Origin of the sequence: Kitasatospora sp. NPDC058170 (assembly GCF_042883905.1) — a bacterium.
In the GTDB taxonomy this organism is placed as follows: domain Bacteria; phylum Actinomycetota; class Actinomycetes; order Streptomycetales; family Streptomycetaceae; genus Kitasatospora.
Genome location: NZ_JBHVUV010000016.1, coordinates 1 through 54959 on the forward strand (window position 1 = coordinate 1; position 54959 = coordinate 54959).

The 54959-nt window shown below is 73.4% G+C and carries 54 protein-coding genes and 1 pseudogene (1 of these 55 running past the window's edge); 28 read left to right on the top strand and 27 right to left on the bottom strand.

The annotated features are described in order from the left end of the window. Nucleotides 1-424: 424 nt before the first annotated feature. Complete coding sequence (locus ACFVVX_RS19000) at nucleotides 425-841, bottom strand: YybH family protein (protein ID WP_387946911.1); 417 nt, start codon at nucleotides 839-841, stop codon at nucleotides 425-427. Nucleotides 842-967: 126 nt separating this feature from the next. On the opposite strand from ACFVVX_RS19000, the gene ACFVVX_RS19005 reads away from it, so the two are divergent. From ACFVVX_RS19005 to ACFVVX_RS19035, 7 genes are all read left to right on the top strand, one after another. Continuing rightward, nucleotides 968-1258, top strand: coding sequence for a winged helix-turn-helix transcriptional regulator (locus tag ACFVVX_RS19005; RefSeq protein ID WP_387946913.1), 291 nt, complete (start codon nucleotides 968-970; stop codon nucleotides 1256-1258). A 206-nt stretch (nucleotides 1259-1464) separates the two neighbouring features. Beyond that, nucleotides 1465-2862, top strand: coding sequence for a tetratricopeptide repeat protein (locus tag ACFVVX_RS19010; RefSeq protein ID WP_387946915.1), 1398 nt, complete (start codon nucleotides 1465-1467; stop codon nucleotides 2860-2862). A gap of 20 nt (nucleotides 2863-2882) precedes the next feature. Next, a complete protein-coding gene (locus ACFVVX_RS19015; protein ID WP_387946917.1) occupies nucleotides 2883-3227 on the top strand; it encodes a hypothetical protein in 345 nt (114 codons plus the stop codon). Nucleotides 3228-3321: 94 nt separating this feature from the next. Next, nucleotides 3322-4422, top strand: a complete 1101-nt coding sequence (locus ACFVVX_RS19020) for a caspase domain-containing protein (protein ID WP_387946919.1) — start codon at nucleotides 3322-3324, stop codon at nucleotides 4420-4422. A 284-nt stretch (nucleotides 4423-4706) separates the two neighbouring features. Then, complete coding sequence (locus ACFVVX_RS19025) at nucleotides 4707-5186, top strand: hypothetical protein (RefSeq protein WP_387946921.1); 480 nt, start codon at nucleotides 4707-4709, stop codon at nucleotides 5184-5186. 243 nt (nucleotides 5187-5429) lie between these two features. Continuing rightward, nucleotides 5430-6395 carry a DUF4331 family protein gene (locus ACFVVX_RS19030; RefSeq protein WP_387946923.1) on the top strand — a complete coding sequence of 322 codons (966 nt, stop codon included), beginning with the start codon at nucleotides 5430-5432 and terminating at the stop codon, nucleotides 6393-6395. Between the two features lie 109 nt (nucleotides 6396-6504). After that, a complete protein-coding gene (locus ACFVVX_RS19035) occupies nucleotides 6505-6702 on the top strand; it encodes a hypothetical protein (protein WP_387946925.1) in 198 nt (65 codons plus the stop codon). Nucleotides 6703-6792: 90 nt separating this feature from the next. Here ACFVVX_RS19035 and ACFVVX_RS19040 read toward each other — a convergent pair whose 3' ends face one another. After that, the gene (locus tag ACFVVX_RS19040) at nucleotides 6793-7251 is read right to left on the bottom strand and encodes a pyridoxamine 5'-phosphate oxidase family protein (protein ID WP_387946927.1); all 459 of its coding nucleotides are present in this window, start codon (nucleotides 7249-7251) and stop codon (nucleotides 6793-6795) included. 119 nt (nucleotides 7252-7370) lie between these two features. Next, entirely contained in the window at nucleotides 7371-10556 is a 3186-nt protein-coding gene (locus ACFVVX_RS19045) for a putative bifunctional diguanylate cyclase/phosphodiesterase (RefSeq protein WP_387946929.1), read from the bottom strand. 242 nt (nucleotides 10557-10798) lie between these two features. On the opposite strand from ACFVVX_RS19045, the gene ACFVVX_RS19050 reads away from it, so the two are divergent. Continuing rightward, complete coding sequence (locus tag ACFVVX_RS19050) at nucleotides 10799-14143, top strand: amino acid adenylation domain-containing protein (protein WP_387946931.1); 3345 nt, start codon at nucleotides 10799-10801, stop codon at nucleotides 14141-14143. After that, entirely contained in the window at nucleotides 14140-14961 is an 822-nt protein-coding gene (locus ACFVVX_RS19055) for a leucyl/phenylalanyl-tRNA--protein transferase (RefSeq protein ID WP_387946933.1), read from the top strand. The genes ACFVVX_RS19050 and ACFVVX_RS19055 overlap by 4 nt, the downstream gene beginning before the upstream one ends. Before the next feature lie 47 nt (nucleotides 14962-15008). Here ACFVVX_RS19055 and ACFVVX_RS19060 read toward each other — a convergent pair whose 3' ends face one another. Beyond that, nucleotides 15009-15482: a PH domain-containing protein gene (locus tag ACFVVX_RS19060; protein ID WP_387946935.1), complete on the bottom strand. Its 474-nt coding sequence runs from the start codon at nucleotides 15480-15482 to the stop codon at nucleotides 15009-15011. Nucleotides 15483-15620: 138 nt separating this feature from the next. Between ACFVVX_RS19060 and ACFVVX_RS19065 the strand changes: the two genes are divergently transcribed. Then, nucleotides 15621-16382: a serine hydrolase gene (locus ACFVVX_RS19065; RefSeq protein WP_387946937.1), complete on the top strand. Its 762-nt coding sequence runs from the start codon at nucleotides 15621-15623 to the stop codon at nucleotides 16380-16382. Between the two features lie 85 nt (nucleotides 16383-16467). On the opposite strand, the gene ACFVVX_RS19070 is transcribed toward ACFVVX_RS19065, so the two are convergent. The 6 genes from ACFVVX_RS19070 to ACFVVX_RS19095 all read right to left on the bottom strand — a co-directional run bounded on the left by ACFVVX_RS19070 (nucleotide 16468) and on the right by ACFVVX_RS19095 (nucleotide 23328). After that, nucleotides 16468-17601 (bottom strand): FAD-dependent monooxygenase, encoded by a 1134-nt coding sequence (locus ACFVVX_RS19070; protein ID WP_387946939.1) that lies wholly within the window; start codon nucleotides 17599-17601, stop codon nucleotides 16468-16470. 93 nt (nucleotides 17602-17694) lie between these two features. Next, on the bottom strand, nucleotides 17695-18288 hold the full coding sequence (locus tag ACFVVX_RS19075) for an ATP/GTP-binding protein (RefSeq protein WP_387946941.1): 594 nt from the start codon (nucleotides 18286-18288) through the stop codon (nucleotides 17695-17697). Between the two features lie 3 nt (nucleotides 18289-18291). Continuing rightward, nucleotides 18292-18714, bottom strand: a complete 423-nt coding sequence (locus tag ACFVVX_RS19080; RefSeq protein WP_387946943.1) for a DUF742 domain-containing protein — start codon at nucleotides 18712-18714, stop codon at nucleotides 18292-18294. A 7-nt stretch (nucleotides 18715-18721) separates the two neighbouring features. Further along, a complete protein-coding gene (locus tag ACFVVX_RS19085) occupies nucleotides 18722-19153 on the bottom strand; it encodes a roadblock/LC7 domain-containing protein (protein WP_387946945.1) in 432 nt (143 codons plus the stop codon). Continuing rightward, the gene (locus ACFVVX_RS19090) at nucleotides 19150-22353 is read right to left on the bottom strand and encodes a nitrate- and nitrite sensing domain-containing protein (RefSeq protein ID WP_387947249.1); all 3204 of its coding nucleotides are present in this window, start codon (nucleotides 22351-22353) and stop codon (nucleotides 19150-19152) included. Before ACFVVX_RS19090 ends, ACFVVX_RS19085 begins: the two co-directional genes overlap by 4 nt. Nucleotides 22354-22635: 282 nt before the next feature. Further along, nucleotides 22636-23328, bottom strand: a complete 693-nt coding sequence (locus tag ACFVVX_RS19095) for a FadR/GntR family transcriptional regulator (protein ID WP_387946947.1) — start codon at nucleotides 23326-23328, stop codon at nucleotides 22636-22638. Nucleotides 23329-23503: 175 nt separating this feature from the next. On the opposite strand from ACFVVX_RS19095, the gene ACFVVX_RS19100 reads away from it, so the two are divergent. Together ACFVVX_RS19100 and ACFVVX_RS19105 are read left to right on the top strand one after the other, a co-directional pair. After that, nucleotides 23504-25288 carry a 2-isopropylmalate synthase gene (locus tag ACFVVX_RS19100; protein WP_387946949.1) on the top strand — a complete coding sequence of 595 codons (1785 nt, stop codon included), beginning with the start codon at nucleotides 23504-23506 and terminating at the stop codon, nucleotides 25286-25288. Nucleotides 25289-25539: 251 nt separating this feature from the next. Beyond that, the gene (locus ACFVVX_RS19105) at nucleotides 25540-26280 is read left to right on the top strand and encodes a class I SAM-dependent methyltransferase (protein WP_387946951.1); all 741 of its coding nucleotides are present in this window, start codon (nucleotides 25540-25542) and stop codon (nucleotides 26278-26280) included. A 76-nt stretch (nucleotides 26281-26356) separates the two neighbouring features. On the opposite strand, the gene ACFVVX_RS19110 is transcribed toward ACFVVX_RS19105, so the two are convergent. Then, nucleotides 26357-27331, bottom strand: a complete 975-nt coding sequence (locus ACFVVX_RS19110) for a LuxR C-terminal-related transcriptional regulator (protein ID WP_387946953.1) — start codon at nucleotides 27329-27331, stop codon at nucleotides 26357-26359. A 382-nt stretch (nucleotides 27332-27713) separates the two neighbouring features. Here ACFVVX_RS19110 and ACFVVX_RS19115 point away from each other — a divergent pair, with 382 nt between their 5' ends. The 3 genes from ACFVVX_RS19115 to ACFVVX_RS19125 all read left to right on the top strand — a co-directional run bounded on the left by ACFVVX_RS19115 (nucleotide 27714) and on the right by ACFVVX_RS19125 (nucleotide 29850). Beyond that, complete coding sequence (locus ACFVVX_RS19115; protein WP_387946955.1) at nucleotides 27714-27899, top strand: hypothetical protein; 186 nt, start codon at nucleotides 27714-27716, stop codon at nucleotides 27897-27899. 6 nt (nucleotides 27900-27905) lie between these two features. Next, nucleotides 27906-28199, top strand: coding sequence for a hypothetical protein (locus ACFVVX_RS19120; protein WP_387946957.1), 294 nt, complete (start codon nucleotides 27906-27908; stop codon nucleotides 28197-28199). Nucleotides 28200-28368: 169 nt separating this feature from the next. After that, nucleotides 28369-29850, top strand: a complete 1482-nt coding sequence (locus ACFVVX_RS19125) for a CHAP domain-containing protein (RefSeq protein WP_387946959.1) — start codon at nucleotides 28369-28371, stop codon at nucleotides 29848-29850. A gap of 216 nt (nucleotides 29851-30066) precedes the next feature. Here ACFVVX_RS19125 and ACFVVX_RS19130 read toward each other — a convergent pair whose 3' ends face one another. The 4 genes from ACFVVX_RS19130 to ACFVVX_RS19145 form a co-directional block, all read right to left on the bottom strand. Continuing rightward, nucleotides 30067-30606, bottom strand: coding sequence for a GNAT family N-acetyltransferase (locus ACFVVX_RS19130; protein ID WP_387946961.1), 540 nt, complete (start codon nucleotides 30604-30606; stop codon nucleotides 30067-30069). A gap of 356 nt (nucleotides 30607-30962) precedes the next feature. Beyond that, complete coding sequence (locus tag ACFVVX_RS19135) at nucleotides 30963-31250, bottom strand: DUF397 domain-containing protein (protein WP_387946963.1); 288 nt, start codon at nucleotides 31248-31250, stop codon at nucleotides 30963-30965. Nucleotides 31251-31302: 52 nt separating this feature from the next. Further along, the gene (locus ACFVVX_RS19140; RefSeq protein WP_387946965.1) at nucleotides 31303-31536 is read right to left on the bottom strand and encodes a DUF397 domain-containing protein; all 234 of its coding nucleotides are present in this window, start codon (nucleotides 31534-31536) and stop codon (nucleotides 31303-31305) included. 2 nt (nucleotides 31537-31538) lie between these two features. Then, nucleotides 31539-32435 carry a helix-turn-helix domain-containing protein gene (locus ACFVVX_RS19145; protein WP_387946967.1) on the bottom strand — a complete coding sequence of 299 codons (897 nt, stop codon included), beginning with the start codon at nucleotides 32433-32435 and terminating at the stop codon, nucleotides 31539-31541. 121 nt (nucleotides 32436-32556) lie between these two features. Here ACFVVX_RS19145 and ACFVVX_RS19150 point away from each other — a divergent pair, with 121 nt between their 5' ends. Both ACFVVX_RS19150 and ACFVVX_RS19155 read left to right on the top strand, forming a co-directional pair. Then, nucleotides 32557-33024, top strand: coding sequence for an ATP-binding protein (locus tag ACFVVX_RS19150; protein ID WP_387946969.1), 468 nt, complete (start codon nucleotides 32557-32559; stop codon nucleotides 33022-33024). Further along, a complete protein-coding gene (locus ACFVVX_RS19155; protein WP_387946971.1) occupies nucleotides 33014-33199 on the top strand; it encodes a hypothetical protein in 186 nt (61 codons plus the stop codon). The genes ACFVVX_RS19150 and ACFVVX_RS19155 overlap by 11 nt, the downstream gene beginning before the upstream one ends. Nucleotides 33200-33270: 71 nt before the next feature. Here ACFVVX_RS19155 and ACFVVX_RS19160 read toward each other — a convergent pair whose 3' ends face one another. Further along, nucleotides 33271-34065 (bottom strand): hypothetical protein, encoded by a 795-nt coding sequence (locus tag ACFVVX_RS19160; protein WP_387946973.1) that lies wholly within the window; start codon nucleotides 34063-34065, stop codon nucleotides 33271-33273. Nucleotides 34066-34325: 260 nt separating this feature from the next. On the opposite strand from ACFVVX_RS19160, the gene ACFVVX_RS19165 reads away from it, so the two are divergent. Beyond that, a complete protein-coding gene (locus ACFVVX_RS19165; protein WP_387946975.1) occupies nucleotides 34326-34850 on the top strand; it encodes a hypothetical protein in 525 nt (174 codons plus the stop codon). A 171-nt stretch (nucleotides 34851-35021) separates the two neighbouring features. Here the strand turns inward: ACFVVX_RS19165 and ACFVVX_RS19170 are convergent, their stop codons facing one another. Then, entirely contained in the window at nucleotides 35022-35348 is a 327-nt protein-coding gene (locus ACFVVX_RS19170; protein WP_387946977.1) for a hypothetical protein, read from the bottom strand. 304 nt (nucleotides 35349-35652) lie between these two features. On the opposite strand from ACFVVX_RS19170, the gene ACFVVX_RS19175 reads away from it, so the two are divergent. The 4 genes from ACFVVX_RS19175 (at nucleotide 35653) to ACFVVX_RS19190 (ending at nucleotide 39293) form a co-directional block, all read left to right on the top strand. After that, nucleotides 35653-36885, top strand: a complete 1233-nt coding sequence (locus ACFVVX_RS19175) for an MFS transporter (protein WP_387946979.1) — start codon at nucleotides 35653-35655, stop codon at nucleotides 36883-36885. Between the two features lie 38 nt (nucleotides 36886-36923). Continuing rightward, nucleotides 36924-37448: a hypothetical protein gene (locus tag ACFVVX_RS19180; RefSeq protein WP_387946981.1), complete on the top strand. Its 525-nt coding sequence runs from the start codon at nucleotides 36924-36926 to the stop codon at nucleotides 37446-37448. 178 nt (nucleotides 37449-37626) lie between these two features. Further along, nucleotides 37627-38868 carry a glycosyltransferase gene (locus tag ACFVVX_RS19185; RefSeq protein ID WP_387946983.1) on the top strand — a complete coding sequence of 414 codons (1242 nt, stop codon included), beginning with the start codon at nucleotides 37627-37629 and terminating at the stop codon, nucleotides 38866-38868. Nucleotides 38869-39059: 191 nt separating this feature from the next. Next, a complete protein-coding gene (locus tag ACFVVX_RS19190) occupies nucleotides 39060-39293 on the top strand; it encodes a hypothetical protein (RefSeq protein ID WP_387946985.1) in 234 nt (77 codons plus the stop codon). A 125-nt stretch (nucleotides 39294-39418) separates the two neighbouring features. Here the strand turns inward: ACFVVX_RS19190 and ACFVVX_RS19195 are convergent, their stop codons facing one another. Further along, a complete protein-coding gene (locus ACFVVX_RS19195; protein ID WP_387946987.1) occupies nucleotides 39419-41167 on the bottom strand; it encodes a hypothetical protein in 1749 nt (582 codons plus the stop codon). 223 nt (nucleotides 41168-41390) lie between these two features. On the opposite strand from ACFVVX_RS19195, the gene ACFVVX_RS19200 reads away from it, so the two are divergent. Together ACFVVX_RS19200 and ACFVVX_RS19205 are read left to right on the top strand one after the other, a co-directional pair. Continuing rightward, complete coding sequence (locus ACFVVX_RS19200; RefSeq protein WP_387946989.1) at nucleotides 41391-41975, top strand: TetR/AcrR family transcriptional regulator; 585 nt, start codon at nucleotides 41391-41393, stop codon at nucleotides 41973-41975. Nucleotides 41976-42065: 90 nt separating this feature from the next. Beyond that, nucleotides 42066-42665: a dihydrofolate reductase family protein gene (locus ACFVVX_RS19205; RefSeq protein WP_387946991.1), complete on the top strand. Its 600-nt coding sequence runs from the start codon at nucleotides 42066-42068 to the stop codon at nucleotides 42663-42665. 38 nt (nucleotides 42666-42703) lie between these two features. Here the strand turns inward: ACFVVX_RS19205 and ACFVVX_RS19210 are convergent, their stop codons facing one another. Then, entirely contained in the window at nucleotides 42704-43618 is a 915-nt protein-coding gene (locus ACFVVX_RS19210; protein ID WP_387946993.1) for an NmrA family NAD(P)-binding protein, read from the bottom strand. A 102-nt stretch (nucleotides 43619-43720) separates the two neighbouring features. Here ACFVVX_RS19210 and ACFVVX_RS19215 point away from each other — a divergent pair, with 102 nt between their 5' ends. Further along, the gene (locus tag ACFVVX_RS19215) at nucleotides 43721-44260 is read left to right on the top strand and encodes a MarR family winged helix-turn-helix transcriptional regulator (protein WP_387946995.1); all 540 of its coding nucleotides are present in this window, start codon (nucleotides 43721-43723) and stop codon (nucleotides 44258-44260) included. A 151-nt stretch (nucleotides 44261-44411) separates the two neighbouring features. After that, nucleotides 44412-44666: pseudogene (locus ACFVVX_RS19220) on the top strand (dienelactone hydrolase family protein); the annotation flags it as partial. A 78-nt stretch (nucleotides 44667-44744) separates the two neighbouring features. Here the strand turns inward: ACFVVX_RS19220 and ACFVVX_RS19225 are convergent. Together ACFVVX_RS19225 and ACFVVX_RS19230 are read right to left on the bottom strand one after the other, a co-directional pair. Continuing rightward, complete coding sequence (locus ACFVVX_RS19225) at nucleotides 44745-45263, bottom strand: hypothetical protein (protein WP_387946997.1); 519 nt, start codon at nucleotides 45261-45263, stop codon at nucleotides 44745-44747. 363 nt (nucleotides 45264-45626) lie between these two features. Continuing rightward, on the bottom strand, nucleotides 45627-47024 hold the full coding sequence (locus tag ACFVVX_RS19230) for a LuxR C-terminal-related transcriptional regulator (protein WP_387946999.1): 1398 nt from the start codon (nucleotides 47022-47024) through the stop codon (nucleotides 45627-45629). Nucleotides 47025-47175: 151 nt separating this feature from the next. Here ACFVVX_RS19230 and ACFVVX_RS19235 point away from each other — a divergent pair, with 151 nt between their 5' ends. Then, complete coding sequence (locus ACFVVX_RS19235) at nucleotides 47176-48105, top strand: NADP-dependent oxidoreductase (protein ID WP_387947001.1); 930 nt, start codon at nucleotides 47176-47178, stop codon at nucleotides 48103-48105. Nucleotides 48106-48193: 88 nt separating this feature from the next. Then, the gene (locus tag ACFVVX_RS19240; RefSeq protein ID WP_387947003.1) at nucleotides 48194-48976 is read left to right on the top strand and encodes an SDR family NAD(P)-dependent oxidoreductase; all 783 of its coding nucleotides are present in this window, start codon (nucleotides 48194-48196) and stop codon (nucleotides 48974-48976) included. Nucleotides 48977-49004: 28 nt separating this feature from the next. On the opposite strand, the gene ACFVVX_RS19245 is transcribed toward ACFVVX_RS19240, so the two are convergent. The 6 genes from ACFVVX_RS19245 to ACFVVX_RS19270 all read right to left on the bottom strand — a co-directional run. After that, on the bottom strand, nucleotides 49005-49655 hold the full coding sequence (locus ACFVVX_RS19245) for a response regulator (RefSeq protein ID WP_387947005.1): 651 nt from the start codon (nucleotides 49653-49655) through the stop codon (nucleotides 49005-49007). Then, nucleotides 49643-50890 carry a sensor histidine kinase gene (locus ACFVVX_RS19250; protein WP_387947007.1) on the bottom strand — a complete coding sequence of 416 codons (1248 nt, stop codon included), beginning with the start codon at nucleotides 50888-50890 and terminating at the stop codon, nucleotides 49643-49645. The genes ACFVVX_RS19245 and ACFVVX_RS19250 overlap by 13 nt, the downstream gene beginning before the upstream one ends. 98 nt (nucleotides 50891-50988) lie before the next feature. Next, on the bottom strand, nucleotides 50989-51699 hold the full coding sequence (locus ACFVVX_RS19255) for an ABC transporter ATP-binding protein (RefSeq protein ID WP_387947009.1): 711 nt from the start codon (nucleotides 51697-51699) through the stop codon (nucleotides 50989-50991). A 114-nt stretch (nucleotides 51700-51813) separates the two neighbouring features. Beyond that, nucleotides 51814-52629 (bottom strand): ABC transporter ATP-binding protein, encoded by an 816-nt coding sequence (locus ACFVVX_RS19260; RefSeq protein WP_387947011.1) that lies wholly within the window; start codon nucleotides 52627-52629, stop codon nucleotides 51814-51816. Continuing rightward, nucleotides 52626-54632 carry an ABC transporter permease gene (locus ACFVVX_RS19265; RefSeq protein ID WP_387947013.1) on the bottom strand — a complete coding sequence of 669 codons (2007 nt, stop codon included), beginning with the start codon at nucleotides 54630-54632 and terminating at the stop codon, nucleotides 52626-52628. The genes ACFVVX_RS19260 and ACFVVX_RS19265 overlap by 4 nt, the downstream gene beginning before the upstream one ends. Nucleotides 54633-54743: 111 nt before the next feature. Next, nucleotides 54744-54959: the final stretch of a hypothetical protein gene (locus ACFVVX_RS19270; protein WP_387947015.1), read on the bottom strand. The gene runs 438 nt beyond the window's last position; only the last 216 of its 654 coding nucleotides appear in the window; its start codon lies beyond the right edge, outside the window; the stop codon is at nucleotides 54744-54746.

Sequence of the window (54959 nt, forward strand, 5' to 3'; positions counted from 1 at the left end):
GTACGTCCAGTACGAGGGCTTCCGGCCGGCACGCCGATAGCACGCACCGGACGCCGCTCCTTGACGGGCAAAAGTTGCCTGACGCGGCACTAGGGTGACCCGCCACCTCGGCCTCGACCGACCGCCACAGCAACGCCCTTCAGGCCGTCTGCCCATCCCAGGGCAGACGGCCTCCGCACTGCCGCCATGATGCGAACACTCTTCCCGGGAGCGCGTGGACCGAAGAAATCAACGGCCGGGAAGCATTGCGAATATTCACCTCGAGATGAGGAACGCACCGGGTCGAAGTTCTGTGACCCCGTATCCCGATTCGCGGCAGGGCCTGGTTGAAGATCCCGTCCAGACCTGCGACGACGGAAGCCTGTTCCGCACGTCGTCAGCAGGACCGCTCAGGCGAGCCCGAATCGTTCCGTTGAAGCCCTCGTCACGGCCGGTGGGCTGTGCCGAAGGGGTTGTCGATGATGTAGCGCCAGTGGCCGTCGGGGCCGCGGCGGGCTACGTCGGTGGCGGTGCCTTCGAGGTGGAGGTGGGTGCCGTCGGGGCCGGGGCCGTCGATGGTCCAGTCGACGATCAGGAGGGCGGTGTCGTCGACGACGTAGGTGTGGCGGGGGCGGACGGTGATGGGGAGGCCGAGGGCGAGGAAGTCGGCGCTGGCGCGGGTGAGTTCGGGGCCGGTGACGGCGGTGCCGGGGGTGGGGACGAAGACGGCGCCGGGGGCGTAGGCCTGGTCGACGGCGGCGGGGTCGCCGGTGTTGAAGGCGGCGGCGAAGACGGCCGGGTGTTGTGCGGGGTCGGTGGTGAGGGTGATGGTGGGGGCATGGGTGGTGGAGTCGGTGGTCATGTGGGCAGTGAAGTCGGCGGCGGCGTAGGTCACCAAACGGAAAGCCACGCGGGCGGGCGCCCGTGGGACGGTGAGCTGGTCCCGGACGAGCGGGGGCGGGTCCGGCGGCCGGAGGCGGAGTGTCCGGTGGAGCTGGCGCTGGCGGCGGTGGCCGGGCGGTGGACGACCTTGGTGCTGCGGGAGTTGATGGGCGGGCCGTTGTCGTTCGGGGAGTTGCGGGACCGGCTGCCGGAGATCAGTCCGAAGGTGCTGGCCGATCGGCTGCGGGTCATGGAGGAGAGGGAGCTGGCGGTGTGCGAGCGCCTGCGCGGCTTCCCGGTGCGGACCAGCTACCGGCTGACGGAGGCGGGCCTGGCGTTGCGGCCGCTGCTGCTGGAGCTGTACCGGACGGGGACACGGCTCGACGCACTCGGCTGAGTAGGGCGGCGCCCGTTCCGGGGGGTGGGGAGCCTGGTGGGGCGTCGGGTGGGGGTCGCCCGGTCGCTCGGTGTGCCCGGAGGTCGGATGATCATGGCCGCTGCCGGGCAGTATCGGTGGTGCCGGTTCTGCGGCGTCGCCGTCCGCTCGGGCGGGCGCCCGGCCGTGGCCGGCGCGCATCATCCGCACACCGACAGGGGGGTCAGGTGGAGGAGCAGGACCGTGCTGCCGCCGAGGGCGGCGATCCGAAGGCGATGATCCGGCTGGGCTGGCTGCTGGAGGAGCGAGGGGATTCCGCTCAGGCCGAGGGGTGGTACCGGCGCGCCGCGGCCGGCGGGGACCCGGACGGGATGGCGCGGCTGGGCCAGCTGCTGCGGGACCGGGGAGAGCCGGAGGCGGCCGAGGAGTGGATGCGCAGGGCCGCGGAAGCGGGCCATGTGAGCGCGATGGGGGGAATGGGCTTCCTTCTTGAGCAGCGCGGCGACCTCGCGGGCGCGCAGAACTGGTACCACCGGGCGGTGGAGCACGGCGACACCTACGCGATGTGGAAGATCGGGTGCCTGCTGGTGCAGGAGAGCCGCCTGGACGCGGCGCGGGAGTGGCTGCGCAGGGCGGCCGACACCGCGGGCTACTCCGTGGTGCGGGGAAACGCGCTGAGGGATCTCGCGCGTCTGGCGATGCAGCGCGGTGACCTGGACGAGGCGGAGGGGCTGGTGCGGAGCGCCGCCACGATCGTGTCGGAGGCGAGCGACGCGCCGCAGGCCGACGCGGTCGAGCTCGTGGCGGAGCTGCTGACCCTGCTGGCGTCCCTGCTGATGGAGCGCGGCGAACCGGCCGAGGCGGAGGGGATGCTGCGCTGGGCCGCCGGTGTCGGCCACGTCCCCGCGGTCTTCGGCCTGGCCGGCCTGCTGGAGCGGCAGGGTGACCTGGCCGGGGCCGAGCAGTGGCACCGCCAGGCGGCGGAGGCCGGACACATCCGGTCGATGATCATGTTGGCCACCCTGCTGGAGGAGCGCGGCGACGCGGTCGGGGCCGAGCCGTGGTACCGGTCGGCGGCCGAGGCGGGGGCGCCGATGGCGATGGACCTGCTGGGGCGACTGCTGGAGAAGCGGCAGGACTTCGCCGAGGCGGAGCGCTGGTACCGGGAGGCCGTGAGCGCCGGAATCCAGCCGACGATGCTTCGGCTGGCCTCCGTACTGGCTCGGCGCGGCGCGTCGGCCGAGTCGGAGCAGTGGTGCCGGAGGGCGGCGGACACCGGGGACGCCCTGGCCATGTTCCAGGTGGGTGCGCAGGCGGAGCAGCGCGGTGACCTGGCCGAGGCGGAGCGGTGGTACCTGCGGTCCGCCGAGGCGGGCAGCGAGTTCGGCATGTTCCAGGTGGGGCGGATGCGGTGGGACCGGCGGGATCTGGAGGCGGCGGAACTGTGGCTGCGCAGGAGCGCCGCCGCGGGCAACGCGTCGGCGATGGCGATGCTCGGGCTGCTGCTGGCCGAGCTCGGCGAGACGGCCCAGGCGGAGCAGTGGTGCCGGCGGGCGATCGACGCCGGATACGCCAACGCGCTGATCGATCTGAAGGCCGTGACGGAAGCGCGGCGCTGGGGATGAGGACGGTGAAGGGGAGCGCGATGCAGGCACGGATCCGGTTGACCGGAGAGCAGGGCCCCGCGGAGCTGGTCGAGCTGGCGGACTGGCTGTCGCGGGAGGACGAACTCCGCGGGCGGGCCGCGATCGAGAAGCCCGCGACACCTCCCGGGCAGATGGGAGGGCTCGCCGACATCCTGATCGTGGCCCTCGGGGCGCAGGGGGCCGGCACGGTGCTGGCCGCCTCGGTGGCGGTGTGGATCAGGCACCGCCGCCCGTCCGCGGACATCGAGGTGACCGGCCCCGACGGGCGGAGCGTCAGGATCTCCGTGCGGGACGCCCCGGACCTGGACGTGGAAGCCGTGCTGCGCCGTGCCCTGGAGGAGTGACCGGCCCGCCCGGGCTGCCCGGATCCGCCGGGTGCCCGGGCCCGCTCGGCCCGCCGCCCCGGCGGCCGGGCCGCGGCACGCCCTGGAGCGGTGAATGCGCCTGCCGGACCCACCGCGCTCCAGGGCCCTGCTGCTGGGGTCCAGTACCTATTCCGACCCCGACCTGCCCGACCTGCCCGCGGTGCGCAACAACGTCGCGGACCTCGCGCGGGTGCTCACCAGTCCGCGGGGCACGGCCCTCGCGTCCAGGCACTGCGTGGCGGAGCCCGACCGGCCCGATCTCGCGGGAATCGGCGCCCTGTTGGTGGCCGCGGCCGCGCAGGCGGAGGACCTGCTGCTGGTCTACTACGCCGGCCACGGCCTGGTCGGCCCGGACGGGGAGCTGTACCTGTCGCTGCCCGGCACGTCCAGCGATCCCTCGCTGATCGCCTGGACGGGGCTGCCGTTCGGTCTGCTGCGCCGTACCCTGGCCACCGCGCGTGCCGCGAACCGGGTCCTGATCCTGGACTGCTGCTTCTCCGGGATGGCGATCGACACGATGGCGACGGCCACCTCGGTGGTCGCCGGCCAGCTGGAGGCGGCCGGGACGTGCACCCTGGCCTCCTCGCCGGCGAACCGGCCGTCCATCGCGCCCTCCGAGGCGCGGTACACGGCCTACACCGGTGAACTCCTGAACCTCCTGGAGCACGGCTCGACGTTGTCGGCGGAGTACCTCACGCTGCTGGCCATCCACGAACACCTCGCCAGGGTGCTGCCCAGTCAGGGGCATCCGCGCCCCGAGCAGCGCAACACCCGCACGGCCGGCCGGCTCGCCCTGGTCCGCAACCGGGTGTACGCCGGCTCCCCCGACCCGGAGGCGCTGGTCGAGGAGGGGAAGCGGCTCGAACTGATCGGCGAGACCGCAGATGCGGAGCACCGGTACCTGAGGGCCGCCGAGGCCGGGAGCCCCGGGGCGATGCGTCGGCTGTCGCGCCTGCTCGAACGGCGCGGAGCCCTGTCCCAGGCGGGGATCTGGCGCCGGAAGGCCGCCGACTCCGGCGATCCGGCCATCATGAACGAGGTGGGGGTCCGGGACTGGCACACCGGGGATCCGGTCCAGGCCGAGATGTGGTTCCGCAGGGCCGCCGAGGCCGGACTGGCCGAGGCGGAGGAGAACCTCAGGACGCTGCTGCGCCAGCAGGGCCGCGAAATGTAGGCCCGGAGCGGGAAGTCGGAGTGGGAAGCCGGGGTGGGGAGTCGGGGTGGGAAGCCGGGGTGGGGAGTCGGAGTGGGAAGTCGGACCGGCCGACTTCCCACTCCGGACGCGCGCCGCGGGGGAGGAGAACCCGGACAGCGCACGGGAATGACCCGTGCGAGGTCCGGATGGTGCGACTGGCCGATGGCTACCGGGCAGTCATTTTGTTCGCATGCGCACTCTTGCCGTGGGTCGCCGTGACCCGGACGTGCAAGGCAAGCAAGACCGACAGGAGTGCTTTTCCGATGACTACGACGTGGCAGTCGAACGACACCGACCAGCAGCTGGAGGACCTGCGCAAGCAGGTGGAGATCCTGAAGCTCCAGCAGCAGCTCCAGCAGCTCCAGGGCAACCAGAACGGCCAGGGCGGCCAGCAGTTCAACAACGCCCCGGTCCACAAGGAGAACGTGCAGCTCACGTGCTACACCGTGAAGGGCACGGTCCTCGGCCAGGCTCAGGCCCAGCTGAAGGCGACCCTGCTGGACTCGGACGGCGTGGGGGTCCAGGGCGCGTCGATCGTGTTCGTCGTCTCCAACACGCGCCGGGAGATCGGCCGCGGGACCACCAACGGCCAGGGCGACGCGGTCGCCGGCACGGGTTCGAACATCCTCGACCCCACCATCATGCTCTCGGGGGTCGGGTCCGGCGTGACCGCGATCTTCAACGGCAACAAGCAGTACCTGCCGGCCGAGGCCAGGGGCACGGTTGAGCCGTCCATCGGCTGACCTGGAAGACCTGCGGTACGGAGTGGGAAGTCGGCCGGTCCGACTTCCCACTCCGCTTGTCCGGGGCAGGGTGCGGGAGCCTAAGCCCTCCGGTGCGGTGGCGCCGGTGCCGGGCCGCGGCCGTGCGCCATCCGGCGGACGGCCGGGGCCCGGGCGGGTGTCCTGCCTGCCCCGTCCGGCTCCCGCTGGTACGAACGTCCGGACAGTCCAGGGGGGAACCCAGAGACGAGGAAGCGCAGCGCTATGTCCCACCACCTCAGCGGCCCGAACCTCCGGTCCCCGCAGGGCGACGCCCGGCTCGACCTCACCGACCTGTTCGCGTTCCCGGCCTCCGACGCCGCCGGGCGCACGGTGCTCATCATGAACGTGAACCCGTACGCCCCCACCGGGGCCGCCGAGTTCCACCCCGACGCCGTCTACCGCATCAACATCGACAACAACGGCGACAACCGTGCCGACGTCGCCTACTCCTTCGTCTTCTCCGACCCCGAGGCCGGTGCGCAGACCGTCACCGTCCACCGCGCCACCGGCGCCGCCGCGCAGAAGCACGAGGCGGGCGGGGAGGTCCTGTTCGGCAACGTCCCGGTCGCGTTCGGCGACGCGCCCGACGTGGTGGAGGCCGACGGCCGCAAGCTCTCCGTCGGCCTGCGCAGTGACCCCTTCTTCGCCGACCTCGAAGGCATCGTCGACAACTTCACCTGGACCGGCAAGGACGCGATGGCCGATGCCAACATCTTCGGCATCGCCCTCGAAGTCCCCGACGCCGAGCTCGGCCCTGACCCCGGCATCGGCATCTGGGCGCGCGTCAGCCTCCACCAGGACGGCCGGCTCGTCTCCGTCGACCGGGGGGCCCACCCCTCGCTGACCGCCTACTTCAACGCCGAGGAGGTCAAGGACGCCTACAACGCCGGTGAGCCCGCCGACGACTGGGAGAAGTACCGCGAGCCCTGGACGGCCGTGCTCCAGCACACCGGCGACTACACCACGGACGCCGCCACCGAGGCGCTGAAGATCGTCCTCCCCGACATCCTGCGCTACGACCGCTCCCGCCTGGCCGCCTACCCCAACGGCCGGACCCTCTCGGACGACGTGACCTCCGCCCGGCTCGCCATGGTCTCCGGCGGCAAGATCACCAGCGACCACATCCCCCCGCACACCGACCTGCTCCCCACCTTCCCCCACCTCGGCCACCCGCACCCGGTGGGCTAGTGCCGCGTCAGGCAACGGCGGCTCCGCAGAGGCGCATCAGCCCCGCCAACGAGGGTTCCACGGCAGGTGGTTGGGGTACAGAACAGGTCTGCGCCCCGACTGTGGGCGGATGTCCGAGCGGATCCACGGGGGCCCGATGAAAGCCGTGTTGGTCGTCATCGTGATCGCGCTGGTGGTCTACGGCCTGGTATCGGGCATGACCGGCAAGCGCAAGCGCAGGCGCAGCAGATGGGGCGGCGGCGACAGCGGTGGCTTCGACGGAGGGGGCTTCGGCGGTGACGGGGGAGGCGACGGGGGCGGCGGCTGACCGGCCTCCGCCGCCGAACCCCCGACGTCCCGCCGCCCCGGCGTCACGCCGCCCCGACTGGGCGACGCCGAGGCCCGGCTGCTCAGCCGCTCAGCCGGAGACGTCGAGCGCCGTGCCGTACAGCCGGTCCACCCGCAGCCGGATGACCACCCGCCGCTCGGCCACCTGCTCCGCCAGGAAGGCCTGCGGATCCGCCGGCCGGAACTCCTCCGGGAGCATCGCGAGCAGCTCCCGCCCGGTCGCGTCCCCGGGTGTGCTGCTCGGCTCGGAGACCTCCGCCGACCCCTCGGCGACGGCGAAGGAGAACGCGTCGGGGCCCTGGACGTGCAGCGCCGCGAGCGGCCGTTGCCGCAGGTGGGCCGCCTTGGCGCGGTCGGCGGTGGTGGAGAAGCGCAGGATCCGCTCGGCCTGGTCCCAGCGGTAGAGCATGGTCGTCAGGTGCGGGTGGCCGCTGCGCCTGGTGGTGGCGAGGGTGCCGAACTGCTGGGCGCCGAGCAGCTCCGAGAGGGCTTCGTCGGAGAGGGGCCGGGGTGCTGGTCCTTGAGTCATGCCCCGTCCAACTCTCTCGCGCATGCAAATGTTCCGAAGTGGATTATTTTCTTTCGCCCGACCTGCCCGACCTGCCCGACCTGCCCGACCTGCCCGACCTGCCCGACACCTTCCCGGCCTCACCGCTCCGGGCCGCCGCGGGCCCACTGCGCCCTCGGCGTCGCCAGCTCGGCGTCCTCCTGGACCAGCGCGCCGGCCTGATCGGACGTCAGCGGTCGGGCGAACAGGTACCCCTGGCCCAGCGGGCAGCCCATCGCGGCCAGCAGGTCCCGCTGGTCGACGTTCTCGATGCCCTCGGCGATCACCTGGACGCCCAGCGTGTCGGCGATCCGGGTGATGCCCTCGACCAGGGCGTACTGCTGCTGGGACATCCCCAGGCCGTCGATGAAGGACTTGTCGATCTTCAGGATCGAGATCGGGAACTCCCGCAGGTAGCTCAGCGAGGAGTACCCCGTCCCGAAGTCGTCGATGGCGATGCCGACGCCCAGCTCGCCGAGCGTGCGCATGTCCGTGTGCACGCGCTCGTCGCGGCGCATCAGCACCGACTCGGTCAGCTCCAGCACCAGCGAGTTGGGGTCGATCCCGGAGGCCCGCACCGCGCCGCGCACCACGTCCACGAAGCCCGCGTCCCGGAACTGCCGGGCCGAGACGTTCACGTTGACGCGCAGCGGCGGGCGCCCGTCGACCCGGCGGCGCTCGGAGCTCGACCGCTGCCAGTCCGCGGCCTCCTGGGCCGCGCGCTCCAGGACCCAGGCGCCGAGCGGGACGATCTGCCCGCTCTCCTCGGCGAGTGCGATGAACTCGTCGGGCAGGACCATGCCGCGCCGGTCGTGCGGCCAGCGGACCAGCGCCTCGAAGGCGACCAGCCCGCCCGTCGCCAGGTCGACGATCGGCTGGTAGTACAGCTTGAAGGCGGATTCGGCGATCGCCGCGTCCAGGTTCTCGTTCAGCTCGTGCCGCTCCACCAGCCCGGCCTGCAGGGCCGGCTGGTAGTGGCACCACTGCCGCTTGCCGGCCGACTTCGCCGAGTACAGGGCCAGGTCGGCATGGGTGAGCAGCTCCGCCGCGTCCACGCTGTCCTCCGTCGTGGCCACGCCGATGCTGGCCGTCACCCGGACGGCTCCCGCGCTGAGCTTGAACGGCTCCGCGAAGGCGCTCAGCACGCTGTCCGCGATGGCGCCGACGTCCGCCGGCTGCACCGCGTCCTCCACCAGCACCGCGAACTCGTCGCCGCCGAGGCGGGCCGCCGTGTCGGAGGTCCGCAGCGCGGTGGAGACCCGCAGCGAGACGGCGACCAGCAGCTCGTCCCCGACCGCGTGGCCCTGGGTGTCGTTGACCACCTTGAAGTCGTCCAGGTCGAGGAAGAGCACGCCGGTGACCGCGCCGCTGCGCTCCCCGCGGGAGAGCGCGTGGCCCACCCGGTCCTGGAACAGGACGCGGTTGGCCAGGCCGGTGAGGGAGTCGTGGAAGGCGCGGTGGGTGAGCTCGCGCTCCATCTGGCGCTGCTCGGTGACATCGCGCAGGGTGAGCACCAGCCCGCCGACCGTCGGATCGCCGCGCAGGTCGTTGCAGCGGACCTCGGCCTCGATCGGGGTGCGGTCGTGGCGCAGCAGCCGCCAGTGCTCGCGCTGCTGGTCCCGCCCGTCGGCGGAGCCGTCCAGGCTGCGCATCCGGGCCAGCGCGCTGCCCACCGCCCGGCTGTCCTCGGGCGGGACCAGGTCGGTGATCAGTGCGCCGTCCAGGTCGGGGTAGCCGAGGACCCGCTCGGCGGAGGAGGAGGCGTAGCGGACGCCGTCGTCGGCGTTGAGGATCAGGATGACGTCGCTGGCGCTCTGCACCAGGGTGCGGAAGTAGGCCTCGCTGTTGCGGCGGTTGATCTCCTGGCTCAGCATGACGCGCTCGACGGCCAGTGCGGCCTGGGCGGCGAGGATCTCCAGCGAGCTCCAGAGGCTGGTGAGCTCCTGCTCGGTGCCGGTGACGATGAGGGCGCCGATCAGCGGGTCGCCGGAGGGGCGTTCGGCCAGGGTGAGCGGGCAGATCAGGGCCGAGGGCATGCCGTCGAGCCGGGTGGCGAGGTCGTTGCCGATCTCCTCGACGGGGAGTAAGCGGGTCTCCCGGTAGGCGGCGAGGGCGAGCGCCTCGTCGGAGTCGTTGGTGACGCCGAGGGCGTGCTGGGTGGCGCCGCGCTCGGCGTGCCGTACGTGCAGGACGCCGGCCTCGGTGACCGCGAGCAGGGCGACGTGGCCGGGCTCGGTGGGCATCAGGGTGGAGGCGGCGGCCTGGACGGCGTCGGCGACCTCCTCGACGGTGACGGCCGCGGTGAGGGAGGCGCCGGCCTCGCGCAGGGCCCGTTCGCGGGCGATGGCCTGCCGTCGGGCGTTGACGACGAGGGCGAGCCGGGCCAGCACGAGCAGGAAGAGCAGGGCGGAGAAGGCCCCGATCACCCCGGCGTTGTTGGTGTTCCCGTTCACCGACTCGATGATCAGGATGGCCGGCGCGACCAGCGAGGCCGCGGTGAGCAGGGCCAGCCGGCCGACGCTGAGGTCCGGCTGCTGGCTGGGGATGGGTCTGGTCAGCTCGACCATTGAGGGGTGCAGGGCGGCCGCGCCCCAGGCGGTGTAGAAGACGGCCCAGCCGAGGTCCACGGCGGTGCCGATGTGCCAGTTGCCGTGCAGCTGGATCAGCCCGTACAGGACGTCGGAGACCAGGATGCCGATCGTGCCGAAGGTGAGCAGCTGGAGCGAGCGGCTGCTGCCCCCGCGCGGCACCAGCAGGCGCAGCAGCAGGGCCAGGACGACCACGTCGCCGAGCGGGTAGGCGATCGAGACGGCCCGCTGGAACCAGGTGAGGTCGGGGTTGCGGGCGTACGGGAGGATCAGGTAGATCCAGGCCAGCAGCGCCAGGCCCATGGTGAGGATGAGCGCGTCGAGCAGGCTCGCGCGGTCCTGGTGCGCCGTGCGCCAGCGGATGAACCCCAACACGCCTGCCGCGTACAGCAGGTACTCGGCGAGGTAGAAGCCGTCGGCCACCGAGGGGAAGGGGTTGCCCAGGTGCAGGAACTGCATCTGGATGACCTGGACGACCTCGCCCGCGGTGAAGCAGAAGTTGGCCGCGGCCAACAGGTACCAGAACAGCGGGTGTGACGGGCGGTTGAGACGGACGCCGACCACGATGGCCGCAACGCCACCCAGGCCGATGCCGGTCCACCAGATGATCCGCTGGGTCGGGTTGATGTAGTAGACGCAGGTGAACAGCGCCATCCACAACAGGTAACAGACCATCAGGCGGTGTCGCCGACGGGTCAACGAGGCTACCTCCTCCGCGACATCACCACGCCGGTCGGGCGGGGATTCCGGGTGAGGGTCGGTTCTTGGCGGGTTCGCCGGGCTCGGGCCCGCACCGCTCCGGTGGGTTCCGGTCCGGTGCTCGGGATGGGCCTTCAGTGCGTATAGTCGGAAATGTCGCACCTCCCAGCATTCTGCCGCCACACCACGAGGTCAAGCCGGTGGATGACGCAGCCGACAGCGCACAGGGCGCACGACCGGATGTGAGATCCGGGCGTCACGCCGTGCTTCAGAACAACTACGGCCAGTATGCGCTCTGGCCGATCGGGCCCACCGTTCCGGGTGGCTGGCGGACCGAGTTCGGGCCCGCCGCACTGGCCGAGTGCCGGGCCTACGTGGAACGCGCCTGGCGGTGGAGCGGGCTCGGACTGGGGCCCGTCGAGGCGGGGTCCGGCGCCGGTGCGTTTCCCCGGCCCGGGTTCGCCGACACCGTGCACGGGCTGTTCCGGGCCCGGGCCGCCCACGATCCCGAGGCGCCGGCCGTGGTCGCCGAGGACGGCGAGCTCAGCTACCGGGAGCTGGACCGGCGCAGCGACCGGCTGGCGGGCTTACTCCGGGCCCGCGGCATCGGGCGCGAGCAGGTGGTACCGGTCTGCCTGGAGCGCGGGACCGACCTGGTGGTGGCCTGGCTCGGCGTGCTCAAGGCGGGCGGGGCGTTCCTGCCGCTCAACCCGGCGCACCCCGAGCGGCGGCTCGCCCAGCTGGTCGAGGACTGCGGGGCCCGGCTGGTGGTGGCGTCGGGCGGACGGCGGTTCGCCGGGGTGGAGGCGGTCGACGCGGCCGCCGCCTCCCCGGATGCCCCGGGGAGCCCGGAGGCCCCGGATGCCCCGGGGATCCCGGAAGCCCCGGCGGAGTGGCCCGACCTGGCCGCGCCCGACGACCTCGCCTACCTGATCTACACCTCCGGCACCACCGGCACCCCCAAGGGCGTGCCCGTCACCCACCGCTCCCTGGTCTTCACCCTGGACCGGGTGATCAACGCCTACGGGCTCACCCCGCGCGACCGCGTCCTGCAGCTCGCCGCCCTGGGCTTCGACACCTCGCTGGAGCAGGTCTTCGCCACCCTGGTCAGCGGCGCCGCCCTCGTCCTCGGCGGTGCGCGGACCTGGGCGCCGACCGAGCTGGTCCGCCGGATGCCCGAGCTCGGGCTGACCGTCGCCGACCTCACGCCCGCGTACTGGCACCACGTGCTCGCGCTGCTCCCCGAGGGCGGCCCGGGCCCCGAGCGGCTGCGCCTGGTGGTCGTCGGCGGGGACACCGTCCACGCCGACGACTGCCGCACCTGCCTGGCCCGGCTGCCGGGGGTCCGGCTGGTCAACGCGTACGGGGTCACGGAGGCCGCCGTCACCTCCACGCTCTGCGAGCTCACGCCCGCGGTGCTGGGCGGCGCGGCCTCCGGCCCGGCCGCCCCGGTGCCGATCGGCAAGCCGCTGCCGGGCGTGCGGGTGCACGTCCTGGACCGCCGGCTCAGGCCCGTCCGGCCCGGCGAGAAGGGCGAGATCTACCTCGGCGGGCCCGGCCTGGCGCGCGGCTACTGGCGCCGACCGGGGCTCACCGCCGAAACCTTCCTGCCCGACCCCTACGCCCCCGCGCCCGGCGAGCGGATGTACCGCACCGGGGACGCCGGCCGCTGGCGGCCGGACGGCAACCTGGAGATCCTCGGGCGCTTCGACGACCAGGTGAAGGTCCGCGGCTACCGGGTCGACCCCGGCGAGATCGAGTCCGTGCTCGCCGCCCACCCCGACGTCCGGCTGGCCCGGGTCGCCGCCGACGGCAGCGGCGACGGCGCACGCGTCCTCACCGCCTACTACACGCTCGTCGACCGGGCCGCCTCCGGCGCCCGCGCCCGGCGCGAGCAGATCCGCGACTACCTGGCGGAGCGGCTGCCGGACTTCATGGTCCCGGCCGAGTTCGTGCTGCTCGACACCATGCCGCTGACCGCCGCCGGGAAGATCGACCGCCGACGGTTGCCGCGCACCGAACCCCTGGTCCAGCGGCGCGACGGCGTCGCCATCACCGACGGCGGCCGCCCGGGGGGCCGGCCCGGCCCCGCCGGCAACGGCAACGCCGTCGAGGACGGCGTCGCCCACCTCTGGTCCGAACTGCTCGGCATCGAGGACGTCGCCCCCGGCGACGACTTCTTCGCCCTCGGCGGCAACTCGCTGCTCGCCATGGAGATGATCGCCCGGGCCCGGATCATGTTCGGCGTCGACGTCACCCGGATCCGCTTCCTCACCCGCTCCCTGCTGCGCGACCCCACGCTGCGCGCCTTCGCGGCCGCCACCCACACCGCGCGGGCCGGCGGCCGCAACGGCCTGGGCGAGGCCGCCGTCGACTGGGCCGCCGAGGCCGAACCCGACACCCCCCTGCAGCAGTCCTGGCGCCCGCCGCCCTCACGGGCCGAACCGGACGAGATCCTGCTGACCGGCGCCACCGGCTTCTGTGGCGCGCACCTGCTGAAAACGCTGCTGCACACCACCAGGGCCCGCATCCACTGCCTGGTCCGCGCACCCGACGAGGAACACGCGATGGAGCGGATCCGCGCGGCCCAGCAGCGGTTCCTGCGCCACGACCTGGCGGACGCCCGGGTCGTCCCGCTGGTGGGCGACCTCACCGAGCCGCTGCTCGGGCTGACGCGGCAGCGCTTCGAGAGCCTGGCGGGCCGCCTGGACGCCATCCACCACCTCGGCGGGCAGGTCAACTTCATCTACCCGTACCACCAGTTGCGGGCCGCGAACGTCGGCGGGACCCGCGAGATCGTCCGGCTCGCCGGGCACTCGCGCGGCATCCCCGTGCACTACCTGTCCACCCTCGCGGTGCTCGCCGGGTTCGGCCCGGCGGGCGTCACCGAGGTGACGGAGCGGACGCCGCTGGCCTACCCCGAGAAGCTGTCGGTCGGGTACGTGGAGAGCAAGTGGGTGGCGGAGCAGCTGCTGCGCAACGCGTCCGCCGCCGGACTGCCGGTCACCGTGCTGCGCACCAACGACGTGACCGGGGACCTCTCGACCGGGGTGATGAACACCGGGACGGAGATGTGCGCGCTGATCAAGTACATGGCGGAGAGCGGCACGTGCCCCGACGTGCGGCTGCTGCTGGACTTCGTCCCGGCGGACCGGTTCAGCCAGGCCATCGCCCACATCGCCGCCCACGCACCGGCGACGGGCGAGGTGTACCACGTGACCTCGCCGCGTCCGGCGGAGCTGGCCGACCTGGCGGAGCGGCTGCGGGCACGCGGCTACGCGGTGGGCGAAGTCCCGTACGGGGAGTGGGTGCAGGGGCTGGTGCGGTTCGCGGCCGGGCACCCGACGCACCCGATGACCCCGTTCGTGCCGCTGTTCGTCGACCGCTGCCCGGGGACGGAGCTGTCGATCAGCGAGATGTACTTCCGGCCGACGTTCCCGCTCTTCGACCGCTCCAACACCGAACAGGCACTCGTCGGAAGCGGCATCGAACTTCCTGCGGTGGACGGGGATTTGCTGGACCTCTACCTCGGGCAGCTGGAGACCGAGGGGTTCCTCACCGTGTCGACCGGGGCGGTGCGGCGGTGAACGCCGGCCCCGCCGGTGGCCCCGCCGCCGGCCAGGTCGGGGGTGAAGTCGGGCGCCCCGCCGGGGTCTTCGGCGCGGTCGACCTCGCCCGGGCGCCCGCCGACGCCCCGGCGGCCTTCGGGGCCGACCTCGGGCCGGACGCCCTGCTGGCCGCCTACCGGTGCGGCCTCTTCCCGATGCCCGCCGCCGACGACTACGCCAGCGCCTTCAACGAGGCCCGGTTCGAGGAGGCGGTCGCGGTGGGGGAGGTGGCCCTGCTGCCCGGGGCCGGCGACGACCCGTACGCGCTGGCCTGGTGGTCCCCCGACCCGCGCCCGGTGATCGCCCCGGGCGGGGTCCGCCTCGGCCGCCACCTCGCCCGCCGGCTGCGCAACCGCCTGGAGTGGTGGACCAGCGCCGACCGGGCCTTCGGGGAGGTGCTGTCCGCCTGCGCCGACGGGCGCCAACCACCGTGGCTCACCGGCGGGTTGCGCTCCTCACTGGGCCACCTGTACGAGCGCGGCGCGGCCCACAGCGTCGAGGTGTGGGAGGGCGAGGAGTTGATCGGCGGGGTCTTCGGGGTCGCCGTGGGGCCGGTCCTGAGCCTCGACTCCATGTTCCACCGCCGCCCGGACGCCGCCCGGGTCGCCGTCGCCGACCTCGCCGCCCGGTTCCGGACCGCGGGCGGGCGCCTCCTCGACGCCCAGTGGGACGGCCCGCACATCCGCAGCCTCGGCGCCGCCCCGATCCCGCGCTCCCGCTACCTCGCGGAACTCGCCGCCCGGGCGGAGGTCGGCCGGCTCCCGGCCGAGGCCCTGCCGGCGGCCCGGCTGGGCTGAGCGCGGGCCGCCCGCTGGGGAGTTGAGCGCGGGCCGCCCCGGTGTCGTCAGTCGGTGGCGCCGCGGTGCTCCTCCAGCAGGGCGAGCAGCCGGGCCACCTCCCGGTCCACCACGACGTGCTTGTCGTCGACGTACGGGAGTTGGACCTTCCGGCCGTCGTGGCGGAGGGCGTAGGTGAAGAACTTCGGTGCGCCCCTGCCCATGTGGGCGTTCGGGTTGGGCTCCTTGCGGAACTCCTTGATCTCGGACCAGGCGAGCCGCCGGCGCCGGATCATCCCGCGGACCCTGACGCCCTCGGCGGTGACCACCGTGGCGGCCCGGGCCGCGCCGACGATCACCAGGAGGCAGAACCCCAGGATCAGCAGGGAGCCGATTCCCTTCGTGGAGGAGGCGAACTCCTTGTCCGACCACAGCGGCAGCAGCGCGCCGAAGGACAGCAGCAGGATGGTGAACGCGAATCCCCCGATCCGCGTGGTCGCCACCCGGTACTCGTGCGGCAGTCTGAAACTCTCGGCACTCATGTGTCCCACCCCCTGGTGAAGGTCGTTCTCCGTGACCGACCGGTGTCGCAGTGTAAGGGTGGGCGGCCGCCCGCCGACAGGGCGCACGGAGCGCGGCCGGAGGTTTGTCCGGAAGCGGCCGCGGGCACCGTGTCGGGCATGCTGTCGGTGGTGGTGGCCCCCTGGGGCGGGGAGCCGGTGTTCGTCCGGGCCCCGGACGCGTTGCACGATGCGGCGAGCACGATGAAGGTGGCCGTACTGGCGGCCCTGTACCGCAGCGGGGCGGACCTCGACGCCGAGGTGCCGGTGGTGAACCGGTTCGTGTCGGCGGTCGGCGGCGAGTACGGCAACGACCGTGCGTGGGACAGCGATCCGCAGCCGTGGACGCTGCTCGGCGGGGTGGCGCCGCTGCGCTCGCTCGCGGAGCGGATGATCACGCACTCGTCGAACCTGGCCACCAACCTCTGCCTGGCACAGGTGGGGCACGGCGCGGTGGCCGAGGTGTGGCGGCGGGCGGGGGCGACCCGCAGTGCCAGCCCGCGGGGGATCGAGGACTACCCGGCCCGGGACCGGGGCGTACACAACCGGGTGAGCGCGCTGGACCTGGTCCGGCTGCTGCAGTCGCTGGCCGGGGAGCCGGAGCTGCTGGCCCTGCTGGAGCGCAACGCCTTCCGGGTGGACCTGGCGGCCGGGCTGCCGCCGGGGACGCGGATCGCCTTCAAGAACGGGTGGATCCCGGGCGTGCGGAACAGCGTGGGCCTGGTGCGCCCGGAGGACTGCGCGCCGTACCTGATCGCGGTCTGCTACACCGGACCGCTGGCCTCCGGTGCGGACGAGGCGGACCCGGCGGCCCGGCTGGTGGCGCGGATCTCGGCGGCGGTCTGGGAGCGCCGGGCGGAGCTGGACGGCTCCGCCGGGTGACCGCGGGGAGAGGCAGGGAAACGGCAGGGAGGGGGCGGACGGCGGAAGGATCCGCCGCCCGCCCCCTCCCTGCACCGACTCACTGTCAGTAGGGCTTCACCAGCACGTGCGCGGCCCCGGGGATGCCGATCTTCAGCAGCTCGTCCTCCTCGGGGGTGGTCGGCGTGCCGGTCTCCTGCTTGAGCACGGCGCGGGACAGCGCCTGCACCCACATCGCGCGCGGGCGGCGGCGCTCCTCCCAGGCGGTGAGAGCGGCGGCGACGTCCTCGGCGGAGTCCAGACTCTGCGCGAGGACGAGCGCGTCCTCGACGGCCATCGCCGCGCCCTGGGCCAGGTGCGGGGTGCTCGCGTGCGCGGCGTCACCGGCCAGCACCACCCGGCCGACGTGCCACGGCTCCTCCACGGTGACCTGCGAGATCCGCGAGTAGACCACCGCGGCCGGGTCGGTGACCTGCGCCAGCGCCTCGGCGATCGGGCCGCCGAAGCCGGCCAGCCGCTCGGCGAGCTGCTCGTGGGCGCGCTCCGGGTCCGGCCGGAAGTCCTCGGGCTCGGCGAACACCGAACCGAGGTACATCAGGTCGTCGGTGATCGGCGTCAACAGCGCCTTGGCCTTGAGGTTGCCGGCGGACATCACCACGCCCTGCACCTCGGGCAGTCGAGGCAGCGTCACCCGCCAGTTGGCGAAGCCGGTGTACTCGGGCGTGTAGGCGTCCCCGTACAGGCGGCCGCGCAGCGGCGAGCCGATGCCGTCGAAGCCGACCACCAGGTCGTAGCGGCCGCTGTGGCCGTCGGACAGGGTGACGTCCACGCCCTCGCCGTCGTCGGCGAGTTCGGCGATCGTGGTGCCGAAGCGGACGGTCGCGCCGGCGGCGGTGGCGGCCGCGCTCAGCACCTTGGCCAGGGCCGGGCGCGGTATGCCGTTGTTGGAGGGGGCGTCGTCCATCCGGGGCTGCGGGATCTTGGCGAGGGTGGCGCCGGCCGGGTCGCAGATGGTCAGCACCTCCCACTCGAAGCCGGCCTCCAGGCAGGCGTCCAGCACGCCGATCTCGCGCATCACGTGCAGCGCGTTGGACGGCTGGATGATGCCGACGCCGAGCGCCTCCAACTCGTCGCGCAGCTCGGCGACATCGACCTGGTGGCCGCTCCGGGCCAGGGCGGTGGCCAGGGTGAGGCCGCCGATGCCGCCGCCGTGGACCAGGACGCGCAGGGGTGGGGTCATGACGTGGTTCTCCAAGGGGGCGAGAGACGAGCGGGCGAGAGGCGAGGGGGCGGGAGCCGCGGGGAAGGCGGACCGGACGGCGGTCCGCGGGCGTCAGACGGTGGCGGCCCGCGCGGTGGACAGGTCCATCAGGTGGTCGACCAGGGCCAGCAGGAGGTCCCGGCCGAACGCGCGCTCGCGCACGTCGCCGAGCAGCATCGGGACCTGCGGATCGAGGTCCAGCGCCGCCCGGATCTCCTCCGGGGTCCGGGTGTTGTGCCCGTGGAAGCAGTTGATCGCCACCACGAACGGGATCCCCCGGCTCTCGAAGAAGTCGATCGACGCGAAGCTGGTCTCCAGCCGGCGGGTGTCGGCGATGACGATCCCGCCGAGCGCGCCGTTCACCAGGTCGTTCCACATGAACCAGAAGCGCTCCTGCCCGGGCGTGCCGAACAGGTAGACCACCAGCTCCGGGTTGACCGTGATCCGGCCGAAGTCCAGGGCGACGGTGGTGGTGTCCTTGCTGTCCACACCGGAGAGGTCGTCCACGCCGATGCTGGCGCGGGTCAGGTACTCCTCGGTGCGCAGCGGGGCGACCTCGCTGACGGAGGCGACCAGGGTGGTCTTGCCGACGCCGAAGCCGCCGGCGATCAGGATCTTGACGGCGGCGGGGGCACTGGGGGGAGGGGGAAGGGGAGTCGGTGCCATGGTTCAGAGTCTCCGGAGTCCTTCGCGTACGGCCGTCAGCAGTCCGAGGTCCGCGCCCCCGCTGGCCCGGGCCACCGAGAGCGGGGCCCGGGCCAGCAGCAGGCCCTGGGAGATCAGGTCGCCCAAGAGGATCTTGGTGACCGAGACCGGCAGGTCGAGGCCGGCCGCCACCTCGGCGACGGCGGCCGGGCGCAGGCAGCGTTCCAGGATCATCCGGTGCTCGGGCTGCAGCGCACGCGGCCCGGACCGGGAGCCCCGGGCCACGGCGGCCCGGGCCTCGTCCTCGACGGTGGTCAGCAGGGTGATCAGCGTGAGGTCGTCGCGCTCGGGCGCGGTACGGCCCCGGGTGATGGTGTAGGGGCGCACCATCGACCCCGAGCCGTCGTGCTCGTCCTCGTCGGGCAGCTCGCTCCAGTGGGGGATCACCGGAGCATCACCCGCGGTTGCGCGCGGCGAAGGCGTCGAACTCGCTGCGCGCCGGGGTGGTCAGCTTCTGGCCGACCTGCTGGACCAGGGTGTGCATCGCCACGGACATCACCTCGGCGTCCACCTCCTGGGAGGCGACCACGGCCAGGTGGGTGCCCTGGGCGGCGGCGATGATGAACAGCCAGACCTCGGCGAGCTCCACGATCACCTGGTGCACCGGGCCGCCGTCGAACAGCTGGCCGACGCCCCGGGCGAGGCTCTGCTGGCCGGTGGCGACGGCCGCCAGGCGTTCGGCGTCGGCCCGCTCGATGCTGCGGGAGTGGCTGACGACCAGGCCGTCGTCGGAGAGCAGGACGGCGTTCCTGGTCCCGGCCACCGAGTCGACGAGTCCGTCCAGCAGCCAGTCCAGGTCCTGGTGGGTGGCGATCGTACGGTTCATGACTGGTCATCCGTCCTAGTGTTTCGGGGGGCCGCGCCGGGAAGGGCCCAGGGGGAGGGGGCCGACGCGGGGGTCGGGGGGCCGCCGGGCGCGGGGGAGGGCGGCCGGTGCTCACCGGGGTCGTGGCCGCCGTCCGGGCTGCCGCCCTGGCCGCTGCCCTGGCCGCGTGCGGCGCGGGACTGGCGCTGGAAGGCGCCGATCGCGGCGCCGGAGCGGCGGACCGGGCGCTGGAACGGGCTCACCGGGGTGCCCGGAAGGTGCGGTGCGGCGGGCGCGCCGACGGACGCGGCGGGCTCGTCCGGGCGGGGCGGCGGGATGCGCAGCTCCGCGGCCAGGCTGGCCTGCCGGACCCGCTGCGGCAGCGGCTGCTGCCCGCCCTCCGGGGTGCTGACCGGCACGGTGGAGGTGTACTCGCGCCGCTCCCGGCGCTCGGCCAGCCGGTAGTTGTCGGCCGGGCGGTACTGCTCGTCCGCGTAGGGGGACGCGGCCGGGGTGACCTTGGCGTAGGCGATGTCCGGGTAGGCGGGGGCGTCGACCCCGGGGGTGCCCTGGGGGGCGGCCGCGTGCGGCGCGGTGCCGTACGGGGAGCCCTCGTACGAGGTGTCGGCGAAGGGCACGGGCTCGTGTCCGGCCCCGTCGTGCCCGGCCCCCTCGTGCGGTGAGCCCTCGTAGGAGCCGTCCTCGTACGGGGTGCCCGGGTAGGACGCCTGCTGGTACGGGGTGCCGCCGCGGGGCGCGGCGCCGAACGGCTCGCTGCCGAAGGACCCGCCGATGTAGGACTCGCTGCCGTAGGGCGGGCTCTCGTGGGCGGTGCCCGGGTAGGGCGTGCCGTCCGAGGGCGAGCTGTGCTCGACGGTCTGCTCCGCCTCCAGCGGCTGGATGTACTCGACGTGCGCGAACGCCTCGACGGGAGAAGCGGGAGTACCGGGAAGTCCGGGGGCCCCGAGCGCGCCGAGCGCACCGAGCCCGTCGGGCAGGCCGGGCAGACCGGGTGCGAGGGGGTTGCCGGCCAGGCCGGCCGCGCCGGGCCCGTCGAAGGGGAACGCGTCCACCGGGGCGACCGGCGGTGCGGGCGCCTCGAACGGCTCGCCCGGCTCGCCCGCCGCCTCGCCGACGGGCGCCGCCGAGGCCAGCAGCGCGGCCAGCGCAGCCTTGCGGGGCCGGCGGGCCAGCGGGATCGGCTCGACCGCCGGGGCGTCGGGCAGCCCGGCGTCCCCGTCGATCACCAGCTCGTCCGGGACGAGGACGACGACCCGGGTGCCCCCGAAGGCCGACGGCCGGAACTCGATCTTCAGCCCGGAGGCGGCCGCCAGCCGGGCGACCACGTAGAACCCGAGGCGGACGTCGTCCGCCCGGGCCAGCACGTCCATCCGGGGCGGGCTGCTCATCAGCGCGTTGGCCGCGTCGTACTGGCCCGGGTCCATGCCGAGCCCGCGGTCCTCGATCTCCACGGCGAGCCCGCGGCCGACCATGGCGGCCCGGACCTCGACCGGCGTCGGCGGCTTGGAGAAGGTCGCCGCGTTCTCCATCAGCTCGGCGATGACGTGCGCGACCGGGCCGACGGCCCGCTCGGAGAGCCACGGGTGGCCCTCGACGTCCAGCATGATCCGCCGGTAGTCCTGGACCTCGCCCTGCGCGGCGCGCAGCACGTCCAGCAGCGGGACGGGCTTGCGCCAGCGCCGCTGCGGCTGGCCGCCGGCCAGGATGACCAGGTTCTCCTCGTAGCGCCGCAGGCGGGCGGTGAGGTGGTCGAGGTCGAACAGGCCCTCCAGGACCTCCGGGTCCTCGTGCTTGCGCTCCAGCTCGTCCAGCTTGCGCAGCTGCTGACCGATCAGCAGCTGGGTGCGGCGGGCGATGCGCTGGAGCAGCCGCTCGAAGCCGCGGTGCTGTTCGGCCTGCCGGACGGCGGTCTCCAGGGCGGAGGTGCGGGCCAGGTTGAGCGCCTGGCCGAGGCGGGCCAGCTCGTCGGTGCCGTTGCCGTGCGGGCCGGCGGTGATGGCCCTGGTCTCGGCCTCGACGTCGACGCTCTCGCCGTGGCCGAGGCGCTCGACCACCTCGGGCAGGGTGCGCTCCAGCTCCTGGGCCTGGGTGTGCAGCTCGTTGATGCGCCGGCGCAGCGAGCGGGTCAGGCGCCAGGTGGTGAGGACCACCGCGATGACGGCGATCAGACCGATGGCGCTGGTCAGCACGACCTTGAGGAGCAGCGAGAGGAACGAGCCCTTGCCGACCTCGACGATGCCGTCGGTGCGGGTCTCCAGCACCTTCACCAGCTGCGGGTTGAGCTGGTCGATGGCCTGGCGCCACTGCTCCTGGGAGGGCGGGAGCTTGACGGTGCCGCCGGCGTCGGGCGTCATCGGCCGGGTCAGCGCCTGCTCGACGGAGGCCTTGGCCTGCCACGCGGGGCTGGTCATCAGCTCCTGCCAGGCGGGGGCCTCGGCGGCGGGCACGTAGGGCGCGACCTGCACGGTGAACAGGTGGTCCTGGGCGCCGATGGACTGCTGCACCTGCTGGAGGTCGGTCGGGCTGAGCCGCCCCGAGGGCCAGCCGCGGGCGAGGATGGCGTCCTCGCGGGCCAGCATCTCCTTCGCCCAGAACCCGTTCACCAGGGTCTTGGAGATCCAGGTGACCTCACCGTTGTCGACGTGGCTGAGCGCGGTGAACAGCCGCAGGTCGACGGCGATCAGGTCGGTGTAGTAGGTGAAGACGGCCTGCTGGTCGACGGCGCCGCGGTCGATGGCGGCGCGCTGTTCGGCGAGCCGGCCCATCGCCTGCCGCGCCTCGGCGACGGCGGAGCGCACCTCGGAGGGCGCGTTGTCGGCGGTCTCGCCGGAGAGCGTCTGGAAGGCGCGGACGGCGTCGTCGGTCAGCTGCCGCTGGCGCCGCAGCGCCTCGGTGACGCTGCCGGGCCGGGCGAGCGATTCGGCGCTGAGCCGGCGCTCCTCCTGGAGGTTGTAGTAGACGATGTTGGACGGCTGTCCGGCCTTCTGGGCCAGCAGGCCCTGGCCTGCCTGGCGTTGGAAGTCGATGAAGGTCTGGCCCGTGGTGACCGCCCAGAGGACGGCGAGGGCGAGACTGGGGACGACGGCCAGGACGAGCAGCGCCGTCCGCAGTGACAGGCGCGGACGCCTGCGGGGGGCCTTCGGCGTCGGGGGCCGCCGATTCGCACGCGCGCGCAGAGCTGACTCCTTGGGGCTGCGGATCGACCTGGTCGGGCCGAACCGTCCGGGGCACGGGCTTTGACGAGGCGATACTAGTCATACGGTGTTATGGGAGTGAAAACTCGTTCGCTGTCTGGACGGTGTACGCACACCGCCTGAACACAACGTCACGCGCCGGTTGATGGTTGGTGATCGAAGCGTCCCCGCGGTGTCCACCGCCCTTCGGTGACCCGGAGTCAGCGCAGGTGGGAGCGGGTGCGCAGGGTACGCACGAGTGTGCTCAGACGGTGAACGAGTGCCGCGGGGAAGGGTCGGTCTGCCCGATCAGGCCGTCAGGAGACGGGCCAGTGTCCCTGTCAACTCTGCCCCGAGAATTTCCCCCGCGCCCTCGACATCGCCACGGCGGACCGCCTCGACCAGATCCGCGTGGGCCTCGTACCCGTGCCCCGGATCCCCCCTGCGCAGCCCCAGCAGTCCCACCAGTTCGACCAGGCGCTCCCGCAGCACCGGGACGAACTCGGCGAAGAGGTCGGACAGGACGGGGTTGTGCGCGGCGTCGACCACGGCGGCGTGCAGCGCGATGTCCGCCTCCACGAAGACGGCGTCCTCGGCCGCGCCCGCCTCGCGACGGGCGGTCAGCGCCCGGTCGAGGGCCGCGAGGTCCGCCTCGTCGCGCCGGGCCGCCGCCAGCCGGGCCGCCTGCACCTCGACGATCGACCGGACCTCGTAGACGTGCGCCAGCTCGGCCCTGCGCAGACGCGCCGACCAGTCCTCGCCGGGCCGGTCCGCCGTCACGAACACCCCGGCGCCCTGCCGGCTCTGCACCATCCCGGCCCCCGCCAGCGCGCGCAGCGCCTCCCGGACGGTCGACCGGCCGACACCCAGCTCCCTGGCCAGCGCCACCTCGCCCGGCAGCTTGCCGCCGACCGGCCACTGCCCGGCCGTGATCTGCTCCTGGATCCGCCGGGTCGCCTGGTCGACGAGGGGGGAGGGCCGGAGGGGGCCGAGTGGAGGCATCGCGCTCACCTGCCAGGTTGTCTGAGGAGTTGACTCGTGGTTACTGTACCCGGCATGAAGCCGTGGAGCCTCCTTCTTGGTTGCCGCAGCGGGGCCTGACCGGACCGGCACCCCGCTGCGGGGCGCCGCGCTGCCGGTTCGTCCTGCGCCGAACCGTACGAAGGACCTGGCCACGATGCAGCCGCCCACCCGCTCCGCCGCACGCTTCCCCACCCTGCGCACCCCCGCCGGCCCCGTCCCGGCCACCGCCCCCGCCTGGAACCCCCAGCGCGGCAGCGCCATGCCCCACCACCGCTACCGGCCCGCCCACGAGCGCGTCCCGCTGCCGCCCTTCCCCGGCGACCTGCCGCGGGAGTGGCCCGGCCGCCGGATCGAGCAGGCCCCGCTGTGGGTCCCCGTCGACCTGCGGGACGGCAACCAGGCGCTCGCCGAGCCGATGGACCCGGCACGCAAGCGGCGGATGTTCGACCTCTTCCTGGCCATGGGCTACAAGGAGATCGAGGTCGGCTACCCCTCCGCCAGCCGGACCGACTTCGACTTCGTCCGCCAGCTGGCCACCGAGCCCGGTGCCGTCCCCGAGGACGTCGCCGTCGTCGTCTTCACCGCAGCCCGCGAGGACCTGATCGACCGGACCTTCCAGTCCGTCGAGGGCCTGCCGAACGTCGTGATCCACCTCTACACCGCCACCGCCCCGCTCTGGCGGGACGTCGTCCTCGGCCGCGACCGCGAGGAGGTGCGCACCCTGATCACCGCGGCGGCCGAGCACATGGCCCGGCGCGCCGACGGCCGCCCGGGCGTGCGGTTCGAGTTCTCGCCCGAGGTGTTCAACCTGACCGAGCCGGACTACGTGCTGGAGGTCTGCAACGGGATCACCGCGCTCTGGGACGCCGACCCCGACCGCCCGGTGATCCACAACCTGCCGGCCACCGTCGAGATCGCCACGCCCAACGTCTACGCCGACCAGATCGAGTACCTGCACCGGCACCTGGACCGGCGCGGGTCGGTGATCCTCTCCGTCCACCCGCACAACGACCGCGGCACCGGCGTGGCCTGCGCCGAGCTCGCCGTCCTGGCGGGCGCCCAGCGGGTCGAGGGCTGCCTGTTCGGCAACGGCGAGCGGACCGGGAACGTCGACCTGGTGACCCTGGCGCTCAACCTGCACACCCAGGGCGTCGACCCGATGATCGACTTCTCCGACATCGACGAGATCCGGCGGACGGTCGAGCACTGCAACCGGCTGGCCGTCCACGAGCGCCACCCGTATGTCGGGGACCTCGTGCACACCGCCTTCTCGGGCACCCACCAGGACGCGATCAAGAAGGGCTTCGCCCACCACGCCAAGGCGGCGGCCGACCTCGGCGTCCCGGCCTCCGAGGCGCCGTGGGCCGTCCCCTACCTGCCGATCGACCCGGCCGACCTCGGGCGGGACTACGAGGCGGTGATCCGGGTCAACAGCCAGTCCGGCAAGGGCGGCATCGCCTATCTGCTGCAGACCGGGCACGGGCTGGAGCTGCCCCGGCGGCTGCAGATCGAGTTCTCCCGGGTGGTGCAGGAGGCGACCGACGACAGCGGGCGCGAGGTCGGCGCGGACGAGCTGTACGCGCTGTTCCGGGCCGCCTACCTGGACCGGGCCGTACCCGCCGCCTGGCGGACCGGCGAGGACGACGGCCACTGGGCGGAGGTCGAGCTCGGCGGCGCCACCCACCGGGGCACCGGCAACGGCCCGCTGGACGCGGTGACGGCGGCGCTGGCCGCCGGGGGCACGGCGGTCGACATCCTGCAGTTCAGCGAGCACGCCGTCCGCACCGGCCGGGACAGCGACGCCGTCGCCTACATCGAGGCGCGGGTCGGCGGCGAGGTGGTCTGGGGCGTCGGGCGGGACTCCTCCGTCCTGGCGGCGGGCGTCCGGGCGGTGCTGAGCGCCGTCGGACGGGCGCAGGCCGGACCGGCTGCGCGGTAGCGCCCGGTCGGGCCCGGGCCGGGCTCCGGTCGGTGCCGCACGCCGGCGCCGACCGGGGCCCGGCCGGTCCCTGGTGGGGAACGAGGGATCGAAACGGCCAGTAGTGCACCGCAGTTGGCGGACTTCCGCTGTGTCTTCTTCCAGTACGACCCTTCGCCGGGGTGAAGCAGACTGCCAGCAGGAGAGCCCGCGGCGCCCCCAAGTGCGCCGAACGGAGCCATACCTGACGAGGCAGACGGAAGGACGGCACGATGAGCACGGAGCTGTACGACGAGATCGGCGAGGCGTTCGAGGGCTTCAAGACCCTCCCCCTGGCCCGCTACGGGGAGGTGCCCGGCTTCCTCGCCCTCGTCGGTGACGTGAGCGGCAGGTCGGTCCTCGACCTGGCGTCCGGAACCGGCTTCTACAGCCGGGAGTTCAAGCGCCGCGGCGCATCCCGCGTCCTCGGCGTCGACATCTCCGGCGCGATGGTCGACGCGGCCCGGGCCATGGAGGCCGCCGCCCCGCTGGGCGTGGAGTACGAGATCGGCGACGTCGCCGAGCTGCGCACCTTCGAGCAGCGCTTCGACATCGGGGTCGCGGTCCAGGCGTTCAACTACGCCGAGGACGTCGCCACCATCGAGCGGATGTGTCGCAACATCCACCGCAGCCTCGCGGCCGGGGCCGAGTTCTTCGTCTTCGGGCAGAGCCCCGGCTTCCGTTTCGACGGCCCGTCCCTGGCCAAGTACGGCTTCCTCTGCGAACCGGCCGGCGAGGAGTCCGAGATCGGGCCGCGGGTGAGGATCACCGCGCTCCTCGACCCGCCGATCTCCTTCGTCGCGAACCCGCCGAGCCGCGAGGTCTACGAGAAGTGTCTGCGGGCGGCCGGATTCAGCGAGCTCACCTGGGTGCAGCTCGACATCTCGGAGGCCGGCGTGCGCGAGTTCGGCGAGGACTTCTGGGCCGACTTCCGCGCCAACCGCCCGCTGGAGATGCTGCGGTGCCGCGCCTGACCTGAGCCCGGCACGACGGTGGCCCGCCGCCCGGACCTCACGGTCGGGGCGGCGGGCCGACCGTGAGGCGGTGGTGTCAGAGCCAGCCCTGTTGGGCGGCCTTGAGGCCCGCTTCGAACCGGCTGCTGGCGTTGAGGCGTTCCATGATGGCGGTCATGTGGCGACTGACGGTGCGGGTGGAGATGCCGAGCCGCTGCCCGGCCGCGGCGTCGGTGAGTCCGGTACCGAGCAGGCGCAGGAGTTCGCGTTCGGTGGGGGTGAGGCCGGTGGAAGGGTCGTTGGGGGTTCGGGTGCCGAGGGGGACGGCGGTGGCCCAGGCGTGCTCGAAGAGGCTGGTGAGCGCATCGACGATGCCGGGCTGGGTGACGTGGAGCGCGCCCTTGCGGGTGTCGGCGGGGTCGATGGGGACGAGGGCCTGGGTGCGGTCGACGATCACGAGCCGCTGCGGGAGGGTCGGCGCGGTGCGCACCTCGCTGCCGAGGCTGACCAGCCAGTGGGCGTACGCGGTGGTGTGCGGGTCGTTGCGGGTGGCGTCCTGGTAGAGGGACTTGATCACCACGCCCCGGGCGATCGCGTCCGCATTGGCCCGGCGGCCCGCGGCGAGGTCCTCGGGGCGCTGCTGGGGGCCGGGGTGGACGCCGAGGACCTCGGTGCGGGCCTCGGCTCCCATGAGGTCGAGGCGGGCCTGGATGGCGTCCATGCCGAGGAGGCGTTCGCCCTGGCCCGCCCGGGCCTCGGCGTGTTCGGCGACCATGCGGGTGACGGTCGCGCGGGCGGCGGCGAGCCGGGCCTGCCGGTAGGCGAGGTCGGCCTCCTGGTGGGCCAGGGCGTTGGCGAGGCCGATGTCGGGGCTGACGGCGGCCAGTTGCCCGGGGTGTTCGGAGCTGGCGCGGACGAGCATGAGGCGGCCGAGTTCGTCGAGGCAGGTGTGGACCTGGGTGGCCGTCAGGCCGCAACGGGCGGCGAGATCGGCGAGGTTCAGGTCGGGACGGTCGAGCATCGCCCGGTAGACGGCGGCGGTCTCGGCGGTCAGTCCCAGAGTTTCGAGCATGCGAAGGCCCCCCTTGCCTCGGACCGGCGCGTCGGCTCCCGCGCGCCCGGACAGTCGAGATCCTGACACCTCCCGGGGCCCCCATCAACCTTCTTCTTGGCGCCTCCGTCCCAGGTCAGGGCATATCGGAGGAAACCTCGGCCCGGGTCGGCGCCCGAAGGGACGGGAAGTATTCAGTGCCTACATGTCCATGACATCGTGTCGTGATCACGCCTGGCGAGTCCACGCCGCCGGGAACCCCTTCCGCCACTCCCGTCACTCGGGCCAAGCTGGTGACCGCCGGCAGGGAGCAGGAGCCGGACGGCACACCGGGCAAGGCGTCAACCGCGGGGCGTCTGCCGGGAACTCACCACCGGACCATTCATCGAACAGGAGCACCACCATGATGCGCACCCGTCTCCTCCAGGCCGCCGCGGTCACCGTCCTCACCCTGGCCGCCGCTGCCACCGCCACTGCGGCCGGCGCCGCCACCGCCACCGTCGCCACCGACACCACCGCGGTGACCGCCGCCACCGCCTCCGCCGTCACCCCCGCGCCGGTCCCGCAGTCCAACCTGACCTGGGGCTGAGGCCCGGTGGACATCGTCTACGCGAGCCTCCACCGGCGGCAGCCGACGGCGCCCGAACCGGACGGAGAGCTGGCCGAGGTCATGGGCGCGCTGTGGGCCCACGCGACGCCGGCCGACGGTCTCGAACACGTCACCGGCCGCACCGAAGTGGACCGGATCGACCTCCTGATCTTCCTCGCCACCCCCGCCCTGTCTCTCGCCGACGCGCCCAGCAGGGCCGAGGTCCTGCTCGGCCGCTGCCACGAGGCCTCGCCCCTGCTGAGCCGGCGCTACCTGCCACCCCGAACCGCCACCGCCTGACCCGCACCGCCCGGCCGCACCACGCCGGCTCCGCGCGCCTCACCGACCGCTCCGCCCTTCCGGCGTCAGAGCGACCGCGCGCCCTTCGAACTTCCGCCGCTCAAGCGGCACCCGCCATTCCTTCACCGGCGCGGCCCCGCCGTGCCCGTCCTCTCCCAAGGAGCACTTCGTGCGTACAAACACCACCGCCACCGCCACCGCCGCGCGCTTCGTCGCCGCCTCGCTGCTCACCGTCGGCGCCCTCGGCGCCTTCACGGCAACCCCCGCCAACGCCGCCACGCTGGGCGAGCAGATCGCCGCCACCGCCATCGGTGAGGAGGGCAACGGCGCCTGCGCCCACGGCGGCTACGACGGTGGCCCGGGCCAGAGCAGCAGTTGCAGCGGTGGTGAGCGCACCCACGCCTGGTGCGCGGACTTCGCCGGCTGGGTCTGGGCGCAGAACGGTGTGACCGGACTCGGGACCCTGGACGACCTGGCGGCCAGCTTCTACGAGTACGGCCTCAAGTACGGCACCCGGTCCTCGACCCCGCACGTCGGTGACGCCGTCGTCTACAACTACGGCGGCACCACCACCGACGACCACGTCGCCATCGTCACGGCGATCTCCGGCAACACCGTCACCATCACCGGTGGCAACCAGGGCGGCTACCCGGGCCACGTCACCAAGCACAGCACCACCAACTGGACCGTCGGTTCGACCCCCTTCAGCGCCAAGCAGGTCATCAGCGGCTACATCTCCCCGGTCACCGGCACCGGCACCGGCACGCCCACCCCGCCGGCCACTCCCGCCGCCTCTCCGGTCGTCCACCTCTACGCGCTCGGCTCGGACCAGCGGATCTACGGTGACAACGGCGACTACTCCAAGAACACGTGGAGCGGCTTCAACCAGGTCGCCGACACCCAGGGCTTCAAGCAGTCGACCGCCGTCACCGTCGGCGACTCCGTCCACCTCTTCGCCCTCGGCTCCGACAACCGGGTCTACGAGAACACCGGCACCTACTCCACCAACACCTGGAGCGGCTTCAAGCTGGTCGACGACGCCCAGGGCTTCAGGCAGATCGCGGTCACCGTGACCGGCAACACGGTACGACTGTTCGCGCTCGGCTCGGACTACCGCGTCTACAGCAACGACGGCGACTACGCGGCCGGCGACTGGAGCGGCTTCAAGCAGGTCGACAACACCGCCGGCTACCAGGAGATCGCGGTCACCGCGACCGGCAACACGGCGCGCCTCTACGCGGTCGGCTCGGACGGCCGCGTGTACAACAACAACGGCAACTACTCCACCGGCGGCTGGAGCGGCTTCAGCCAGGTCGCCAACACGCAGGGCTTCGAGCAGCTGACCGCCGTCGCGACCGGGAACACCGTCCGCCTGTTCGCGCTCGGCACCGACAAGCGCGTCTACAGCAACAACGGCAACTACTCCACCGGTGGCGGCTGGAGCGGCTTCAACCAGGTCGCCGACGCCCAGGGCTTCAAGCGCCTCGCCGCCTCCGCACAGGACAACACCGTCCACCTGTTCGCGATCGGCTCCGACGACCGCGTGTACGGCAACAACGGCAACTACTCCACCGGTGGCGGCTGGAGCGGCTTCAACCAGGTCGCCAACACCCAGGGCTTCACCGAGATCACCGCGACCCCGGGCTCCTGATCTCCTGGGCCCGTGACGTCGACCTCCGGTCCGCGTCACGGGCCGCCCCCGGGGCCACAAGGCCGCCACCGCAACGGTGGCGGCCTTCGGCGTATCCCCTCCACGGCTCCCTTCGGCCGGTGGTCCCCGAGCACCGGCCGGGCGCGGGCCCGACGTGCCTGGTCTGGAGGGACGACCTCGTGCGACCGCCTAACTGATCACAACATCACGCAGGCCCTAGATGCCGAAGCCTGCGGCCCAGCGGACCGGGCCGGTCGGCAGCGGGTGGCGGTCGTCCAGGCTCAGTGCCATCCACGCCTCGTCGGGCGCGTCGATGGTGAGCTCGACCCCGTGGGCGGACGCCCGCCGGAAGCCGAACCGCGGGTAGTACGTCGGGTGCCCGAGGAGGACGACGAACCGCTCGCCCTGCTCCCGCGCGGCGTCGAGCCCGGCCCGGACGGCGGCGGAACCGGCGCCGGTCCGCTGGTGGTCGGGGTGGACGGAGACGGGCCCCATCGCGAGGGCGGGGACGTCACCGATGTACGCCCGGGTGAGGACGACGTGGCCGACCACGGTGCCCGCGATGTCGGTGGCGACGACGGACAGGCCGTCGATCCAGCCCTCGTCGGCGCGCAGCGCGTCGAGGATCTCCGCCTCGTGCGCCGTCGGGAAGGCGGCGACGGTGACGGCCCGGACGGCGGGGATGTCCGCGGCGGTCTCGGCGCGGGTGATCCAGCAGGAGGAGGTGTAAGCGGAGGAGGAAGACGAAGAAGACATGGGAGAACCCTTGGGTGAAAGGGGCCCCGGCACAGCACGGGCACACCCGGCGGCCGCGCGAAGGCGGCTCAGGGGGGTGTGGAAACGGTCAGACCAGGGCCCGGGACATGAGGATGGTCCGGGCGCTGCGCGAAGCAGCGGTCATCACCGCGGGCACAAAATCACTTCCCTGTCTTCTGTCGGCATCCTGGTCGAGCACGGATATTTCGACCGTAACACGCCCCCGATCGCGGACGCCTCCGGTTTTTCGCCCCCCGGTACACGGACGTACGCGGGCGGCGAGGGGGCGGTACAGCGCCCGGACGTACACCGGCCGCCCACCTCGTGGCGGACGGCCGGTACAGGATGATGGTGCGTCAGAGGGTGGCGGCGAACTCGACGAACGCCTGCCATCCGTCGGGGGTGAAGGTCAGGTTGGGGCCGCTCTTGTCCTTGGAGTCGCGCACGAGGACGGAGGTCGTCGTCTCGGCGACCTCGACACACTCGGTGCCCTCGTTGCCGCTGTAGCTGCTTTTGTGCCATGCGATCTCGACACAGTCGGCGCCTTCATTGCTGCTGTAGCTGCTCTTGCGCCACGCAATCTCAACGCAGGCGGCATCCTCATTGGTGCTGTGGCTGCTCTTGAACCACGCCAGCTCGGGCATGCTCACAGTGCTCCCGGCATCTTCAGGGCGGTCGGTGCAGGGTGATGATGTGTCAGAGGGTGGCGGCGAACCTGACGAACGCCTGCCATTCGTTGGGGGTGAAGGTCAGGTTGGGGCCGCTCTTGTCCTTGGAGTCGCGCACGAGGACGGCTGCGGTCGCATCGGCGACCTCGACGCAGGCAGTGCCCTCGTTGCCGCTGTAGCTGCTCTTGTGCCACGCGATCTCAACGCACGCGGCGCCTTCGTTGGTGCTGTGACTGCTCTTGAACCACGCCAGCTCGGCCATGCTCACCGTTCTCCCAGCATCTTCTGGATCAAGGCCAGGGACTCTCTCGGATTAAGAGCCTGTCCCCTGATACTGCTGTACCGTGCGGCCATCTTACGGACTTCGTCCGGGTCCGTGATCAGCCTATTGACGTGCTGCACTTCCACGTAGGCGATCGGCGGCTTTCCGCTTGGCGTCAGGAGGATGAAGCTTCCGCCCATCCCTGCATGCTCGGTCCTGTCCAGGGGCATCACCTGGAGTTCCGTGCCCCACATCTCGCCGACCTTGATGATGTGTTGGAGAGCCTCAGTATGCACGTCCCAGCCTCCGAGGGGTCGCCTCAGCACGCCTTCGTCGATCACCCAGCTCATAACAGGCAGCGGCTTCCGGGCCAGAATCTCCTGGCGTGCAAGCCGTGCGGCTACCCATTGATCGACCTGCTCGGTGCCAAGCCACGGGCGGCGCATCTGGTACAGCGCCCGGGCGTGGGCCTCGGTCTGCAACAGGCCCGGAATGGCTACGACGCTGTACTCATGGATCTCGACGGCCCTCGCCTCTTCGCTCGCGAAAGCCTTGGACCACGCCGGGTGCCGCGTGCTCACCCTCACCTTCGCCTTCATCACGTCGTCCGCGATCACCCTCAGCGCGCCGCCCGCGTTGAGGAGGGTGTCGGCGGCCTCCAGGAAGTCGGCCTGGGCCGTCCGCCGGCCGCGCTCGACCGAGCCGACCAGGTCGTCGCTGTAGCCGACCTGCTGCGCGAACTCCTTCTGCGTGAGCCCGGACCGCTCGCGGAACATCTTCACCAACTTGCCCACCGCGCTGAAGAACTCCGTCACACCCTCGGAGCCCTCCGGCAGCTCGCCGTCGTCGAACACCGTGCGCTCGCCACCCGCCACAGCAACCACCCTGTTCCTGCTCACCGTGTTTTCGATCGGTTAGTTCCAGGCCAACCGACAGGCCGACACTCCGCATCCGGACAGGCACGCTCCGTACGCGTCTGATGCATGGTCAGGGTACTTCCGGGCCACCAGGCTTTGTCCCATGAAGTCCGAAATTCGTCTCGACACGACCGCTCCGCGTACCCACACGACCCAACTCACCGCAACACCGAAAGGCGCGGCGATCTGCCGCCGCATCGCCAGACAACAGTTCACCGCCTGGGGTCTCAACATCACCGCCACCGAGCCGTTCCACGCGGCCCTGCTCGTCGTCGCGGAGCTGGCCGCCAACGCGATCACCCACGGCCGCGTCCCCGGCCGCAACTTCGAGCTCGCGCTCGCCCTCACCACCACCCCGGGGCGCGGCACCGTGCTGCGTATCGAGATCTCCGACGCCCGCGGCGACCGCCTCCCCGCCATCCCCGCCTCCTGTGCCCCCAACTCCCAGACCGGGCGCGGCCTCACCCTCATCGACCACCTCGCCGACCGCTGGGGCACCATCCCCCGCCACCCCAACGCCAAGACCGTCTGGGCCGAACTGGACGTCATCCCGCGCACCGATGCCGCCTGATCACCCCGCCACCCATGCCGCCGCCCTCACCCTCCTCCCGCTCGCCCTCCTCCTCGCGCTCACCCTCTCGGCCTGGCCCGCCCGTTCCCTCCACCCGGCCCACCCCACCCATCCCCAGCAGTCCTCACCGCACCCCGCCTCCCGCAGTGCCGCCACTCCGAACCCGCCGCCCTGAACCCGCCGCCCTGAAAAGCGAAGTGGGAAGTCGGACCCGCCGACTTCCCACTCCACGCCGTTCGGCTGCCGCTACGGGGTCACGCAGGTGACCGTGGGGGTCAGCGTCTGGGGGATACCGGTGTGGTTCGTGGCGGTGACCAGCCAGTAGGAGGTGTTGAAGGGGCGGCTGGTGTTCAGGTGGGTGTTGCCGCCGGTGGTGAAGCCTCCGCCGCCGGTCGGCACCTGTCCGGCCGGACACCGGGCCGTCGTGCTGGAGGTCTCCCCGGGGGCGAGGGTGCGCGGGTCGCCGAGGATGTGCGAGTGCGGGACGGTCGAGCAGAGCGCCTGCACGGTGAACGTCCGCTCCTCGCTGTCGTGGTTGATGCCGCCGGCCCGCCAGCTGGTCCGCGCCGACCCGCTGGAGTTCATGACGATGCCGGGGCCGGACGCCATCCCCCCGCCGGAGACCTGCATGCCGGCCGGGCAGACGGCCTCCGAGAGCCAGGCCTCGCCCGGCCGGAGGTTGCGGTTCTCGCCCCACGCCCGCTGGTAGCCGACCTGCGCGCAGATCACGTTGGGGACGTACTCCTGCGTCGTGGGCGTGGGGTTGGTGACCGTCACCCACCAGGAGTCGGAGATGGACCAGGAGGCGTTCAGGTCGAGGGTGCCGGTGGGGGAGTGGCCGCCGCCCCCGGTCGGGACGTAGCCCGCGGGGCACGGGACGAAGTCGGTCTTGGTCTCGCCGCCGAGGAGGACCATCCGGTCGCCGGTGCGGATGATGTGCGGTACCCGTGTCTCTCGGTGGCCCGAGCCCTGTGCGGCGGCCCCGCCGCTGCTCAGCGCGACGAGGGCGGTCACTGCGGCGAGCACTACGGTGCGTTTCACCTGGTTCCTCCAAGGGGTGTGTGGGGGAGGGGACGTCCCCGGGGAACCGCTTCCCGATCGGGTGCGAACCATGTGCGTGCGTCCGGCAGGTCACTCGCGCAGCGCAGGCAGGAACGATTCGTCACCCTCCGGGCGACCGCCGCTTCGGATGGAGCGCCGGGGAGTGGGAAGTCGGCGGGTCCGACTTCCCACTCCGTGACACCTCCGCCACCGGCGTCCCGGGCGGCCAATACGCAGAGTGATCAGCGATGCTGATCCCCATGCAGCGTCAACATGCTCTGACCTTGTGGGACAGCCCCTTCATCAACTTCCGGGATTTCGCCTTCCCGGACGGCGAAGGACACGGCTACCGCTGGGTGGACATCAAGCGCTTCCACCTCCCCGGGGACCCTCCCGACGATCGGGGCCTGCTGGCGGCCCTGATCGCCCACCCGGAGTTCCGCGACACCTACGACGGCGCCGGCACCTGGACCGAGCCGCGCCACGGCCAGTGGTGGTCCGACCGCATCACCCCGGCCGTGTACGAGTCGCTCGACGCACTCGCGGCCGCCGCGGTCATCCGCTCCTGGGCCGCCAACGGCGCCGCCACCCCCGTCGGCCTCGACACCCGGCTGACCACGGACGTCTACACCCCGATCCGCAACGCCACCAGCCGCTACCTCCTCGGCGAGCTGCCCGAGGACGCGCGCCACGACTACGGCCCGATCCACATCGAGTTCCACGAACTGGTGCTGATCGACCGCAGGATGGGCGTGCTCACCCTCCTGGTCGCCGCCGACGACTGACCCCGACGACTGACCCCGGCGGCCGGGCGCGAGTCCGGGGCGTGCCCAGACGCGAGGTCCGGCGGCACCGGCGTGATCCGGTGCCGCCGCGACTCGGTCAACGGCACGACCAGGGCGACGACCAGGGCGCTCCGGAGGGAACGGGGTCGGCCGCCGGGTCGGTAGCCGGTGTCAGGAGAAGAGGACGGACCTGAAGTGCAGACGGTTCCCGAGCTTCTTGCCCGGGTTCATGGTGTAGAAGACGTCACCGTCGCATTCGAAATCGAGGAAGACCGTGGCGGTCGACCGGGTGAAGTTCTCAGGCGCGAAGGCCGGATCCGCTTGGGTGGCCCCGAAGACGTTGATGCATTCGCCGCTCCGGGGATCGGCGAGCCCGGCCGGGATGCCGGGGCCGACCTTGTACAGGAAGTCGCCGGTGGCGGCGCTGGCGGGGGTGGGAGCGGACAGGAGGAGAGCGAGCACGCCGACCGTGGTGACGGCGGCCTGACGAAGGCGCATGGATGGGCCCTTCGGGACGGGTACCTCGCGGTACCGGGTGATCGTTACGAAATCACCCTAGAAGAGTAGAAAATGGCGAAACGTTCCTTCTCGGTGGGCGTCCGTGTCGCGCTTCGGCGGAACGGCAGCCCCGAAGACCCCGCGTCCGATCCGTGGGGCGAGCCCCGGCCCCGCAGGTGCTTGCGCAGAGTGACCGGTGCGAATCAACTCGGTTGCAGGACGCCGCCTGTTCGACTGATCCTTGGTCAACTCGATGATCAGGGGGAGTCGACGTGGGGAAGAGTTCCGTTCCGGGGAGACGGAGATGACCGACACGTTCACGGCGAAGGCCACCTATGGCCAGGTCTTCGCCGTCGCACAGTTCCGTGCCGTCTTCGCGGGCCGGCTGCTCGGCGTCATGTCGGACACGCTGCGGTCCGTCGCGCTGGCGGTGCTGGTGTTCGAGCGGACCGACTCGCCGTTGCTGACGGCGATGACGATGACGATCGGCTTCCTCCCCCAGGCCGTCGGCGGCCTGTTCCTCGCCGCACTGGCGGACCGGTTCCCGCCGCGGACCCTCATCGCCACGGGCTACGCACTCCAGTGCGGGGTCGGGCTGCTGCTCGCGCTCGGTCAACTCCCGCTCGCGGTCAGCCTGCTCCTCGTCGCGGGCGTGGCCTGCCTGACCCCGGTCACCACCGGTGCCACCGGCCGGGTCCTGGCGGAGGTCCTCACCGGCGACAGCTACGTGCTCGGGCGCTCGCTGTCCTACCTCGTCGCGGTCTCGGCGCAGATGGTGGGCATGGCCGCCGGCGGGGCGCTGGTCGTCTGGCTGGGCGTGGACCGGACGATGCTGGTCACCGCAGCGGCGCACCTGCTCGCGTCGGTGATCAGCCGCCTGTTCCTCGCGCGCACCGCGGCGGTCCGCGCGGGCGGGCCGGTCGTGCCGGTCGTGCCGGGCGGGTCGATCGTGCGGAGGACCCTGCGGGGCAACGCCGCGCTCGCCGCCGCCCCGGGGGTCATCAGGCTGATCATGGTCCAGTGCCTGCCCGCCGCGTACCTGGCCGCGGCGGGGAGCCTGCTCATCCCGTACTCCGCGCACCGTGCGTTCAGTCCGACGGAGACCGGCGCCCTGCTGGCGGCCACGTCGGTCGGCATGCTCGTCGGCGACGTCGTGGTCGGGCGGGCGTTCGCGCCCGCCACCCGGGAACGGCTCGTGCTGCCCCTGCTGCTGGTGATGGGCACGCCCCCGATCGCGCTCGTCCTGGACCTGCCGTACCCGGCGGTCGCCGCGGCGTACGTGGTCACCGGCGTCGGGTCCGCCTACCTGCTCGGCCTGCAGCGGCGCTTCCTGGAGGCCGTCCCGTCCGACCTCCAGGGACAGGGATTCGCCCTGCTCAACACCACGAGCATGACCATCCAGGGGATCGGACCCCTGGTCTTCGGCGTGTTCGCGGAATTCCTCCCGGTCGGCCTCGCGATCGCCCTGACCGGGGTGAGCAGCGTGACCACCACCCTCCTGCTGCGCGACGCGATCCGCCCGCGTCCGTCCGGCTGAGTCCGTCCCGAGGCCTCTACGGACCCTAGAGTGACCGGATGGACATAGCAGCGGTGGCGATCGCGGTGACCGGCGTGGCGGGGACCCTCGGGGCCGCGCTGCTCACTCAGCGGGGCGCCGAGCGGAACAAGCGGCGCGAGTTGGAGCTGGGCCAGGTCTTCCAGGAGCGCCGCGAGAACCTCGCCCTGCGGCGCGGCTGCTACACCCAGCTGTACCGCGACGCACGGCAGTTCGCGACCGCGCTGAGCCGGCACCTGCACGTCCTGCGCGACCGGACGCCCGGGGAGGAGGACGTCCGGGCGCTGGAGGAGGCCAAGGACACGCACCGCAACCACTGGTCCGAGGCCCTGATGGTCGCGCCCGACGCCGTGATCGCCCCGGGCGGCGAGGTGAACATGGCGCTCACCCGGGTCTACGCGACGGTCAAGCGGCTGGAGCAGGGCGATCCGCAGCCGGGCGAGACCCTGCACTCGGCGGGGGAGGCGCAGCACGAGCTGTGGCCGCTGATCAAGGTCATGCGGCACGCGATGCGACAGGACCTGGGCGTGGGCGGGGAGTTCTAGGTCGCGGCAGCGGGCAGCAACCGCGGCGGGCCCGGGTGGCTCCGGAAGCCGGGGGAGAGGGGAGTACCCACTCCTCTCCACTCTCAATGTATAGCGCGCCCGGGGGCTTGCCGCAAGACCCTGATCATGATGCAGAATCCTCACTCGAAGCTGGAGTTCGGGGAAACGGGAGTACGGAATGCGCGTTTTGCTGTCGGCCTACGATTCGCGTGGGGGCGTCGAGCCGCTGGTGGGACTCGCGGTGCGGTTGCAGGAGTTGGGTGCGGAGGTGCGGGTGTGTGCGCCGCCGGACGAGGAGTTCGCGAAGCGACTGGCCGGGGTCGGCGTGGAGATGGTGCCCACCGGTCAGTCGGTGCGCGACCTGGTGACCGGGCGGACGCCGCCGTCGCCGGGCGGAGTGCCCCGGCGTGCGGCCGAGTTGGTCGCCGCGTTCTACGACAAGGTCACCGCGGCGGCCGAGGGGTGCGACGTGCTGCTGGCGACCGGCCTGGTGCCGGCGGCGGCCGGGGTGCGGGCGGTCGCCGAGAAGCTGGGCATCCGCTACGTGTACGCGAGTTACCAGCCGGTCAGCCTGCCGTCGCCGCACCACCCGCCGATGCCGCGGCCGGGCCGGCCGCTCCCCGCGGACGTGACCGACAACCTGGTGCTGTGGGAGCGGGACGTCCAGGACGCGCAGGACGTGTTCGGCGAGGCGGTCAACACCCACCGGGCGTCGGTCGGCCTGCCGCCGGTGGACAACGTCCGCGACCACGTCTTCACCGACCGGCCGTGGCTGGCGGCCGACCAGGTGCTGGCCCCGTGGCAGCAGCCGGCGGACCTCGACGTGCTGCAGACCGGCGCGTGGGTCCTGCCGGACGAACGCCCGCTCCCCGCCGAGCTGGTGGCGTTCCTGGACGCAGGCTCGGCACCGGTGTACGTGGGCTTCGGCAGCATCCCGATGCGTGATCCGCAGGACGTCGCCCGGGTGGTCGCCGAGGCCGTCCGCGCGCAGGGCCGCCGGGTTGTCGTCTCCCGCGGCTGGGCCGGCCTCGCCCTGACCGGGGACCGGGACGACTGCTTCGTCGTCGGCGAGGTCAACCACCAGGCGCTCTTCCGCCGGGTGGCCGCCGTCGTGCACCACGGCGGCGCGGGCACCACGACGACGGCCACCCGGGCCGGTGCGCCCCAGGTGGTGGTACCGCAGGGGGCGGACCAGCCGTACTTCGCGGGCCGGGTGGCCGAGCTGGGCATCGGTGCGGCACACGACGGCCCGACGCCGACCGTCGAGTCGCTGTCGGCCGCGCTCGGGGCGGCCCTGACCCCGGAGACCCGGGTCCGGGCGGCCGCCGTGGCGGGCGCGTTCCGCGCCGACGGGGCGGCGGTGGCCGCGAGGCTGCTGCTCGACGGCGTCGGCGAGGAGGGGGCGTCGGCCTCCGGGTGAGTCACCCGGGGGTGCCCGTCCCGGGGTGTCGATCCCGGGGTGTCGATCCGGCGGGTGGAACTCCGGTCGCGGTCCTGCGCGTTGTAGGCCAGAAGCGCGGCACCCGTATCGCGCAGGGGTGCGCTCGGAGTGCCGGCGCCGGCCCGGGGGACGGCCCGGGACGGCGGCGCGGCCGGAGGGAGCTGGTACCGATGGCGGTCCTTCCGGTGCTCGTCATCGGGTCGTTCGTCCTGGTGTGGGTCCTCTTCATGCTCGGCGCGCCGACCACGTGGTGCCGGGACTGCAGGCACCAGCGCACCGACCACGAGGACGGGACGGGCCCGTGCGGCGGGGAGGACTTCGACGTCGGCGAGCTGTCGCCCAACGGGCGGACGTGCCCGTGCGACCGCTACCGCGACCGCCGCGGACCGAGGCGCCACGGGTAGGTCCTGCCCGGCCAGGGCGGGGACCAGGGCCGGGACGGCGACGGCCGCCCGCCCCTTGAGTTGAGGGGCGAGCGGCCGGTGTGTGCGGCGCGGTGTGTGCCGCGCCAAGGGGCGCGGGTGGGGCGTCAGTTCTTGTCGTACATGCCGAACAGGTCGACGATCAGGTCGGTCGGCTGCCAGCCCCGGTTCCAGAAGTCGATGACGGCCGTGCTGCCGGTGCCCGCCTGCACCAGGTTGGCGACGGTGGCGTCCTTCGTCCAGTTCAGGACGGAAGAGTCCGGCGGGGTCGGCCGGACGGCCTTGCCGCCGATGTAGTCGTCGATCGTGTTCGGGTCCGCGGCGACCGAGAGGTAGCCGCCGCCCTGCGTGTTGGTCACCGTCGCGTTGAGGACGAGGGCCTCCAGCGCCATGCCGGACGTCCACACGGTCTGGTGGTAGTAGTCCTGACCGGCGAGCGACAGGCGGTAGGGCCGCGAGTCGTACAGCCGCCGGGGCTCCTCCGGCAGGTAGGCGGCCTTGCCGTCGGCGCTGTAGTAGCCGGTGACGTCCACGATCACGTCGGCCGGGTCCCAGGCGCCGTTGCGGATGCTGATCCGGCCGTCCGGGCCGACCGGCACGATCACCGCGTTGGCGACCGTCTGCCCGGCGGTGAAGTTCAGGCTCGACGTGGTCGGCGCCTGCTGACCGCTCGGGAACACGGTCAGGTGGCCGGCGCCCTTCGGGTCGGTCGCCGTGACGTTGAGGGCCACGGCCGTGACGCCCGCGGCCGGCAGCCCGCCCTGGCCGGCGATCCGGACGTCGAAGGTGCTCTGGGCGGCGACCTGTCCCCTGGCCGCGCCCAGCCCCTCCCGGGTGTCGACCAGCCGGGACGGCTTGACGGAGGTGTACCCGGCCGCGGCGGAACGGGTGAAGTAGCCCGTCACGTCGGCGAGCAGGTCCACCGCGCCCTCGCTGCGGTTGGCGAGTTCGACGTACCCGTCCTCGCCGACCGGCACGATCGCCAGGTTCGGCACGGTCTGCCCCGTCGCGAAGTTGACGTTCGAGGTGGTCGGCGCCGCCTTGCCGGAGGCGTACGCGGTGATGTGGCCGCCCGCCGAGGTGTTGGTGGCGGTGATGTTCAGGGCCACGGCGGTCACCCCGGCCGGGATGCCGGAGTTGCCGGTGACCTTCACCCGGGCCGTGCCGTACGGGGCGACCTGGCCGGCTGCCGCGGTGCCGGTGCCGTCCCGGGTGTCCAGCAGCCGGGTGGGCGCGTGCGGGGTGAACTCGGAGCCGTCCACGACGACGTCCTTGGTGGTGACGGACGTCACCCGGGACATCACGTCGGTGGCCTTGATCGTGATCGTGTGGGTGCCGACCTCGGCGTACTTGTGATCGAAGTACATGAACTCGCTGGACTTGCCGATGTCGCGGACGACGGTGCCGTCGCCCCAGTCGACGTCGTACTGGGCGTAGCTGTCGGGCAGGTCGGTGGCGACGGAGGTCGCCAGGCCGATGGTGTGGGCGTAGCGGGCGATGGTCCCCATCCCCACGTCGAAGAAGCTGCTCTGCTGCGCGGGTGCCGAAGCGTCGGACTCGGCGGTCGCCTTCGGGGCCGCGGCCCTGGCCGCCTTGGCCTTGGCGGCCTTCGCGGCCACGTCCTGTGCGGCGGCCTCCCGAGCGGTCTGCCTGGCGGCCGCGTCGGCCGCCTTGCCCGCCTCCTGCGCGGCGGCCGCCTGTGCGGTGGCGTCCGGCGCGGTGGCGCCCTGCGCGGAACCGGCCGCCAGGGCCGGGGAGTTGGCGGTCGAGGCCCGGCCGGGGCCGGCGGCCGGAGCCGCCTGAGCCGTGGCGGGTACAAAGCTGACGGCTGCCGCAACGACGGCAGCGGAGATCATGACACGGTGACGGTACACCGGCCCCCCAGTTCCTGAACGTGCTCACAAAAACCTTGATCGGACTATATGTCAAAAGTTCGCGCCCGATGGGATTTTGTCCCGCCGAGGGGCCCTGCCGAGAGGCGGGTGCGGGAGGCGGGTGCGTGAGGCTAACCACTGCAGTTGACGTACTTCAGGTGCAGTGCTTTACTTTGCGTACTTCGGAGCGGGGAAGGAGAGCGAGATGCGTCAGAATCCGGCCCGTCGGGCCGCGCTGCTCGACGGCGCCATCGAGGTGCTCGCCCGGGAGGGCGCGCGCGGTCTGACCCTGCGCGCCGTCGACAAGGAGGCGGCGGTGCCCATCGGCACCGCGTCCAACTACTTCCGCAATCGCGACGACCTGCTCGTCCAGGCCGGCGTCCGCGTCTACGAGCGGCTCAGGCCCGACGAGGGCGTCATCACCGAGCTGTTCGACCGGGCGCTGGACGCCGCCTCGTACGGCGCGATGCTGCGGGGGAGCGTCGACCGGGTCGCGGCCTTCCGGTCCGGCCATCTGGCGCTGCTGGAGCTCCGGTTGGAGGCCACCAGGAGGCCGGAGCTGCGGACGCTGCTCACCGAGCGGGTCCGCGCCGACATCGACGAGAACGTCGCCCGGCACGAGGCCGCGGGCCTGCCGGGCGGTGCGGCCGCCGTCCTGCTGATGTACCTGGCCATGAACTGGCTGGTCGTCGAGCAGCTCACCCTGCCGGACGTCTTCACGGACGCCGAGCGCGACGAACTGGTCGCGCGGGCGGTGGAGCGCATCGTCGGCCCGTTCCCCGCCACCTGACAACGCACTACCGGTAGTACCCCGGTGGCGCCCGAACCCGGGCCGCCCACCCCGCCACGGTCCAGCGACCGATCCTCAGAAGGACCCTACTTGCGCAAGCTCGTCCACTTCATCGCCGCCACCCTCGACGGCTTCATCGCCGGGCCGGACGGCTCCGACCCCACCGGCCCCGGTGGCTTCTGGTCCCCCTCCGGGGACTACATCCAGCACCTGATCGAGGAGTACCCCGAGACCCTGCCCGGCCCGGCCCGGGCCGCGCTCGGTGTCACGGTCGAAGGCACCCGGTTCGACACGGTGGTCGAAGGCCGCAGGAGCTACGAGGTCGGCCTCGCGGCCGGCGTGACCGACGCCTACCCCCACCTCAGGCACCTGGTCTTCTCCCGGACGCTCGCCGAGAGCCCGGACACCGGCGTCGAGCTCGTCGCCGGCGACCCGGTGGCGCGGGTGCGGGAGCTGAAGGCGGAGGAGGGCAAGGACATCTGGCTGGTCGGCGGCGGGGAGCTGGCCGGCGCGCTGTACGGCGAGATCGACCGCCTGATCGTCAAGTTCAGCCCGCTGACCGTCGGTTCCGGCATACCCCTCTTCGGGCGGGCCGCGGCCTTCGAGCCCCGCGCCTGGGAGCTCGCCGGCCACACCGTCCTCCCGGGCGGCGCGGTCTTCCTCACGTACGAGCGGGGTGCCTCCGAGTAGCAGGGGAGCCTGCGAGGGGGCCTCGGCTACGCGCTCTGCTATGCGGGGCCGAGGTCCCAGGACTGCTCGGCGGCCCAGGCCTCGACGGTGTGCCAGCCGGTCTGCGGGTACCGCGCGTGCAGGGCGTCGACGTCCACGTCCAGGCCGGTCTCCTGGAAGTAGCGGAACATCGCGGCCAGGTCCTCCGAGTAGCCGGCGACGACGGACAGCGGCACCTCCTCGAGGCGGATGTCGCGGCCGCTCGCCGCGGCGATGGCGGCGGCGATCTGCTCGGGGGTGCGCCACTGGGAGGCGATGTCGATCCGCTGCCCGGCGAACTCCTCGGGGCGGGACAGCACGAGGGCCGCGAAGGCGCCGATGTCGGCGGCGGCGATGAGCGGCAGCGGCCGGTCGGCGGGCATCGGCAGGTGGAGGACGCCCTCGCGCAGCGACTGCAGCGTCCAGTCGTTGGTGTAGTTGTCCATGAAGACGCCGGGGCCGATCACCGTCCACGGCACGTCGAGGGCGGCCAGGTGGCGCTCCAGGCGCCACTTGGTGTCGAAGTGCGGGATGCCGGTCGACCGGTCGGCGTTGGTGGCCGAGGTGAGGACGATGTGCCGCACCCCGCCGGCCGCGGCGGCCGCGTCGAGCAGGGCCTCGCCCTGGCGGACCTCGGTGTCGAGGTCGCTGCCGAACGGCGTGGACATCGCGAACAGGGCTCCGGCGCCGTCGAGGGCGGCGGCCAGTGAGGCGGGGTCGTCGAAGTCGGCCCGGACCACCTCGGCGCCGAGCGTGCGCAGGGCGGCGGCGGCCGGTCCGGCGGGGTCGCGGGTGAGGGCACGGACCGGGAGGCCGAGGCGCAGCAGTGCGCGGGCGGTGGCGCCGCCCTGGGCGCCGGTGGCGCCGGTCACGGCGACCGGGGCGGTCGGGGCCGGGGCGATCGGGTCGGGGGAAGTCGTTGATATCTGCGTCATGCAGATAAATGTAGGGCGGATTGCCTGCGCGGCGCAACTGTTTACTTCGAGACCGTATAGAATGTGGGTACACCGGAGACACGAGAGAGCGAGGCCCGGCCCATGGCGCGCGACGACCTGCTGGCGGAGCTGTGGCCCGAGTCCAGCCGCTACCTCGCCTCGTACGTCCTGTTCAACCAGGCCGTCGCCGACCACCTCGGTATGCACCCCACCGACCTGCAGTGCCTCAACCTCCTCACCCTCGAAGGCGGGCCGGTCACCACCGGGCGGATCGCCGACATGACCGGCCTGACCAGCGGCTCGGCGACCAGGCTGGTCGACCGGTTGGAGAAGGCCGGCCTGGTCACCCGGCGGCGGGACGACCGGGACCGCAGGCGCGTCCTGGTCGAGGTGGTGCCCGAGTCACTGGAGCGGTTCAACGCCGTCTGGCGGGATCTGGGCGCCGACTGGGCGGAGATGTTCCAGGAGGACGACGAGGCCGACCTCGCCGTCCTGCTGCGGCACATGCGCCGCACCGTCGAGCTGAGCCGCCGCCAGATGGCCCGGCTGGCCGAGCGCCCGGGGACGGTCGGCCGGCCGCGACCGACCGGCCCGGCGGGAGAGTCCGCAAGGTCCTCTTCGAGGCCTGCCCGCCAGGGCTGACCTTCGATCACGGGTGCGGCTCGGCTCAGCTCTTGTGGCCGGACTCCGAGGTCGGCGACGGGCTTCTCGGCGGAGCGAGGCCTGGATCGGGCGCCTTCGAGTTTCTCCTGAAGGTACGGTGCCCGCGGGTGAGCTGCTGGACGCGCTGCTGCCCGACAGCCTGCACCGCCTCACCGCCGAGGCCTACCTCGGCCACGCCGAATCCGACATGACGCCCGCGGCGCTCGGCGAGCTCGACCGGGCCCTGGATGCCGCGGGTGTCGGCTACACCTCCGAGATCTACCCCGGCACCGTCCACGGGTTCACCATGTCTGACACCGACGCCTTCAACCCCGCCGCACTGCAGCGCCATTGGGACAATCTACCCCCCCTCCTCGGGCGCACCCTGAAGCAGGCGGCCCTGTAGCGGCTGGCAGTGCCGACCGGCCGGCGGGCGACCGGTGCCCCGGCCCTGGTGGGCCGGGGCGCGGTGTGGCGCGAGGGCTCAGCTGAAGCTCACGTCGTAGGCGCCGTCGCTGCGGGGCGTGAAGTGGGCCTCGCCGGTGAGGCCCTCGTAGGCGAGGGAGCCCCCGGTGACGACGGCGTCGAACAGCTGCGCCTTGGCTCCCTCGTGGGGGACGGGCATGACGGCGGACAGTGAGATCTGGTTCTTGTCGTCGAACTTGAGAATGCTGGTGCAGATCACCTGGTCCTGCTCGTCGCCGAGCGCGTCCTTGGCGCAGACGCCGTACGCGGTGCCGATGGCGTTGCCGTCGGCACTCGCCTTGATGACGGCCCGGCTGCCGAAGGCGTTGCCGATCCCCTGCGGGACGCCGCCGAGGTCGGAGGTGCCCGTGGGGTCGATGGTGAGGTCCGGCACCTGGGCGGCCCGGGTCGCACGGTGGGAGCCGCCGGGGGCCTGGGTGTCCGCCAGAGCGGGCACGCTCAGCGCGGCGGCCGCGCCGACCACCGTCCCGGCCAGGACGAGGGCGAGTGCGCGCTTGGAGGGAACGGTGCGGCTCATGGGTCTCCTCGGGTGCTGCTCCGGGCGCGGTGCCCGAATTCGACGGAATTCGAGCACATCGGAGGAGTCGGCGAAGTCGGCCGCACAGGCGCGTTCCGGGTACCGGCCGGGCCGGCACCGGCCTTGGGGCGCAAGCGATTCGGCCGTTCGCCGGGGCCGGGAGCCGGCCCGTCCGCGAGGTCACGGCCGTCACCCGCCTGCTCGGCGAGGTTCACTCACCTGGCCTGATCGGCTGCCTGGCACACCTCCTGGCGGAACGTCCGGCAGGGGGGGCCGTCACGGACGCTCCGGGCCAACGGTCGACGTCGCTCACGTCCAGCCCGGGCGGCGTCGGGCGGGGGTGTGCGTGCCCGGCTCCGGGCGTCAGGACGCCGCGTGGAGCGTGCTGGGGGTCGGCAGCCCGGCGCGGTGGGCGAGCGCGGCCGCCTCGCCGCGTGAGGCGACGCCCAACTTGGCCAGGATGTTGGCGACATGGAACTTCACCGTGGACTCGCTGATGTGCAGGGCGAGGGCGATCTCCCGGTTGCGGCGGCCCTGGGCGAGCTGGTCGAGGACCTCCGACTCCCGGGGCTGGAGCCCGTCCAGGGGGTCGGCGGCGACCGGCGCCGGGGTGTTGAGCGGCAGGTCCACGGTGACGGTGGTGCCCCAACCCGGCACGGCGTCCACGGTCAGCCGGCCCGCGAGCGCGGCGACCCGGTCCGCCGTCCGGTGCACGGCGAGCGCCTCGGCGGCGAGCAGCCCCGGTCCGTCGTCGCGCACCACCGCGCGCAGGGTGTCCTCCACCAGCTGCCAACTCACGTGCAGCCGGGTCAGGTCGTCCTGCTCCAGCATGGCCAGGACGGCGGAGCGGACGGCCGCCCGGGCGGTGTGCGCGGTGTCGGCCGGGATCCGCGGGGCGGCGGAAGCGGCCGTGGTGGCCGCGGCGACCGCGGGCGGCAGCAGGTCGAGCCGGACGGGCCCGTGCCGCAGCAGCGGGCGCAGCTCGTCGGCGAGGCGGGCGAAGGCGGTGTCGACGGGCTCCTCGCTCAACTCCCGGTCGAGGTCGGCACCGGCGCGCAGCTCCAGCAGCGAGGAGACGGCGAGCTCGGTGGCGCTGCGGCGGGCGGTGGCGTCGTCCAGCGCGGCGGAGCGCAGGGTGGCGAGGATCGCGGACAGCGCCGAGGCGTGCGTGCCGGTCAGCTCGGCGATCGCCCGGGCCCGGGCGCCCGCCGAGGCGCGGGAGGCGGCCGCGTGCAGCGGCGCGGCGTCGCTGGCGCGGTGGTGGGAGTGGGTGGTGACCAGCTCCCACAGCTGCTGGAGGACGGTGAGCGCCGACTCGGGCAGCGGCGGCCCACCGGCCTCCCTGACCAGGACGAGCAGTGCGCCGTTGGTGCCCGCGGGCGCCGCCGACACGGCGACCGCCGGGCGGGCTGAACCGGCCAGCACCGCCTCGCCCTGCCAGGGCCGCCCCGGCCGGACCGACCCCGCCAGCCGGCCCAGCTCCAGGCTGGTGATCCGCCCGGCCAGCCCGGGGCGGCCGTAGGAGTTCGTGGGGGAGTGCGTGCAGACGCCGCTGAGCTGGGCGATCGCGGTGTGCGGGGCGAGGTCGGCGAGCACCTCGGAGAGCCGCCGCAGGATGGCGGGCCGCGGCGCCCGCAGCACCTCCACCGCGCGGGCCAGCGCGTCCTCGGGGCCGGCCCAGCCGGTCCGGGTGGGCGCGGTGCCGGGTACCGCGCCCGTCGTCGTACCGTCCGCCATGCGATCCCCCCGGTCATCCGCCATGCCTTTCACCCTAACCGGGCGGCCCGCGCACGGGCCTGGCCGTTCGGCCGGGTGGAACCGTCCGAACGGCGGGCCGGTGGGCGGCCGTGCGGAGGCCAGGCTGGAGGCGTCAAGGAACGAACTCCCCGACCAGCGAAGGACTGTGGGACTCATGACGAAGGCCATCGGCTTCACCGGGTACGGCGACGCGGACGTGCTGCGCCCGCTCGCGATCGACCTGCCCGCCCCGGGCCCCGGCCAGGTGCGGATCGCCGTCCGCACGGTGGGCGTCAACCCGGTGGACCACAAGGTGCGCAGCGGTGCGATGACCGCGCTGTTCCCGGTGCAGTTCCCCCATGTGCCGGGGTACGAGGCGGCGGGCGTGGTCGAGGCGGTCGGCGAGGGCGTCACGGACGTGCGGCCGGGAGACGAGGTGTTCGGCCGGACCGTCGCCGGCGCGTACGCCGAGCACGCGCTGCTGGACACCACCGAGCTGGTCCGCAGGCCGGCCTCGCTGAGCTGGGAGGAGGCCGCCGCGATCCCGGTGGCCGCCGAGACGGCCTGGCGGGCGCTGGACCTGCTGGGTGTGCGGAGCGGGCAGACGCTGCTGGTGCACGGCGCGGCGGGCGGGGTCGGCACGGTGCTGCTGCAGTTCGCCCGTGCGCGGGGGATCCGGGTGATCGGCACGGCGAGCGAGCCCAACCACGGCCACCTGCGCGAGCTGGGCGCGACTCCGGTGGCGTACGGTGACGGGCTCGCCGAGCGGGTGCGGGCCGCCGCGCCCGAGGGGATCGACCGGGTGCTGGACGCGGCGGGCCAGGGCGGGGTCCTCCCGCTGTCCGTCGAGCTGGCCGGGGGTGCGGAGAACGTGCTCACCATCGCCGACTGGGCGGGCTCCGCCGAGTACGGGGTGCGCTTCACCGAGGGCCAGGAGACCACCCACTACACCGGCCCGGCGCTCGCCGCCGCGCTTGAGCTGCACGAGGCGGGCACACTGCGGCTGCCGCTGCACCGGGTGTTCCCGCTGGCGGAGGCGGCACAGGCGCACCGGGTGAGCGAGCACGGGCACCTGCGCGGGAAGATCGTGCTGGTCGCCGGCTGAGCGGGCGGCGGGGGCGGGCAGGGGTGGCGGGCAGGGGGATTGGGCGACCTGCCGGGCTTTCTGACGGGTACTCGGTATCGTCGGGGCCGTGAACGCTGAAGCAGGGGCCGGGCGACTGGCCGGCAAGTCGTGTGTGGTCACGGGTGCGGCGAGCGGCATCGGCCGGGCGGTGGCCGAACGCTTCGCCCGGGAGGGCGCGCTGGTCGTCGCGACGGACATCGACGCCGAGGGCCTGCGGCGGCTGGCGGAGCAACTGCCGCAGGCCGTCAGCACGGTGGTCGGCGACGTCGCGCAACCGGACGACGCCCGCCGGATGATCCGCGCCGCCGTCGAACGCCACGGCCGCCTCGACGTGCTGGTGGCCAACGCGGGCGTGATCCCGCTGATGGAGATCACCGAGGCGGAGGCCGAGGACTGGGACCGGGTGATGGCAGTCGACGGCCGCGGGATGTTCCTCACCTGCAAGTACGCGGTGGAGGCGATGACCGGCGGTGGTTCCGGTGGCTCCGGCGGCGCGATCGTCTGCCTCTCCTCCATCTCCGGCGAGGCCGGGCAGCGGGGCCAGTCGGTGTACGGGCCCGCGAAGTTCGTCGCCTCCGGGCTGACCAAGCACCTGGCGGTGGAGTGGGCGGACCGGGGGATCCGGGTCAACGCCGTCGCCCCCGGGACGATCACCACCGAGCGGGTGAGCCGCCTGCGGGACGAGCCGGGCGGGCCCGCGTACCTGGAGGCGATCGAGAAGCTGCACCCGATGGGGCGGCTGGGCACGCCCGCCGAGGTGGCGGCCGCCGTGCTGTTCCTGGCGTCGGACGAGGCCTCGTTCATCACCGGGGTGGTGCTGCCGGTGGACGGCGGGTACCTGGCGCAGTAGGCCCTCGGCGCGGTGGTCGTTGGTTGCTTCAGGCCCGGGACGCTCCGAGGAACCGCAGCACGGCCAGGACGCGGCGGTGGTCCGCGTCGACCACGGGCAGGTCGAGCTTGGCGAAGATGTTGTTGATGTGCTTCGCCACGGCGCTCTCGCTGACCACCAGCGCCTGCGCGATGCCGGCGTTGGAGCGCCCCTCGGCCATCAGGCCGAGCACCTCCCGTTCGCGGGGGGTCAGCCGCGCGAGCGGGTCGCTGTCGCGCCGCAGCAGCAACTGGGCGACGACCTGCGGGTCCAGGGCCGTGCCCCCGTCCGCCACCCGCCGGAGCGCCGCCACGAAGTCGGCGACATCGGCGACCCGCTGCTTGAGCAGATAGCCCACACCGCTGGTGTTCGCCGACAGCAGGTCGGCCGCGTACCGCTCCTCCACGTACTGCGAAAGCAGCACCACCGGCGTCCCCGGCCAGCGCCGACGGATCTCCATCGCCGCCCGCACCCCCTCGTCGGTGAAGTCGGGCGGCATCCGGACGTCGATCAGGGCCAGGTCGGGCCGGTGCTCCGCCACCGCCGCCAACAGCCCCTCCGCGTCGTCGGCCTCCGCGGCGACCTGGAACCCGCCCATCTCCAGCACCTTGATCAGGCCGACCCGCAACAGCACCGAATCCTCGGCGATCACCGCGCGCACGGCAGCTCCGCGGTGATGGTGGTGGGCCCGCCGACCGGGCTGCTGACGTGGAAGGCCCCGTCGAGCGAGCCGACCCGCTTGGCCAGCCCGGTCAGCCCCGTGCCGGCGGCGGCGTCGGCACCGCCCAGCCCGTCGTCGGTCACGCGTACTCGCAGCACCTCGCCGACCTGGCGGACTGTCACCTCTGCACGCATCGCGCCGGCGTGCTTCGTCGCATTGGTCAGCGCCTCGGAGATCACGAAGTACGCGACCGACTCCACGTCGGGCGTCACCCGCTCCTCCAGATCGACCCGCAGCCGCACCGGCAGGGGCGTGCGGGCAGCCAGCCCGGACAACGCCGCGTCCAGACCCCGGTCTTCGAGCACGGCCGGGTGCAGCCCCCGCACCAGGTCGTTGAGTTCGTCGATCGCCTCCTTCGCCTCCAGGTGCGCCCTCGCGATCACCTCGCGGGCATCACTCTGCAGGTCCGGGCGGGTGGCAATGGCCAGACCCAGGTTGACCGCGAGAGACACCAGCCGCTGCTGGGTGCCGTCGTGCAGGTCGCGCTCGATCCGGCGGCGCTCCGCGTCGACGGCCTCGATCAAGTCGGTCCGGCTCCCGGCCAGCTGATCGACCCGCTCCTGGAGCCGCTGCGCCCGGCTGGGCCCGAGCAGGCCCGACGCCAGTCGCGCCTCGGCCCGGGCCACTGCCCGCGCGGTCCAGGGCAGGGCGCACAGGAGGAGGAGTCCAGCCGCTGTGTAGGCCGGCAGCTGGGCCAGGTAGCCGAGCCAGCCCTGGTGGATTCCGGTCGGCAGCGCCCATGCCCAGGCGTAGGCGATGGCGCCCGCCAGGCCCGCCGCCGCCACCGCGAGCACCAGCAGCTCCAGCAGCGCGAGCAGCGGACCCAGCAGGAGGTGGTAGCCGACCTTGCGCCAGGGCCGCGTCGCAGCGAGCCACCGGGCGGTCGAGGCCCACGTCCGTTGTTCCGGCGCGGTGGGGGTGAGCCGGGGGACGTCCACACCGATGAGCACCCGGTAGCGAACCCGCTGAACCGCCGTCAGCACCGGCGTCCCGAGCAGGACCAGGACGGCCGACACGGGAACCGTGAGCAGCCAGTTCCCCGTCCTGGCGGTAGTCGTCGCCGCCCAGGCCCACACGGGCACCAGCGCCAGGTGCGGCAGCACACCGGCGGCGAGAAAGCCGGTGTCCCGCTGCGCCCGGAGGACCGTGCGTCTCAGTCCAGCTGGAATCGTCATGGCATGACGCTAGGGCACGACAGGAGGACGGTGCCATGAAACCTGTACCCGATCTCATGGTGAACCTAGTACCAGCTTTGGACGCGGGCGGGTCCCGGTCACGGCGCCGAGGCAGGGCGGCCGGCGGCCAGCTCCGCGGGCTCGCCGGAGAAGCCGACCTCGCCCCGGTGCAGCACGTGGACCACGGCCGCGCCGGCCAGGCTGCGGGGGAGCGACTGCGCGGTCACCACGACCGTCCGGCCCTCGGTGTCCGCGTCCGCCAGCAGGTGGGCGTGCAGCCGGGCGGCGACGGCGGGAGCCAGGCCGCGGTCCGGTTCGTCGAGCAGGAGGAGGCGCGGTCGGGTGATCAACGCCCGTGACACCGCGACGAGTTGCTGTTGACCTCCGGAGAGCGTGCCGGCCGGGCGGGTGAGCAGGGGAGCCAGCTCCGGAAAGCGGTCGATGACCTCGGAGGGGTCGCCCCGGCGCCTGACGGTCCCGGACGCCTCGGCTGCCCCGGCGGCCAGGTCGAGGTGCTCGGCCACGGTCAGGGAGGCGAAGACCGCGCGTTCGGCCGGTACGAGGGCCACTCCGAGCCGCACCCGCTGACGCGCTCCGAGCGCCGTGACGTCCCGCCCCTGCCACGTCACCCGCCCGGCCGACAGCCGTACGACGCCGGCCAGGGCGTGCAGCACGCTGGTCCGGCCGGCGCCGTTGCGGCCGAGGAGCAGGGTGACGCGGCCGGCCGGGAAGGCCAGGTCCACGCCGTGCAGCGCCTCCAGGGGGCCGTAGCGGACGCGGGCGTCGTGGAGGGCGGCTTCGATGGGCATGGGCGTTCCGGTCGGGTCGGGGGCGGGGGTGGGCTCGGGAGTACCGGCTGCGGTCTGACAGCCTGAAGTCGGACACCTGAAGTGGGACACCTGAAGTCGGGAAGCTGGGAGCTGTCAGTTGTCACCCGCCTCCGGAGCCGCCCCGCCCCAGGCCCGGGCGACCCGCGGGTCGGCCAGCACCGAGGCCGTCGGGCCGCTCGCCACCACGTGCCCGTCGGCCATCGCGTAGACCGTGTCGGCCAGCTCGGCGACCAGGTCGACGTCGTGTTCCACCAGCAGCAGCGCCATGCCCCGGTCGGCGAGGCCGCGCAGGACGGCGGCCAGACGGCTGGTCTGCACGGTGTCCAGACCGGCCGCCGGCTCGTCCAGCAGCAGGACGCGCGGGCCGCCCGCGAGCGCCCGGGCCAGCTCCACCAGGCGCAGCACCCCGGTCGGCTGGTCGCCCGCGGGCTGCGCCGCGAGGCCCCGCAGGTCCAGGAGCGCGAGGGCGCGCGCGGTGTCCGCCTCCACCGCCCGGACGTCGCGGCCCCGGCTGCGGCCGCGCTGCTGCTCGGCGCCGATCCGGACGTTGTCCGCCACCGAGAGGGTCGGGAAGACGGCGATCTGCTGGAACGTCCGGGCCAGGCCCAGCCGCACCCGGGCGTGCGCGGCCAGCCGGGTGACGTCCCGACCGCCGAGCAGCACCCGGCCGGCGTCCGGGCGGGCGGTCCCGGCCAGGCAGTCGAACAGGGTGCTCTTGCCCGCCCCGTTCGGCCCGATCAGGGCGGTGATCCGCCCCGGCGGCGCGCTCAGGTCCACCCCGGCCACCGCGGCGATCCCGCCGTAGCGCCGGACGACGCCCCGGGCGGTCAGCCGGGCGGCTCGGGGGTCGGCGCTCGGGTCGCTGCGGGGACGGGCGCGGGGACCGGAACGGGGGTCGGCGTGGTTCACGGTCCCGCCTCGCCGGAGGGGCCCGGTCGGCGGGCGCCGATCAGGGCCCGGGCGCGGCGGCCGGCGGGGCTGAGGCGGACCGGCGGGAGCGGTCGCGGCGGCGGAGGCGAGCGGCGGGGGAGGCGGACGGCCAGGCCCGCGAGCCCGCCCGGGAGCCGGCCGATCGCCGCCGCGAGGACACCGACCGCGACCGCCGAGACCCCCGCGACGGTGCCCGCGTCCAGGCCGATCAGCAGGGCGGCGGCCAGGACCGCGCCGAGCGCGCTGTCCGCGCCGGCCACGACCACCGCCGCGAACCAGAGCAGCCCGCGCACCGGATCGAAGGCGGCCGGGTCGAACGCCCGCCCGGCCAGCCCCATCAGCCCGCCCCCGAGCGCGGCCAGCGCGGCGCCCACCACGAAGGCGAACAGCTTCAGCCCCGGTACGTCCACACCGGCCGCGACCGCGCCCGGCTCGTGGTCGCGCATCGCCGTCAGCGCCCGCCCGAGCCGCCCCCGGTGCAGTCCGCGCACCGCCACCAGGCCCGCCCCCAGCAGCACCAGCTCGGCGAGGTAGAAGGCGCGGTCGCCCGCCAGGAAGTCCGGCCGGTCGAGGCTGAGCCCGGAGGTCGCGTACGGCTGCTGGAAGACGAACCGGCTCATCGCCGTGCCGACCGCGAAGGTCACCAGCGCCAGCGCCGGCCCCCGGCGGCGGATCGCCGGCCAGCCGGTCAGCAGCCCCAGCGGGGCGGTGGCCAGGACCGCGAGCAGCAGGGCGGGCACGGCGGGCAGCGCCGCGAGGCCCGGGATCCGCCCCGACATCAGCAGCCCCGTGCCGAGCGCGCCCATCCCCGCGTACCCGGCCTGGCCGAGCGAGATCTGGCCGCCGTAGCCGGTCACCACCACGATCGAGAGCAGCACCAGGGCGAGGGCCGGGACGGCCAGCGCGCCGCGCAGGTCGTCGGCGCGGAAGCCGAGCGGCAGCAGGAGCAGGACCAGGCAGACCGCCAGGACCAGGCAGACCGCCAGGGCCGCGCGCCCGCCGGCCGGGGTCCGCCCGCCAGCCGGGATCCGACCGCCGCCCGGGATCCGCCCACCGCCCCGGTTCCGCTCGCCGCCCGGGATCCGGGGCCCCGCCAGCAGGGCGGCGACGAGCAGCGCGATCACGAACAGGTTGGCCTGCACCGCCTGGACCAGCGGCAGCAGCTGGCCCGCGGGGCGCAGCCGGGTCAGTTCGGCCTGCACGACGCCGAGGCCGAGGCCCGTCGCCACCGCCACCGGGATGCTCCGCAGCCGGGCCGCCACCGCGACCGCCATGGTCTCCATCACCAGCAGCGGCAGCCCGTACGGGTCGAGCAGCAGGTACGGCGCCAGCGCGACGCCGACCAGTCCGGCGGTGAACGAGCCGAACGCCCAGCCGGCCGCCGACACCCGGTCGGCGTCCACCCCGGCGAGCTCGGCGAGCCTGCGGTCGTCCACCACCGCGCGCAGTTGCAGGCCGAAGCGGGTGAAGCGGCCGGTCGCGGCCACCGCGAGGGAGAGCACGAGGATGGCGCCGAGCTGCGCCACGGTGTCGGGCCGCAGGGTGTGGCCGCCGGGCAGCGCGATCGGCGCGCCGCCGAACGGCGAGGGGGCGCCGGCGACCGGCGCCGTGCCCCAGAGCAGCACCACCACGCCGATGAGCAGCACGAACACCCCGAGTCCGGCCACCATCGTCTCGGCCGGACCGGCGCCGCGCCGCTGCAGCGGGCGGTACACCAGGACGTCCAGCAGGACGCCGAGCGCGGGCGCGACCAGCAGCAGGCAGAACGCCACGGCGGGCCAGACCGGCCAGTGGCGCACCACGACCAGGTCGCGCAGCAGGTAGGCGACGGCCATGGCCTGGGCGCCCTGGGCGATGTTGAGCACGCCGGTGGCGCGGTGGCAGACCACCAGGCCGATACCGCTGAGCGCGGCCGCGCTGCCGACAGTGAGTCCGGCGAGGGCGAGGTCCACGGTGAGGTCGAGGGACGACATGTCGGTCATGGGCGTGCGCCGTTCGTCGCCCCCGCTGCCGTGGCTGCCTCCGGCCCGGACGGGGCCGTGTCGCTCAGGGGTGTGTCGTTCGCGGCCGTGCCGGTCATCCGATCGGCCGCCTCAGCCGTTCGGCGGGGCGGATTCGCCCGCAGGAGTGGGGTCGCCGGGGCGCGGTGGCTCGCAGACCCCGCAGGCGGTCAGCCCCCTGGACCGGACGGCGGCGGCGCCGACCGGCTCGGCGCGGGGCTTGCCGGCGATCAGCGGACAGTCCGGGCGGTGGTAGAGCGTGCCCTCGGGCAGGGCCAGCCGAGCGGCGGCGCGCGGCGGCGGGTCGGG

Coding starts and splice junctions, on each gene's coding strand:
- ACFVVX_RS19215 (WP_387946995.1), top strand. CDS start 43,721: ATGGCGCGCGACGACCTGCTGGCGGAGCTGTGGCCCGAGTCCAGCCGC.
- ACFVVX_RS19230 (WP_387946999.1), bottom strand. CDS start 47,024: ATGGCGGATGACCGGGGGGATCGCATGGCGGACGGTACGACGACGGGC.
- ACFVVX_RS19170 (WP_387946977.1), bottom strand. CDS start 35,348: ATGCGCCTTCGTCAGGCCGCCGTCACCACGGTCGGCGTGCTCGCTCTC.
- ACFVVX_RS19110 (WP_387946953.1), bottom strand. CDS start 27,331: ATGCTCGAAACTCTGGGACTGACCGCCGAGACCGCCGCCGTCTACCGG.
- ACFVVX_RS19195 (WP_387946987.1), bottom strand. CDS start 41,167: ATGATCTCCGCTGCCGTCGTTGCGGCAGCCGTCAGCTTTGTACCCGCC.
- ACFVVX_RS19185 (WP_387946983.1), top strand. CDS start 37,627: ATGCGCGTTTTGCTGTCGGCCTACGATTCGCGTGGGGGCGTCGAGCCG.
- ACFVVX_RS19150 (WP_387946969.1), top strand. CDS start 32,557: ATGAAGTCCGAAATTCGTCTCGACACGACCGCTCCGCGTACCCACACG.
- ACFVVX_RS19035 (WP_387946925.1), top strand. CDS start 6,505: ATGTCCGAGCGGATCCACGGGGGCCCGATGAAAGCCGTGTTGGTCGTC.
- ACFVVX_RS19200 (WP_387946989.1), top strand. CDS start 41,391: ATGCGTCAGAATCCGGCCCGTCGGGCCGCGCTGCTCGACGGCGCCATC.
- ACFVVX_RS19075 (WP_387946941.1), bottom strand. CDS start 18,288: ATGGCACCGACTCCCCTTCCCCCTCCCCCCAGTGCCCCCGCCGCCGTC.
- ACFVVX_RS19210 (WP_387946993.1), bottom strand. CDS start 43,618: ATGACGCAGATATCAACGACTTCCCCCGACCCGATCGCCCCGGCCCCG.
- ACFVVX_RS19020 (WP_387946919.1), top strand. CDS start 3,322: ATGCGCCTGCCGGACCCACCGCGCTCCAGGGCCCTGCTGCTGGGGTCC.
- ACFVVX_RS19190 (WP_387946985.1), top strand. CDS start 39,060: ATGGCGGTCCTTCCGGTGCTCGTCATCGGGTCGTTCGTCCTGGTGTGG.
- ACFVVX_RS19015 (WP_387946917.1), top strand. CDS start 2,883: ATGCAGGCACGGATCCGGTTGACCGGAGAGCAGGGCCCCGCGGAGCTG.
- ACFVVX_RS19115 (WP_387946955.1), top strand. CDS start 27,714: ATGATGCGCACCCGTCTCCTCCAGGCCGCCGCGGTCACCGTCCTCACC.
- ACFVVX_RS19225 (WP_387946997.1), bottom strand. CDS start 45,263: ATGAGCCGCACCGTTCCCTCCAAGCGCGCACTCGCCCTCGTCCTGGCC.
- ACFVVX_RS19105 (WP_387946951.1), top strand. CDS start 25,540: ATGAGCACGGAGCTGTACGACGAGATCGGCGAGGCGTTCGAGGGCTTC.
- ACFVVX_RS19085 (WP_387946945.1), bottom strand. CDS start 19,153: ATGAACCGTACGATCGCCACCCACCAGGACCTGGACTGGCTGCTGGAC.
- ACFVVX_RS19030 (WP_387946923.1), top strand. CDS start 5,430: ATGTCCCACCACCTCAGCGGCCCGAACCTCCGGTCCCCGCAGGGCGAC.
- ACFVVX_RS19095 (WP_387946947.1), bottom strand. CDS start 23,328: ATGCCTCCACTCGGCCCCCTCCGGCCCTCCCCCCTCGTCGACCAGGCG.
- ACFVVX_RS19250 (WP_387947007.1), bottom strand. CDS start 50,890: ATGACGATTCCAGCTGGACTGAGACGCACGGTCCTCCGGGCGCAGCGG.
- ACFVVX_RS19155 (WP_387946971.1), top strand. CDS start 33,014: ATGCCGCCTGATCACCCCGCCACCCATGCCGCCGCCCTCACCCTCCTC.
- ACFVVX_RS19135 (WP_387946963.1), bottom strand. CDS start 31,250: ATGCCCGAGCTGGCGTGGTTCAAGAGCAGCCACAGCACCAATGAGGAT.
- ACFVVX_RS19130 (WP_387946961.1), bottom strand. CDS start 30,606: ATGTCTTCTTCGTCTTCCTCCTCCGCTTACACCTCCTCCTGCTGGATC.
- ACFVVX_RS19165 (WP_387946975.1), top strand. CDS start 34,326: ATGCAGCGTCAACATGCTCTGACCTTGTGGGACAGCCCCTTCATCAAC.
- ACFVVX_RS19070 (WP_387946939.1), bottom strand. CDS start 17,601: ATGACCCCACCCCTGCGCGTCCTGGTCCACGGCGGCGGCATCGGCGGC.
- ACFVVX_RS19025 (WP_387946921.1), top strand. CDS start 4,707: ATGACTACGACGTGGCAGTCGAACGACACCGACCAGCAGCTGGAGGAC.
- ACFVVX_RS19175 (WP_387946979.1), top strand. CDS start 35,653: ATGACCGACACGTTCACGGCGAAGGCCACCTATGGCCAGGTCTTCGCC.
- ACFVVX_RS19255 (WP_387947009.1), bottom strand. CDS start 51,699: ATGCCCATCGAAGCCGCCCTCCACGACGCCCGCGTCCGCTACGGCCCC.
- ACFVVX_RS19000 (WP_387946911.1), bottom strand. CDS start 841: ATGACCACCGACTCCACCACCCATGCCCCCACCATCACCCTCACCACC.
- ACFVVX_RS19235 (WP_387947001.1), top strand. CDS start 47,176: ATGACGAAGGCCATCGGCTTCACCGGGTACGGCGACGCGGACGTGCTG.
- ACFVVX_RS19060 (WP_387946935.1), bottom strand. CDS start 15,482: ATGAGTGCCGAGAGTTTCAGACTGCCGCACGAGTACCGGGTGGCGACC.
- ACFVVX_RS19140 (WP_387946965.1), bottom strand. CDS start 31,536: ATGGCCGAGCTGGCGTGGTTCAAGAGCAGTCACAGCACCAACGAAGGC.
- ACFVVX_RS19180 (WP_387946981.1), top strand. CDS start 36,924: ATGGACATAGCAGCGGTGGCGATCGCGGTGACCGGCGTGGCGGGGACC.
- ACFVVX_RS19265 (WP_387947013.1), bottom strand. CDS start 54,632: ATGACCGACATGTCGTCCCTCGACCTCACCGTGGACCTCGCCCTCGCC.
- ACFVVX_RS19065 (WP_387946937.1), top strand. CDS start 15,621: ATGCTGTCGGTGGTGGTGGCCCCCTGGGGCGGGGAGCCGGTGTTCGTC.
- ACFVVX_RS19040 (WP_387946927.1), bottom strand. CDS start 7,251: ATGACTCAAGGACCAGCACCCCGGCCCCTCTCCGACGAAGCCCTCTCG.
- ACFVVX_RS19100 (WP_387946949.1), top strand. CDS start 23,504: ATGCAGCCGCCCACCCGCTCCGCCGCACGCTTCCCCACCCTGCGCACC.